40 protein-coding genes (1 of these 40 running past the window's edge) are annotated in these 57671 nt (G+C 46.4%); 25 read left to right on the top strand and 15 right to left on the bottom strand.

Annotation, left to right across the window (positions count from 1 at the left end; all coding sequences use genetic code 11):
• The first annotated feature begins 268 nt into the window (after nt 1–268).
• The gene (gene rfbA, locus DW896_RS02585) at nt 269–1141 is read left to right on the top strand and encodes a glucose-1-phosphate thymidylyltransferase RfbA (protein ID WP_005827046.1); all 873 of its coding nucleotides are present in this window, start codon (nt 269–271) and stop codon (nt 1139–1141) included.
• Nucleotides 1142–1228: 87 nt separating this feature from the next.
• Nucleotides 1229–2371 (top strand): dTDP-glucose 4,6-dehydratase, encoded by a 1143-nt coding sequence (gene rfbB / locus DW896_RS02590; RefSeq protein WP_005827045.1) that lies wholly within the window; start codon nt 1229–1231, stop codon nt 2369–2371.
• Nucleotides 2372–2417: 46 nt separating this feature from the next.
• On the opposite strand, the gene menA is transcribed toward rfbB, so the two are convergent.
• Entirely contained in the window at nt 2418–3329 is a 912-nt protein-coding gene (gene menA, locus DW896_RS02595; protein ID WP_005827044.1) for a 1,4-dihydroxy-2-naphthoate octaprenyltransferase, read from the bottom strand.
• A 70-nt stretch (nt 3330–3399) separates the two neighbouring features.
• Here menA and DW896_RS02600 point away from each other — a divergent pair, with 70 nt between their 5' ends.
• Nucleotides 3400–4467: a metallophosphoesterase gene (locus tag DW896_RS02600; RefSeq protein ID WP_034523237.1), complete on the top strand. Its 1068-nt coding sequence runs from the start codon at nt 3400–3402 to the stop codon at nt 4465–4467.
• 1 nt (nt 4468) lies between these two features.
• Here the strand turns inward: DW896_RS02600 and DW896_RS02605 are convergent, their stop codons facing one another.
• Nucleotides 4469–7438: a PEP/pyruvate-binding domain-containing protein gene (locus DW896_RS02605; protein WP_005833061.1), complete on the bottom strand. Its 2970-nt coding sequence runs from the start codon at nt 7436–7438 to the stop codon at nt 4469–4471.
• Between the two features lie 125 nt (nt 7439–7563).
• Here DW896_RS02605 and DW896_RS02610 point away from each other — a divergent pair, with 125 nt between their 5' ends.
• The 7 genes from DW896_RS02610 to DW896_RS02640 all read left to right on the top strand — a co-directional run bounded on the left by DW896_RS02610 (nt 7564) and on the right by DW896_RS02640 (nt 21329).
• Nucleotides 7564–11496, top strand: a complete 3933-nt coding sequence (locus DW896_RS02610) for a two-component regulator propeller domain-containing protein (protein WP_119992856.1) — start codon at nt 7564–7566, stop codon at nt 11494–11496.
• Nucleotides 11497–11626: 130 nt separating this feature from the next.
• Nucleotides 11627–12568 carry an ROK family protein gene (locus DW896_RS02615; protein WP_057252392.1) on the top strand — a complete coding sequence of 314 codons (942 nt, stop codon included), beginning with the start codon at nt 11627–11629 and terminating at the stop codon, nt 12566–12568.
• A gap of 22 nt (nt 12569–12590) precedes the next feature.
• On the top strand, nt 12591–13322 hold the full coding sequence (locus DW896_RS02620) for a 6-phosphogluconolactonase (RefSeq protein WP_119992858.1): 732 nt from the start codon (nt 12591–12593) through the stop codon (nt 13320–13322).
• A 53-nt stretch (nt 13323–13375) separates the two neighbouring features.
• The gene (locus DW896_RS02625; RefSeq protein ID WP_016272970.1) at nt 13376–14641 is read left to right on the top strand and encodes an MFS transporter; all 1266 of its coding nucleotides are present in this window, start codon (nt 13376–13378) and stop codon (nt 14639–14641) included.
• A 15-nt stretch (nt 14642–14656) separates the two neighbouring features.
• Nucleotides 14657–16381: a glycosyl hydrolase family 18 protein gene (locus DW896_RS02630; protein ID WP_034529528.1), complete on the top strand. Its 1725-nt coding sequence runs from the start codon at nt 14657–14659 to the stop codon at nt 16379–16381.
• 253 nt (nt 16382–16634) lie between these two features.
• A complete protein-coding gene (locus DW896_RS02635; protein ID WP_119992860.1) occupies nt 16635–19745 on the top strand; it encodes a TonB-dependent receptor in 3111 nt (1036 codons plus the stop codon).
• Nucleotides 19746–19766: 21 nt separating this feature from the next.
• Nucleotides 19767–21329, top strand: coding sequence for a RagB/SusD family nutrient uptake outer membrane protein (locus tag DW896_RS02640; RefSeq protein ID WP_022401155.1), 1563 nt, complete (start codon nt 19767–19769; stop codon nt 21327–21329).
• Between the two features lie 601 nt (nt 21330–21930).
• On the opposite strand, the gene DW896_RS02650 is transcribed toward DW896_RS02640, so the two are convergent.
• Both DW896_RS02650 and DW896_RS02655 read right to left on the bottom strand, forming a co-directional pair.
• Nucleotides 21931–22734 (bottom strand): ThuA domain-containing protein, encoded by an 804-nt coding sequence (locus DW896_RS02650; protein WP_022401156.1) that lies wholly within the window; start codon nt 22732–22734, stop codon nt 21931–21933.
• A 42-nt stretch (nt 22735–22776) separates the two neighbouring features.
• Entirely contained in the window at nt 22777–25242 is a 2466-nt protein-coding gene (locus DW896_RS02655) for a glycoside hydrolase family 9 protein (protein WP_035449086.1), read from the bottom strand.
• 231 nt (nt 25243–25473) lie between these two features.
• Between DW896_RS02655 and DW896_RS02660 the strand changes: the two genes are divergently transcribed.
• The 8 genes from DW896_RS02660 (at nt 25474) to DW896_RS02695 (ending at nt 40147) form a co-directional block, all read left to right on the top strand.
• The gene (locus DW896_RS02660; RefSeq protein ID WP_005827019.1) at nt 25474–27138 is read left to right on the top strand and encodes a DUF6377 domain-containing protein; all 1665 of its coding nucleotides are present in this window, start codon (nt 25474–25476) and stop codon (nt 27136–27138) included.
• 206 nt (nt 27139–27344) lie between these two features.
• Nucleotides 27345–30305: a SusC/RagA family TonB-linked outer membrane protein gene (locus DW896_RS02665; protein WP_119992861.1), complete on the top strand. Its 2961-nt coding sequence runs from the start codon at nt 27345–27347 to the stop codon at nt 30303–30305.
• A gap of 32 nt (nt 30306–30337) precedes the next feature.
• Nucleotides 30338–32131, top strand: a complete 1794-nt coding sequence (locus DW896_RS02670) for a RagB/SusD family nutrient uptake outer membrane protein (protein ID WP_119992891.1) — start codon at nt 30338–30340, stop codon at nt 32129–32131.
• Nucleotides 32132–32153: 22 nt separating this feature from the next.
• Nucleotides 32154–33332: a hypothetical protein gene (locus DW896_RS02675; protein ID WP_117703655.1), complete on the top strand. Its 1179-nt coding sequence runs from the start codon at nt 32154–32156 to the stop codon at nt 33330–33332.
• Between the two features lie 310 nt (nt 33333–33642).
• Nucleotides 33643–34980 (top strand): alpha-amylase family glycosyl hydrolase, encoded by a 1338-nt coding sequence (locus tag DW896_RS02680; RefSeq protein WP_008665154.1) that lies wholly within the window; start codon nt 33643–33645, stop codon nt 34978–34980.
• Between the two features lie 3 nt (nt 34981–34983).
• Nucleotides 34984–37131, top strand: coding sequence for a glycoside hydrolase family 97 protein (locus DW896_RS02685; protein ID WP_117703656.1), 2148 nt, complete (start codon nt 34984–34986; stop codon nt 37129–37131).
• Between the two features lie 377 nt (nt 37132–37508).
• Complete coding sequence (gdhA, locus tag DW896_RS02690; RefSeq protein ID WP_117962705.1) at nt 37509–38846, top strand: NADP-specific glutamate dehydrogenase; 1338 nt, start codon at nt 37509–37511, stop codon at nt 38844–38846.
• Nucleotides 38847–38983: 137 nt separating this feature from the next.
• Nucleotides 38984–40147, top strand: a complete 1164-nt coding sequence (locus tag DW896_RS02695; RefSeq protein WP_005827001.1) for a Xaa-Pro peptidase family protein — start codon at nt 38984–38986, stop codon at nt 40145–40147.
• A 202-nt stretch (nt 40148–40349) separates the two neighbouring features.
• Here DW896_RS02695 and DW896_RS02700 read toward each other — a convergent pair whose 3' ends face one another.
• The gene (locus tag DW896_RS02700) at nt 40350–41342 is read right to left on the bottom strand and encodes a DUF3843 family protein (protein ID WP_005826997.1); all 993 of its coding nucleotides are present in this window, start codon (nt 41340–41342) and stop codon (nt 40350–40352) included.
• Nucleotides 41343–41365: 23 nt separating this feature from the next.
• Entirely contained in the window at nt 41366–41968 is a 603-nt protein-coding gene (gene ruvA, locus DW896_RS02705) for a Holliday junction branch migration protein RuvA (protein WP_005833022.1), read from the bottom strand.
• 195 nt (nt 41969–42163) lie between these two features.
• Between ruvA and DW896_RS02715 the strand changes: the two genes are divergently transcribed.
• Entirely contained in the window at nt 42164–43063 is a 900-nt protein-coding gene (locus tag DW896_RS02715; protein WP_044467617.1) for a diaminopimelate dehydrogenase, read from the top strand.
• Nucleotides 43064–43195: 132 nt separating this feature from the next.
• On the opposite strand, the gene rseP is transcribed toward DW896_RS02715, so the two are convergent.
• The 7 genes from rseP to tsaB all read right to left on the bottom strand — a co-directional run bounded on the left by rseP (nt 43196) and on the right by tsaB (nt 50019).
• Nucleotides 43196–44527, bottom strand: a complete 1332-nt coding sequence (gene rseP / locus DW896_RS02720; protein ID WP_055288338.1) for an RIP metalloprotease RseP — start codon at nt 44525–44527, stop codon at nt 43196–43198.
• A gap of 112 nt (nt 44528–44639) precedes the next feature.
• Nucleotides 44640–45785 carry a 1-deoxy-D-xylulose-5-phosphate reductoisomerase gene (locus DW896_RS02725; protein ID WP_119992864.1) on the bottom strand — a complete coding sequence of 382 codons (1146 nt, stop codon included), beginning with the start codon at nt 45783–45785 and terminating at the stop codon, nt 44640–44642.
• 36 nt (nt 45786–45821) lie between these two features.
• A complete protein-coding gene (locus DW896_RS02730) occupies nt 45822–46679 on the bottom strand; it encodes a M23 family metallopeptidase (protein WP_005826982.1) in 858 nt (285 codons plus the stop codon).
• On the bottom strand, nt 46676–47212 hold the full coding sequence (gene rimM / locus DW896_RS02735) for a ribosome maturation factor RimM (RefSeq protein WP_005833021.1): 537 nt from the start codon (nt 47210–47212) through the stop codon (nt 46676–46678). The genes DW896_RS02730 and rimM overlap by 4 nt, the downstream gene beginning before the upstream one ends.
• A gap of 1 nt (nt 47213) precedes the next feature.
• Nucleotides 47214–48521: a UDP-N-acetylglucosamine 1-carboxyvinyltransferase gene (gene murA / locus DW896_RS02740; protein ID WP_005833020.1), complete on the bottom strand. Its 1308-nt coding sequence runs from the start codon at nt 48519–48521 to the stop codon at nt 47214–47216.
• Between the two features lie 84 nt (nt 48522–48605).
• Entirely contained in the window at nt 48606–49226 is a 621-nt protein-coding gene (locus DW896_RS02745) for a DUF4290 domain-containing protein (RefSeq protein WP_005826977.1), read from the bottom strand.
• Nucleotides 49227–49326: 100 nt separating this feature from the next.
• A complete protein-coding gene (gene tsaB / locus DW896_RS02750) occupies nt 49327–50019 on the bottom strand; it encodes a tRNA (adenosine(37)-N6)-threonylcarbamoyltransferase complex dimerization subunit type 1 TsaB (protein ID WP_008665164.1) in 693 nt (230 codons plus the stop codon).
• A gap of 91 nt (nt 50020–50110) precedes the next feature.
• Here tsaB and DW896_RS02755 point away from each other — a divergent pair, with 91 nt between their 5' ends.
• The 5 genes from DW896_RS02755 (at nt 50111) to DW896_RS02775 (ending at nt 54754) form a co-directional block, all read left to right on the top strand.
• Nucleotides 50111–50995: a YicC/YloC family endoribonuclease gene (locus DW896_RS02755; RefSeq protein WP_005826974.1), complete on the top strand. Its 885-nt coding sequence runs from the start codon at nt 50111–50113 to the stop codon at nt 50993–50995.
• A 36-nt stretch (nt 50996–51031) separates the two neighbouring features.
• Nucleotides 51032–51595: a guanylate kinase gene (gene gmk, locus DW896_RS02760; protein WP_119992865.1), complete on the top strand. Its 564-nt coding sequence runs from the start codon at nt 51032–51034 to the stop codon at nt 51593–51595.
• Complete coding sequence (locus tag DW896_RS02765) at nt 51592–51828, top strand: hypothetical protein (protein ID WP_005826972.1); 237 nt, start codon at nt 51592–51594, stop codon at nt 51826–51828. The genes gmk and DW896_RS02765 overlap by 4 nt, the downstream gene beginning before the upstream one ends.
• A gap of 22 nt (nt 51829–51850) precedes the next feature.
• On the top strand, nt 51851–52429 hold the full coding sequence (gene nadD / locus DW896_RS02770) for a nicotinate (nicotinamide) nucleotide adenylyltransferase (protein ID WP_117652714.1): 579 nt from the start codon (nt 51851–51853) through the stop codon (nt 52427–52429).
• Nucleotides 52430–52549: 120 nt separating this feature from the next.
• Nucleotides 52550–54754 (top strand): beta-N-acetylglucosaminidase, encoded by a 2205-nt coding sequence (locus DW896_RS02775; RefSeq protein WP_117652713.1) that lies wholly within the window; start codon nt 52550–52552, stop codon nt 54752–54754.
• A gap of 95 nt (nt 54755–54849) precedes the next feature.
• On the opposite strand, the gene DW896_RS02780 is transcribed toward DW896_RS02775, so the two are convergent.
• Both DW896_RS02780 and DW896_RS02785 read right to left on the bottom strand, forming a co-directional pair.
• Nucleotides 54850–56064 (bottom strand): GTP-binding protein, encoded by a 1215-nt coding sequence (locus DW896_RS02780; RefSeq protein WP_117652723.1) that lies wholly within the window; start codon nt 56062–56064, stop codon nt 54850–54852.
• Nucleotides 56065–56100: 36 nt separating this feature from the next.
• A complete protein-coding gene (locus DW896_RS02785; RefSeq protein WP_009038010.1) occupies nt 56101–56829 on the bottom strand; it encodes a GntR family transcriptional regulator in 729 nt (242 codons plus the stop codon).
• A 158-nt stretch (nt 56830–56987) separates the two neighbouring features.
• On the opposite strand from DW896_RS02785, the gene DW896_RS02790 reads away from it, so the two are divergent.
• Nucleotides 56988–57671, top strand: the start of a protein-coding gene (locus DW896_RS02790) for a class I mannose-6-phosphate isomerase (protein WP_009038011.1). It continues 1044 nt past the right edge of the window; the window shows 684 of its 1728 coding nt (coding positions 1–684); the start codon lies at nt 56988–56990; its stop codon lies off the right edge, out of view.

Below are 57671 nucleotides of genomic sequence, written 5' to 3' on the forward strand. Positions count from 1 at the left end.
CATTTATTAGTTTGTAAATGTGTCTACCTATATCAGGATAAGACAGTGAAGACCGTTTCATCAAGGGGTGACGGCCGTTACGCACTGAAGTAAGCAAAACAATGTACCGGAGTAAGCAAAGCAATGAAGTAAAAAGATGAAACCAAGCCTTCACTTAATCGAATTTTTCCATTATCTTTGTACCCGAATAGCAAGTAGAGCCGTGGGGCATCGTCCTCCTTCTTATTTTATTCTCCATTTTGAAGTATCACCGAAAAAGAACTGAAATATGAAAGGAATTATTCTTGCAGGTGGCAGTGCCACTCGTCTCTATCCGTTGTCCAAGGCTATCTCCAAGCAGATAATGCCCGTCTACGACAAGCCGATGATATACTACCCGCTCTCTACACTGATGTTGGCGGGGATTCGCGAAGTGCTTATTATCTCTACTCCACGTGACTTACCCATGTTCCGCGAGCTGCTGGGAACCGGTGAAGAACTCGGTATGTCCTTTTCCTATAAGATACAAGAGAATCCCAACGGACTGGCACAAGCCTTTGTGCTGGGTGCAGAGTTCTTGGACGGCGGACCGGGCTGCCTTATTCTGGGCGACAACATGTTCTACGGTCAAGGCTTCTCCGCCATGCTGAAGCGTGCCGCTTCCATAGACAAGGGTGCCTGCATCTTTGGTTATTACGTCAAGGACCCCCGTGCCTACGGTGTAGTGGAGTTTGATGCCAACGGCAAAGCCGTCTCGCTGGAAGAAAAGCCTGCCAATCCTAAAAGCAACTATGCCGTCCCCGGACTGTACTTCTACGACTCCACCGTGACAGAGAAAGCCGCCTCCTTGAAGCCCTCTGCTCGCGGCGAATACGAAATTACCGACCTCAACCGTCTCTATCTGGACGAGGGCACGCTGAAAGTGGAGCTCTTCGGCCGTGGCTTTGCCTGGCTCGACACCGGCAATTGCGACAGCCTGCTGGAAGCCAGCAATTTTGTCGCCACCATCCAGAACCGTCAAGGCTTCCGCGTGAGCTGTATCGAAGAGATTGCCTGGCGCAAGGGCTGGATAGATGTAGACCAGCTGTATCGCTTGGGTGAACAGCTTGGCAAGACCGAATATGGCAAATACCTGATGGAACTGGCTGAATCGAAGCGATGAACTCTTTGTTCCCCAAAAAGAGAAGGAGAATAGTTCTCCTATAAAGGCCCGCTGACTTTAATTTTTAATTTATAATTTTTAATTCTCATGAAGACTTATCTCGTAACCGGTGCCGCCGGTTTTATCGGCGCCAACTATATTAAATATATCCTGGCAAAACATAATGATATTAAAGTGGTGATACTGGATGCCTTGACCTACGCAGGCAATCTGGGCACCATTGCCAATGACATTGACGATGAACGTTGCTTTTTTGTAAAAGGTGACATCTGCGACCGCGTGCTTGCCGACGAACTGTTTGCCAAGTATAAGTTCGATTACGTAGTGAATTTTGCTGCCGAGAGCCACGTAGACCGTAGCATAGAGAATCCCCAGCTTTTCCTGATGACCAACATCCTGGGTACACAAAACTTGCTCGATGCCGCCCGCCGTGCCTGGGTCACGGGTAAGGACGAGTCCGGTTATCCCACTTGGCGCAAAGGCGTTCGTTACCATCAAGTGTCTACCGACGAAGTTTACGGCTCACTTGGTGCCGAAGGCTACTTCACAGAGCAAACCCCGCTCTGCCCGCACAGCCCTTACAGCGCCAGCAAGACGAGTGCCGATATGGTAGTGATGGCCTATCACGATACCTATAAGATGCCCGTCACTATCACCCGCTGTTCCAACAACTACGGTCCTTATCACTTCCCCGAAAAGCTGATTCCGCTTATCATCAAGAATATTCTCGAAGGCAAGAACCTCCCCGTCTATGGCGACGGCAGTAACGTGCGTGACTGGCTCTACGTGGAAGACCACTGCAAAGCTATCGACCTGGTTGTCCGCGAGGGTGTGGAAGGCGAAGTCTACAACGTAGGCGGTCACAACGAAAAGACCAATCTTGAAATCGTGAAGCTGACTATTGCCACCGTCCGCCGCTTGATGGAGGAAGAACCCCGTTACCGTGCAGTGCTGAAGAAACAAGTAAAAGCCGCCGACGGCACGATTGACATCAGCTGGATAAACGAAGACCTTATCACCTTCGTCAAAGACCGCCTAGGTCACGACCAGCGTTATGCCATCGACCCCACAAAGATTACCAATGCCCTGGGCTGGTATCCGGAGACGAAGTTCGAGGTCGGCATCGTCAAGACCATTGAATGGTACCTGAACAACCAGCCGTGGGTGGAAGAAGTGACCAGCGGTGATTATCAGAAGTATTACGAACAGATGTATGGAGGTAGAGGTTAAGGTTTAGGGATTAGGGTCTAACCGCTAATCCTTAACCTCTAACCTCTCAATTCAGCGCCACCGCTAACAGTAATCCTAAGAACAGCATATTGCGCGACGTCTCGCCCAGTATGCTGTTCAGCTTTTTACCGCTACCTATCTGTATCATTTTGCGCCACGTCAGTGCGTGCATATAGAGATAGACGCAGGGAGCCCAGATAAATTCCAGCGGAGTCAGCTTGCCCGTGTAGACAAACCAGAAGCAGAGCAGCACGGCGGCGATGCCCAGTGCCAGATACATATTCTCACCGAACTTCTTGCCGTAGCGTACCACCAGCGTACACTTGCCGCTCACGGCATCCTGCTCGCGGTCGCGATAGTTGTTCACCATCAGCAAGGTGTCTATGGCGAGGCCACTGACGAGCGACAGCACCACCACATCCATATTCAGCGTATAGGCCTGCACGTAGTAGGTGCCGCATACGGGCACGAAGCCGAAGAACACCAGCACCAGTACGTCGCCCCAGCCCCGATAGGAGAGCAGCGTGGTATAGAGGAAAGCAAACAGTATGCACACCACGCCCAGCACCACCAGTTCCCAGCCTCCGTGGGGCAGCTGCCCCCAGACGGTGAACAGCACTGCCAGCCCTGCCAGGCACGACAGTGTCAGTGCGATGCCGATGCCGGTTTTCATGGCTGCCGGCGTAATCCAACCTTCGGCGCAGGCGCGCTGTGGCCCCAGCCGGTCTTCCCGACGGTCGGTCCCTTTCTGGAAGTCGAAGAGGTCGTTGATAAAGTTGGCGGCAATCTGCATGCCGCAGGCAAAGAGGGCGCACAGCAGGGCGGGTGCGGTCTTGAACTGTCCGTCGCTGAAGGCAAGGGCACTGCCCAGCAATACCGGGATGATGGCTCCCGTCAACGTCTTGGGGCGGGCGGCGAGAAACCATGCGTAGGGTGAATTCTGTTTAATCTCGTTCATCGTAGTTCCAATTTAGTTCGGCATCTGCCAGCAAAAATACTGAAAATCCCTATATTTGTACCCACTTATGATGAAGAAGTTAGTCTACATATCCATTCTTTCTCTGCTGCTCTTGTCTTCCTGCCGTTCCAAGCGGATGATTACCGTGTCGTTGCCGCAGCCAGTCATGCAGGCAGACAGCACGCAGCTTGGCGATACTATCGGGTTGCCTGCCCGCCTTTCGCCGATGTTCACCTTTGACCAGTCTGATTTGCGTAATGTCCGCCGCCAGCCGGCGAAGGGCGAGGTAAAGAAACAGCAGATAAAGAAAACGGCACCGGTACAAAAGGTAATTGTGCAGCGAGGTACAAGAATCACATCGAAAACCACCCACGTAGGCTCGGCCTATAAGGGCGTCAGCCGCATTAAGACGTACGACTTCACGCATCGCGACGTGCCTGCCGCCTTCGAGGGCTTCCGCATCGCCTTTGTCTCCGACCTGCACTACAAAAGCCTGCTGAAGGAGGAGGGATTGAAGGACCTGGTCCGCCTGCTCATAGACCAGAAGGCCGACGTGCTGCTGATTGGCGGTGACTTTCACGAAGGCTGCCAGTACGTGCCGCCCGTCATGGCTGCCCTGGCGCAAGTGAAGACGCCGTTGGGCACCTATGCCGTGCTTGGCAACAATGACTACGAGGCTTGCTATGACGACATCGTGCGCGAAATGAGGCATTATGGCATGCATCTGCTGGAGCATAAGGTGGACACCCTGCGGCGTGGCGGTGAGCGGATTCTTGTGGCGGGCGTGCGCAATCCTTTCGACTTGGGCAAGAACGGCACATCGCCCACACTCGGCCTTTCGCCCGACGATTTCGTAATCCTGCTGACGCATACGCCAGACTATGCCGAGGACGTCCCGGTGACAAACTCCGATCTCATCCTGGCCGGACACACGCATGGCGGGCAGGTGACGCTGTTCGGGCTTTATGCACCGATAGTCCCCTCGCACTACGGGCAGCGGTTCCTCTCCGGGCTGAAGTACAACTCAAAGAACATCCCGATGATTGTCACCAACGGCATCGGCACTTCGCAGAAAGCCATCCGCATGTTTGCTCCCGCAGAGGTGGTGATGATTGTGCTGCACCGGCTGACGGACTGATTTATTCTTCGGGCATCAGCACCACTCCCAGTTTCTTCTTGCCATCCATCTTTACCACCATCGGCTGGTGGAAATGTACATGCCGCAGGTACTTCGTCTCGTGTACGGCAGGCTGTGCATTCAGGAATTCCTGGTTGTATACGCCGTCATTCATAAAGGCGTTGATGGTAAAGTATCCCACTCCAAAGGAGGTCAGGTTCTGGAAGAAGTGGGTTCCCTGGCTGGGGTCTACCCGGTAGTTGGTCAGTCCGGCTTCCACTATCACGCGGGCAGCGCTGATGTGCGGCCACTTCACGGGGATGCCGAGCCAGGTGTCACTGCTACCCCAGCGTCCGGGACCTACAAGGACATAGTTGCGGCCTTCGTCCAGGAACTGCTGGTTCAGCTTCTCTATCTCCCAGGCAATCTCCTGGTTGTGGGAGGCACTATAGTCGTCTGTCTTCACATAGATAATGTCATGTATCTCGTTCATGATGCCATGTCCCAATGAGTTGTTGGAACGGAGCAGTACCTGGTCGTCCGGAATGGCGGTAAGGTCTTCATCCAGCATCTCCTTGGTGTCGACTATCGGGCGGATTTGCAGCAGGTAGAAGGTGCCGGTTTTGTCCTTCTCGCGGCTCATGGTGGCGGCAAACTCTATCTCTACGGGACGGCGCATCTCCTGCTCTCCGTATTTCAAAGCCAGTTGCAGGATGCGTGGCAGGGGGAATACGTCGTGTTGCAGGATGTTGGCAAAGGTGATGACTTTGCGTCCGCCGGGATAAAGCCCGTCGCGGATAATCTGGTCGTAAGGGTCGTAGGTGGAGGCTATGTAGTTCAGTGCTCCGTCCTTTTCCGCTTCTTTGACGTGCAGTTTCAGCAGGTTGAAGCCGTCGTCGATGGAGAAGTCGTGACCGGCATTGCGCAGGTCGAGGGCATAGAAGCGGGTCTGAGTCTCTTTGAGGGCAATCTCCATTTCGCTGGTTTGCAGCACCTGGTTGGGGTGATAGGGCGAGAAGCGGAGCGTCATGCCACCGTCCACGATGTATTTACCTAAACCGAGCGCCAGATTGACGATACCTTCTTCTGCCTTCTCGTCGCCGATGGGGTAGTAGTTGAGCGAACGTGCCACACCGGACATGCTGGGGTAGTAGCGGTCACCATACTGGTTGCCCACTACCTCTTGCAGGATGACAGCCATCTTTTCCTGGTCGATAACGTTGCTCGTTGCCTGCATGTATGCCTTCGAGTCGCGGAAGTAGACCGAAGCATATACTCCCTTGATGGCATCGCTCAGCATGCGCAGCATCTCGTACTTGTCGTCTAGATAGGGAATCATATAGGTGTTGTAGATACCGGCGAAGGGTTGGTAGTGCGAGTCTTCCAACAACGAGGACGAACGGATGGCAAGGGGCGACTTCACCACGTCGAAGAAGGTGAAGAAGTCCTCCACCAGGCGGTCGGGCAGCTTTGCTTTGAGGAAGTAGCGCAGGATGACGTCATCGTCGGCATCGGACAAGGCTATCTGATACAGATTGTTGGTATCCATAAACTCGTCGAACACATCGGTACAGAGCACGATGGTCTTGGGGATGGCGACACGGGCATTCTCAAACTCTTCGAACTCGGGGTGATGCTTCACCAGGTTGTCGATGAAAGCCAGTCCGCGCCCCTTGCCTCCCAGCGAACCGTCGCCAATACGGGCAAAGTTGGAGTATCGGTCAAAGCGGTCGCGCCTGAAGACTGCCACTACTCCCTGGTTTTTCATCTTGCGGTATTTCACGATAGCCTCGAAGATAATTTTACGGTGGGCATCCACGTCTTGCAAGCTATTCCAGGTGATGGGCCGCAGGAACTCTGCCACGGGAAACATGGCACGTGAGTAGAGCCAGCGGCTGACGTGGTTGCGGCTGATGTGGTAAAGGAATGATTCTGCCGGAACAGCAAAAAGAATGTTCTGCAGCTCTTTGAGATTCTTTACGCGGGCAATCTCTTCCAGCGTGTCCGGGTTGCGGAAGATAAAGTCGCCGAAGCCGAAATTGTCTGATACAATACGGCGCAGGTCCACATCCATCTTTTTGGAATTCTTGTCGATGAAGGCGGCATCGTATTTGGCTGCATACGCTGCGTTGTCCGATTCGCTGGACTGTATGATAAGGGGTACAAACGGGTCTTCCTTGCGGATGGCGGCACAGAGCTTGATACCGGCCAGTCCGTCCTTCTCGCCCCGTTCTACGCGGGGGAAGCGTACGTCGGTGATGACACCTAATATATTATTCTTATATTTTTGGTAGATGCCAAAGGCTTCTTCATAGGTACGTGCCAGTACAATTTTGGGACGTCCCCTCATGCGCAGTGTGCGCTGGTGGGCATTCAGTGCTTCAGTAGAGAATTCCTGGCTCTGCTTCAATACGAATTTATACAGATTGGGCAGGATGGAGGAGTAAAAGCGGATGCCGTCTTCCACCAGCAGGATGAGCTGCACACCCACTTCGTTGACGTCGTGCTCCAGGTTCATCTTGTCCTCTATCAGCTTGATGATGGAAACCAGCAAGTCGGTGTTTCCCAGCCAGCAGAACACATACTCAAAGGGACTGAGGTCTTCATTGGCAATACGCTTGGTGATGCCGTGGCTGAAAGGGGTAAGTATCACCATCGGAATCTGTTCATACAGGTTTTTGATGTATCGTGCCACGTCGAAGCTGTCGTTGTCTCCCGTGCCCGGCATGCAGATGATGAGGTCGAAAGAGATGGAGGACAGCTGTGTCAGCGCCTCCTCGCAAGTGGAAACCTGCGTGAAACGGGGAGGGTAGCGCAAGGAGAGCGAAGTGTATTCATTGAATATCTTTTCGTCGATGCGGCCGTCATCTTCCAGCATGAAAGCATCGTAAGGATTGGCTATCAGAAGGACGTTGAAAATGCGCCGTGTCATGAGGTTGGCAAACTGTGTGTCCTTGAAATAGAGCTGGTTTAATTTGAACTTACTGAGCATGGCTTCTCATGATTTGTTGGTTTCGGAAGGCAAAAGTAATAGAAATCGAACCTATTCGGATAGTTTTTCGACCGTTTTTTTTATATTTATGCGTAATATTGCATCCGAAAAACAATATATGACCTATGTCTGCTCCATATCCGTTTCCATATAAATCCGTTGCATGTACATTTCTGCTGTTATGGGTGTTCGTTTTTTTGTCCGCTGACTTGTTTGCCGGTTCATTCCGCACCTTGGGTATCAAGGAGGGATTGGGCAGTCGGCAAGTATTCCAGATAAACAAGGATTCGGCCGGATTTGTCTGGGTGTATACTCATGTCGGGATAGATCGTTATGACGGGAATGAAATCAAGCATTACAAGTTGGACGGAATGGTTGATTCCAGGGACAATATCCAGTCTTCCACTACCATGATGTGTGATAAGGAGGGTATTGTCTGGGTTGCATTGAAGAATGGAAAAATCTATGCATACAACAAACTGACGGACTCTTTCCAATTGCGTGTGGACTTGGCCGATTACCTGCCTTCTCCGGTATTGTATAATATGCTGTTTGATGACGAAAACCGTTTGTGGTTGTGTATGTCGAAGGGGCTTTATTCTTGGGAAGAAAGTGCAGGACTGTCTTTTGCCGGATTGAAGGGGCAATCTGTCCGTTGCATGGTCCAAATGGAAGATGAAGTGTTTTTTGCAGGCACCGACAAGGGTGTCTTCCGGCTGACGAAGGCAGGAGCGGCAGGTTCTTCGTCTTTTGAGACGAGGCCGGTTGACCTGCATACAGAGATGCATGTGGAATCGCTCTATGTCTTCGGAGCGAAGCTGTTCATCGGTACCTTTTCAAACGGCGTATTTGTGCTTGACGGTCCCGAAGGGCAAATACATTCCTTGAATGACCGGATTCCTCATGTGCCTATCCGTTCGTTTGCAAGGACAAAGGATAATTTGCTGCTGGTGGGAGCCGACGGTGCAGGTGTTTTTTGCATGGATGTCGCTACCGGAGAACTTTTGAACCATTATATGAATAACGGGGATGATGACAAAAGCTTGAGTGGTAATACGGTATCCGATATTTGTGTGGATGAATCCGGAGTTGTATGGATTGGCACTTCTACGAATGGCATCAGCTATCTGGATCCGGAGATGCCGGATGTCTATAGAATCAGGCACGAACGCAATAATGATAATTCCCTGAAGTCGGACCATGTAAATGTGATGTTTCAGGACTCGGAGGGAGATTATTGGTATGGTACAAACAACGGCGTCAGCCTCTATCAACCTCGGTCACGCAAATGGACCCACTATCTGGACGGTACGGAATATAGTGGCAAAGTGGTATTGGCACTTGCCGAAGACTCCGGGGGAAACATCTGGGTAGGTGGCTATGGTATCGGTGTCTATTGTATTCATAAACAGACCGGACGGGTACAGAAGAAAGAGAAAAGAAATGCACATCCGGAGAAGGGAATGGCCACCGACTATGTTTATGCCATTTATGCGGAAGGGGATTATGTCTGGTTCGGTGGTATTGAAGGAGAGTTTACCCGTTACGATATACGGACGGATACTTATACATATTACCCGATTGATTGCATAGGTGACATAAAGCCGGGTAAGGGGGGCTCATTACTGATTGCCGGTTGCAGCGGGTTGGCCGTCTTTGATAAGAAGTCGGGAGACACGCAGTGGCATCAGACGTTTGGAGACATCTCTCTGCATTATCCTGTCCGTTGCCTGATGCAGTCCTCATCCGGTGATATTTGGCTGGCGACAGACGGGGAAGGCCTTATACGTGTTGGTCCGGATGGGAAAGAGGCGCATGCATATACCGTAGATGACAATCTGGTTTCCAATTCCATCAACAGCCTGCTGGAGGATAACGAAGGGCGTATCTGGTTCAGTACGGAGAAGGAATTGTATTGCTTGGACTGCTCCCGGGATATTATCATCAGTGCCAATGATTTTTTGGATGTCAGCTGGGGATATTACAACCCGAATGCTGCCCTTAAGTTGAAGAATGGATGTCTTGCTTTCGGTACTGCAGAAGGGGTTCTTTCCTTTCTCCCGTCTTTGGACTTGGGGACTCATGCACCCGTTGAGCTGATTCTGACAGACTTTAAACTGCTTTATGAATCGGTCAAAGCGGGAATGAAAGGCTCTCTTTTGCAAACGAATATCAATGATACCCGGAAAATAGATTTGAAGTATAATCAAAACTCCTTCTCTATTTCCTTCTCTGCCATCAACTTTGCAGTCCCGCATCGTATCAGGTATGAGTATAGGCTCGAAAATCACAATGAAGAGTGGGAACACTCCAATTCAGTGCGGAACGTGAGCTATATGAATCTCTCGTCCGGTAAGTATGTATTCCGCTTGCGGGCATTTGATAAGTACACCGGGCAGCAGGTGGGAGAAAGAAGTCTGGACATTGTCATTCATAACCCTTACTGGGTTTCGTGGTGGGCGCTGCTCCTCTATTTCATCTTGTTGTCTGTCTTTGTGTACATGTTTGTGCAGTATAGGAGGCATAAGGTGAACGAGGGGCGTATAAGGGACAAGATACGTTCCTTTATCAGTATAGCCCATGATATCCGTACACCGGTTACTTTAATAAAGGCTCCGCTGAGCGAGCTCGAAGCGCAGGAGGGACTTCCGGAGCAGGGTAAGAAAACCGTTGCGGTGGCTATGAAGAATGTGGAAAAACTGATGGGAATGATTACTCAACTGCTTGAGTTGCAGAAAACGGAACTGCATGCCGAGGAGTGTCTGAAGGTTTCTCCATACGACATTAAGGCTTATCTGGAGGAAAAAATGGCGGAGTTTCACTTAGCCGCCATGCAGAAGAGCGTCGGGATAGAGTTGGAGGTGGAGCCGGATATGCCCAAGGTTTGGATTGACCGGGAGAAGATGGATCATATCATAGACAATCTGCTCTCCAATGCCTTGAAGTATACAGAGAAGGGAGTCATTCACATACTGGTGAAGACTGCAAGAAAGAAGTGGACTATTGAAGTGAAGGATACGGGTATCGGCATTCCGAAAGAGGAGCAGGGCAATATTTTTCACGAATATTATAGAGCCCAGAATGCCATGAACTTTGAGGAAACCGGTTCGGGTATCGGTCTGATGATTACGCGCCGCATTGTGAAACAGCATCACGGCACTATCTCTTTCAGTAGCGTGGAAGGGCAGGGAACTACGTTTACGGTAACTTTCCCGCAGAGGATAAAGGCGAGCGTGGCGGTGGAAGCGAAGGCTGACGGCCGGGAAGAAGCTCAGGCCGCTACCGGGGCTGTGCATGAAGAAACGGAACGTGCCGGGAAGAATGTCCTTCTTCTGGCGGAGGACGATGCGGATATGAGGGAGTATCTGGTGGACAGCTTGTCTTCCGAATATAAGGTAGTTGCCGTGCCCGACGGCGGAAAGGCATTGGAGACGGCAAGGGAAATCAATCCTGATATCATTATCTCGGACATTGTGATGCCGGTACTGGAAGGTGATGAATTGTGTCGGATTCTGAAGTCATCGGTAGATACAAGCCATATACCTATTATATTACTGACCGCACTGAGTGAGAGGGAAAATATCATCTTCGGACTGGAGGCCGGTGCCAATGACTACATCATCAAGCCTTTCGACTTGTCTGTGCTGAAAGTGCGTATCAGGAATATTCTTCAGAATAGGCAGCATTTGCGCGAAACCGTGTTGGCGATGGATGCGCAGCCCGAAGAGACAGACTATACCAGCCAGTTGGACAAGGAGTTCCTGGACAAGGTTATGAAAGTGATTGAGGAGGAGTTGTCCGATTCGGAATTCTCCATCAATGACTTCTGCCGGATGCTGGGCATGAGCCGCACTTCTGTCTACAATAAGATAAAGACGCTGACCGGGCAGGGACCGAATGACTTCATCCGCATTGTCCGTTTGAACAAGGCAAAAGAGCTGCTGGTTTCCCGGAAATATTCGATAGGGGAAGTGGCGAATATGGTCGGATTTTCTGACCCGAAATATTTCAGTACATGCTTCAAAAAGCAGTTTGGTACCAGTCCCAGCAAAATTTAGAGCCATGAAGACTGCTTTTGAACCACTGCTGACAAGTATTAAACCTTTTTTGTCAGAGAATAAACCCTTGTCTCCCTGATAGTGCGTAATATTGTGGACAGTAAACAATATTAAAAAACGCATATAAAAAATGGAAACGTATTTAGGTCTTGATTTAGGAGGCACGAAGTTGCTGATTGGCGAAATGGATAGCCGTGGCAACATTTTGAGGTATAAGAAATATGACTCCGGTTACTTTAATCAGCAGGCTGCGCTGGAAATCATCAAGTCGTCGCTCGATGATTATATCCGTACCGTGGGCTGGTATGACCAGAAACCGGTAGCGATGGGTGTTGGCCTGATAGGGCGTGTAGATCCCAACGAAGGTGTCTGGCTGCAGATTGACCCGAGCAGGACACAGCGGATTGAGTTGGCAAAGGAACTGTCGGACATATATGGCATGCCTTGCCATATAGACAATGATGTGAAGAGCGCTACAAGAGCCGAACGCGTCTGGGGATTCGGACAAATTTCCAAAAACTTCATATACGTAAATGTAGGTACAGGCATTGCCGTGGGTACGGTGATAAATGGGAGACAAATCCGTGGCAGCCATTTCAATGCCGGCGAAGTGGGACACGTGCGTGTAGGTGTGAACATAGGCATTAAATGCGGTTGTGGACGGATGGACTGTGTGGAGGCGATTGCTGCCGGCATAGGTTTTGACAATTGTGCCCGTCTGCTCCGCAATCAGTATGAAACCAGCCTGCATATTCCGGCAGAAAAAGGAGAACGGGTGATTGTGAGTGAGGTGTTTGCACTCAGTCAGAAAGGTGACCCTCTTTGTACGGTGCTGGTGGAGAATGCAGCTGAGGCGCTTGCCAATCTTATCATGAATCTGGTACGTGTGATTGACCCGGACACGGTGGTGTTGGGTGGAGGCATTGTGGCCGACGGGTATATGCACGAGAAGATTCTGGAGAAACTTCATCCTACGACCATGCGTTTTGTCAGCAACGGGGTTGTCATTACGAAACTGAATCCCGGATTTATCGGGCTTCTGGGGGCCGGCGCGGTGGCGATGAATATGTGATTAGGAATTAATGATTAAGAATATGAAAATAACAATAACAAAGAATGAAAAGGAGTTTGACTGCACGGCTGCATGGCGCATCATCGGGCAGATGTTGAATGAACCGGAGAGTGTGATAGGACTTTCGACGGGACGTACTACCGGCAATCTTCATCGGTTGGTGGGAGAAATCTATACTAAATATCCGTTTAAGGTGGATACCGTTACTTTCTTCGGATTGGATGAGGTAACGAATGTGCCGCGCGAATATGCCGGAGCATGTTACACGATGCTGAAAACGGAGTTGATGGATACATTGGGCATCAAGAAAGAGAATTTTTTGATGCTGCCTACCATTTCTGGTGATTTTGAACAGTCATGCAGGGATTTCCAGCAGGAAATTGCGAACCGTGGCGGTATTGATTTGCTGATTTTAGGGTTGGGTGAGAACGGACACCTGGGATTCAACCAGCCGGAATCTCCCTTTGGCGGTGAAGCATGGGTGACCCGGATGAATGTGGAACTGGAAGAACGCATCCGTAGAGAAACGGGTACTCCTCCCGATAAAGAGTTGGGAGGGGCTACTTTGGGAATAAAGAACATTATGCAGGCACGCCGGATTGTACTGGTTGCCAAAGGGACTAATAAAGCGGATATTGTCAAGCGGATGCTTGAAGGGCCTGTGACAACAGATGTTCCTGCTTCCATCCTTCAGCTTCATCCCAACTGTGAATTTCTGCTGGATGAGGCGGCGGCAAGCATGCTTAACTGCTAAGTCGCCTTGCAGGCGGCTGATAACTAATTATTTGAATTAATAATCAAAATACTATGACACAACAAGAAAAACAAATAAACTATATGGGGCCATTCATCACGATGGTGTTCTTGTTCTTTATTGTAGGTTTCCTTACGACTGCCAATACTCAGTTTCAGGGTCCTCTGAAAGAAACTTTTCTTTCGGAAGTGGGCGGGTTGAAAAATACTTTTGCTACTTTGATTACTTTCTCCTGGTTCCTTGCTTATCCGGTTTGTGGAGGGGTAGGCTCGTCGTGGATTAGCAAATACGGATATAAAGGAACATTGATGCGTGGATTGCTGGTGATGATTGTGGGACTTGGTTTGTTCTTTGCCTCTTCCTATTTCACAGTACACTTTCCTGAAGCGAATTGGCATGCAGGAAATAATGTTATCCCTGGAGGGTTCTTGATTTTCTTACTGGGTTCTTTCGTGGTAGGGGCTTCGGCCACCATTCTGCAAGTGGTTATAAATCCTTATCTGACGGCTTGCCATGTCAAGGGTACCCAGTCCATTCAGCGTTTGGCTATAGGCGGTTCCGCCAATTCTGTGGGAACTACGCTTGCTCCTTATTTCGTGACCGGTGTCGTGTTCGGCGGTCTGTCTATGGAGGACATTCAGATTGACCAGCTGATGGTTCCGTTCCTGGCATTGATGGCTGTTATTTCTTTGATTGTATTGTTGTTGATGAAATTGTCTTTGCCCGATATCCAAGGAACCAGGGTAGAGAAGGGAGAAAAGCTGGAAAAAAGTGTATGGTCCTTCCGTCATCTGACATTGGGCGTGGTAGCTATCTTCTTTTATGTAGGAGTGGAAGTCTGTATCGGGGCCAATATCAATCTGTACGCCATCGAGATGGATTATGCTTCTCCGGCACTGATGGCTACGCTCTATTGGGGTGGTATGCTTGTGGGCCGCCTGGTGGGGAGCAGCCTGAGCAGAATTTCTCCCCGCGTGCAGTTGACGGTTACTACGGTATCGGCAGGACTACTCGCCCTACTGGCCATTCTTCTGAATAATCCGTGGCTGCTCACGGCAGTAGGTCTGTTCCATTCCATCATGTGGGGAGCTATCTTTACCTTGTCCGTTGCCCATTTGGGAAAATACACTTCGGTGGCTTCCGGTGTGTTCATGATTGGAGTGGTAGGCGGTGCCATATTGCCCTTGTTGCAAGGAGTGCTTGCCGATGTTCTTGGAGGCTGGAGATGGTCATGGTTCATCGTTCTTTTTGGAGAAGCGTTTATGCTGTATTATGCATTGATAGGTTCACGGGTCCGTCAGACCTGCGATAATTTGTAATTAAAGATAGTACTTATGAAAAAAATTAGAATGATGATGGCTGCCGCTTTGGGCGTATTGGTTTCATGCGGTAGCGTTAAGTCGGGAGAAGAGGTCGTTGCGGCTTCTCGCGATTCAAAGGTTGTGGTTGCTTATGTCACTTCGTGGAGTGAGGTGATGCCCGACCCGCAGTACATGACGCATATCAACTATGCGTTCGGTCATGTAAACGAGAGCTTTAACGGTGTCAAGATTGATAATGAGGAACGTTTGAGACAGATTGTTGATTTGAGGAAACAGAAGCCGGAGCTGAAAGTGCTGCTTTCCATCGGCGGCTGGGGAAGCGGACGTTTCAGTGAGATGGCTGCCAATGATGAATATCGCCGTGCTTTTGCCGCGGACTGTGACCGTGTGGTGAAGGAGTTCGCTTTGGATGGCATTGACATCGATTGGGAATATCCCACCAGCTCTATGGCAAATATATCCTCGTCACCGGACGATACGGAGAATTTTACACTTCTGATGCAGGATATCAGAGCTGCCATCGGCAATGAAAAGGAACTGACACTTGCCACCGTAGCTTCTGCCCGTTACATTGACTTCAAGGCTATCTTGCCTTCCGTCGATTTTGTGAATATCATGGCTTATGACATGGCTTCTGCTCCCAAGCACCATTCGGCGCTTTATCCGTCAGGACATAGCGGTGACATTACTTCGGACGGTGCCGTTACTGCACACTTGAAAGCGGGCGTACCGCCTTCCAAGCTGGTGATGGGTATGCCCTTCTATGGTCGTGGAGGTGACGGTTATCCCAGCTTCCAAGACTATAATAAGGTAGGGAATACGGATACCCAATATACTGAAAAGTGGGATGAGGTGGCTCAAGTGCCTTATCTGGCCGATAAGAATGATACGTTGGTATTTGGTTTTGAGAATCCCCGTTCACTTGCCATCAAGTGTCAGTATATTCTGGATAAAGATTTGCTGGGAGGCATGTATTGGGATTATAGCGGAGACAATGAGCAGGGTGATTTGCGCCGTACGGTAGCAGAAAACCTATTGGGCAAGCCGCACAAGGCGAAGGTACTGGTGTTGACGGAACGTGGCGGACAGCACGGAGGATTTACGGATGCCGGTTTGAGGTGGTTGGCGGCCGAAGGTGTAAAGGGGAATTTCAGTATTACCGAGATAAACAATGCCAGGAACATAACGGAGGCTTACTTGTCGCAGTTCAGCCTGGTTATTCAATTGGATTTCCCGCCTTATACTTGGCCGAAGGAAGCGGAAGATGCGTTCGTCAAGTATATAGAAGAAGGCCGTGGCGGCTGGATAGGTTTCCATCATGCTACTTTGCTGGGCGAGTTTGACGGTTATCCCATGTGGCAATGGTTCTCTGATTTCATGGGTGGTGTACGTTTCAAGAACTACATAGCTCCGCTGGCCAACGGTACGCTGATTGTGGAAGATAAACAGCATCCGGTAATGAAAGATGTTCCGGCCTCTTTCGTGGTGCCCGATGACGAGTGGTATACTTATGACAAGAGCCCGCGCCCCAATGTACATGTACTGGCCAATGTAGACGAATCGAGCTACACGCCTGCATCGGACATCAAGATGGGCGATCATCCGGTGGTTTGGGTCAATGAAAGCAAAAAGGCACGCAATGTTTATTTCCAGATAGGGCATAGCAGCAAATTGTACGAAACGGAAGGGTTTACGACCATGTTCAGAAATGCCATTAACTGGACTTTAGAAAGGTAATACTTTTTATAATCAATGGATTTGGAAGAAAACGGGTACGTACAGAAACGTATCCGTTTTTTTATGGGTTTAAACTTTATCACTTTAAGTTTAAAATAAAACGTTTTTTATGGATGTGTTAGTAAATGAACTCCTTATGAGAAATATTCAACTTCCATTTCTTGTTTAGTACGTAATTTCGCTTATCGAAGTATTGGAATTTGTATCAATACAATATGAATAACTTCCTATTTTATAAACTAATACTATTATCATGAAAAGAAAAAGAGTCCTTTTGCTGCTTTGCATTCTCAGTTGCACTTTGCAGCTCTTCGCACAACAAATTAATGTGCAGGGTGTCGTTTATGACCCTTCCGGAGAAACGGTTCCGGGTGCTAATGTCAGTATGAAAAGTAATCCGGCTGTGGGTACTGTGACGGACATTGATGGGAATTTCAGTCTGAAAGCTTCTGTGGGTGATGTGTTGGTCTTCACTTTTATTGGTTATGAGCCTATTGAGTATAAACTGACTGCTGCAGATACAAATCTGAAAGTCCGTTTTACTGATTCTTCTGAGTTGCTGGACGAGGTAGTTGTAGTAGGCTATGGTGTACAAAAGAAGAGTGTACTTTCGTCTGCTGTGAGCCGTGTTACCAGTGAAGAGTTGGATAAAGGTAATCCTACAAATATTCAGAATGCCTTGAAAGGTAAAGTTTCCGGTGTACAGATTATCTCTAATTCAGGTCAGCCCGGTGCGGAATCAAAGATTCGTATTCGGGGTACCGGTACGGTCAACAACTCCGATCCGCTTTATATAGTAGACGGCATGCCGTCTGAAAGTGGTATCAGTCATTTGAATCCTTCTGATATTGAGTCTATTGAAGTGTTGAAAGACGCAGCTTCCGCCGCTATTTACGGAGCCCGTGGTGCTAATGGTGTTGTACTGATTACTACGAAGAAGGGTACTAAAGGAAAGGCTACTTTGAACTATGAATTTACGTATGGTATTCAGAATCCTTCCAAGAAGGTGGATTTGCTGGGTAGTGCGGATTATCAGATGTTGATGAATGAAATGGCTGCCAATGCAGGTAAGGACCCTTATTTCCCGACTGTTTCCAGCGTCAATACCGACTGGCAAAAGGAACTACAGAACAAGAATGCTCCTATTATGAACCACAAGGTTTCGTTGAGTGGAGGTACGGACAACTCTACCTATTATGCTTCTTTCGGTTATGTAAAGCAAGAAGGTATTTATGCTAAAGGACATGCTGATTATGAACGCTACAATGTACGCTTGAATTACAATAATGTATTACTGGACACGAAATCACGAAATTGGTTGAATAAGATTAGTTTTGGTGCAATTGCAAGCTATTCCAAGTCAATCCAGACTGGTAATACTATTGGCAATAGTGAAGCAGCAGGCTTGATTACTTCCATGAATATGTTGCCTCCTACCGAGCCGGTTTATCAGACCGACCCTGCTATACTGGAGCAATATGCCGTAACTTATCCAAATCATGTCATTGCTCCCAACGGCTTGGCATACAATATCATTGAGATGCGTGAAATAAACAATCCCCTGGCTGCCATGCAGGTCAACCACAACCAGAGGACTATGCCGCAGAATTTCGGTGCGAACTTTAACCTTGATGTCGACTTGTTGCCGGGCTTGAAGTTCAAGACTACCTATGGTGCGGAATGGGTATTCAATTCCATCAAGAATGTAACTCCGGTTTACGAGCTGAATGCTACCAGTAAGAATGCTACTTCCAAAGTAGAGGATAAGAAAAGGGAGTCTTCCTACTGGCAGTGGGAAAATGTGCTGTCGTATACGAAGTCTTTCGGCCGTCATAATATAGGTGCACTGTTCGGTACGAGTATGTCTTCCTACCATTACTCCAATTTGGAAGCGGAAGATTATAATCTGCTGGTGGTGGATATAGACAAGGGATATATAGACACGGCCACAGCGCCCGAAGAACAGTCCAAAGTATGGGGTGGGGCGGAAGATCACCGCATTGCATCCGTATTCGGACGTATCAACTATAATTATGATGAAAAGTATTTGTTCGAAGCGGTAGTGAGACGGGACGGTTCGTCAAACTTCAGTCGCGAACACCAGTATGCTACATTCCCTTCGGTTTCTTTGGGTTGGGTGTTGACCCGGGAGAAGTTCATGGAGAACAGACCTTCCTGGTTGGATTTTGCCAAGATACGTCTGAGCTGGGGACAGAACGGTAATGAACGCATCGGCTCCTTTGCCTATACAAGTATGATGAGCCAGGGTAAGAATGCAGTCATAAATGGAAAGGTATATACAGGTATGCTGCCCAGTGGCTATGCCAATGCAGACTTGAAATGGGAGACCTCCGAACAGACCGACTTGGGTATTGACTTGCGTTTCTTCAACAGTGCATTGACATTCTCTGCCGACTATTTCGTGAAGAAGACGAAGGACATGCTGCTTTCCATGCCGATTCCTCTTTATACCAGTTATGGCAGTATGACGGTCAATTCGGGTACAGTGAAGAACGAAGGTATCGAGTTCGAAGCGTCCTATCGCTTTAAGGTGGGTGAAGTGAATCTGGGTATCAATGGAAATGCTTCTTATGTGAAGAATACTGTAACAGACCAAGGTCCCGACCGCGTCGGTCTCAATAATATCGGTGGTGGTATGGGCGGCCAGGTCAGTTGGAGAGAGAACGGGCGTCCGTACGGCTTCTTCTACGGTTACTTGCATGATGGCATTTTTCAGAATCAGCAGGAGATAGACAACTATACCTACGTAGATTCTAACGGAAAGACTCATTTGATACAACCGAATGCCAAGCCCGGAGATATCCGTTTTAAAGATTTGGATGGTAAAAATGGTCTTAATGGCGATGACCGTACTATGATAGGTAAGCCGAATCCCGACTGGACGTATGGATTTACGCTCTCTGCCGATTGGAAGGGGCTGGATTTCAGTGCATTCTTTCAAGGAAGTATCGGAAACGACATTTATAAACTGTACAGACGTTCCAATGTGACTTTTGGTAACTACGACAAATCCTGGTTGAACCGTTGGCACGGTGAAGGAACTTCCAATTGGGTACCACGTGTGATAGATGGTGACAACAATAACTATCAGGTTTCAAACTTTTTTGTGGAAGATGGTTCGTATATGCGTTTGAAAGTGTTGCAGATAGGTTACAGTCTACCCGGTCAGATGTTGCAGCGTGTCGGTATCAAGGGGCTGCGTTTCTTTGTGCAGGGCGAGAATCTGTTTACAATCACCAATTATAGCGGTTATGATCCGGAAGTGGGAACACGTGATGGATTTGACGGGGGAACATATCCGCAAGCACGTACTTATACCATCGGTGCAAACATAACATTTTGATTAATCTAAAAATTAGATACAATGAATAAGATATTAAAAGTATTGGCTTTGGGTGCGATGGCTTTGTCGACCATAGCTTGTTCAGATTTTCTGGAAGTGAATCCGAGAACTCAGGTATCGGAAACCGAATTCTATAAGACGGAAGACGATATGATGAAGGGCTTGTATGCCGTGATAAATGAAATGCAGACCCGCATGCCGGAGGTTTGGTCTTACTCTTCTTTGCTGGGCGATGAGTCTGAAACCGGTGGTGGTATCGGTGAGGGATCTTACAAGACGAAATGGGATACTTTTACCTATGACGCGACTTCTTGTTTCGGTGCATGGGGCTATGGTTCTTGGTGGAATGAGTGGGATTTCGGCTTGTTCAATGGAGTCATTGCTGCCAATCTGTTGATTGACAAATTGGCCGGGTGCAACCTCAATGCAGACTTTGTCAATTCCATTTCTGCCGAAGCGCGCTTTTACCGTGCCATTTTCTATTACCATCTGTTTATGGGGTATGAGCAATTCCCGCTTATCAAACATTATCTGGCAGCCAGTGAAATGTATAGCGTTGCCAAAGGAACCCGTGAAGAAATTTATGAGTTTATGATGGGTGACTTGGATGACGAAGTGACTAAGTATCTGCCCCAGCGCAGTGCTACACAGCAGGGACGCGTTTGCCGGGATGCTGCCAAGCTGCTTCGTGCTAAAATTATTTTGTTCCATCGTGATGAGACTAAATATCAGGTGGCATTGAATGACATGAAAGAAATAATCACCAGTGGAAGATACCAGTTGAACCCTGATTATCAAAGCTTATGGGTGAAAGACGGAGAATGGTGTGCGGAATCTATCTTTGAGGTATGTTATGCCGGCAATAACTCCGGCGAAGGGTTTGGGCTTGCACGTTCTTTGGGTGGTCGTAACATTGTTGACCCGAGAAGTGCCGAGCAGGGCGGATTGGGCGAAGGTTATGGGCAGAATACCATGCCGAGTTCCGTTTACAACATGTTTAAGGAAGGCGATACGCGCCGAGAAGGAACAGTCATTGTCTATGCGGACGAGGCTAAGAAAGTGGCAGAAATGGTGGCCAAAGGTGAACTGCCGGCAGGAAGTGCTTTCCAAGTCAGTGACCAGCAGGAAAATTACGAAGGCCTGGGGCACTATAAGATTCATCCGAGAAAGGAGACGACGTCTACGGTGAACCCTACGGATAACTATTATAACTCTTGGCGTATTTACCGTTATGCCGATGTTTTGCTGCTGGCTGTGGAGCTTGATGTACGCATCAACGGAACTGCCAGTGCCGATGCGCAAGGCTGGTTCGACCAGGTCAGAGACCGCGCTTTCAAAGACAAAGAGCATCGTATCAACTTGGCGGGAAAGAGCAAGCAGGAGTTGTTGGATATTCTTTTTGAAGAGCGTGGGTATGAGTTTATGGATGAAATGCAGCGTTGGTTTGACATTCTGCGTTTCGATAAAGGAACAGAGATTTTAGGTAACAAAGGTTGGACGGAGAAGTTTAGGTACTTCCCGATTGACCAGTCGGAAATGGATAGAGCTAAAGGTGGCTTGACACAGAACCCTGGCTGGTTATAAGTTTAGATTGGTTTTCTTTCTGAAGAGTCCCCGGTATTTCCTTTTGAAATACTGGGGATTTTTATGTGTAGGCAGTGGCGGTATCTCTCACTAAAGTTTATTTCGGCAAAACATCTGTCATGCTGTCACGCGAAGAGATTATTCTTTTGATTATAAGTTAATTAAAGTGTGATGGATACCTGTGATAGATAAAAAACATTACAACCATCCATCACGCTTTCCAATTTTTGTAAAAGATGGTATGCATACTTGTTTCGTGGGTCGTTGAAATAGTTATAATCTTAGTTCTCAGCATGAAACTTTTAGTTTCAAGACTAAATACGAAAAGTTTTGACAAGTAAGACTATTGGTTTCAACAAGAAAAACCAAAAGTTTCTTTCGATAAAACCATTCGTTTCAAAGGTTAAAACTCTTGGTTTCGACTATAGGAAACTATCATTCCAACTTGTCGGGACCAGCAAGGGTATCTATATGAAACAACCGAAACAGATACCTTTTCCTTCGAAAAGTATCTGTTTCGGCATAAAAGTGTTGTATTTTGGAGAAGATTTGAAGAATACTATCCTATTTTATTCTTTTGATTACTGTTATGGGAGTTGTTTCATTTGAGGAACGGGTCACCGTTCTTGTCTTTGCTCACTACCCAGCGGAAAGCATTAACCAATAGCAGGTTCTGTGTACCGTCGATAAACTCTTCGTCACCATGTCCCATATTCAGGTAAATCATTCTGTAATTCTTGTTGGACCATACGATGGGGAAGTCGCCAAAATTCACTACATCCTTGATACCCAGTGGATAGTTCTTGGGAGATAGGGACAAGAGTACCTCTACGTCCTTGTTCTGGCGGGGGCTGGGAGTCCATTGGTACCATTCGCTGGCGGGAGCCACGAATGATGCAGGCAGATTCTTGGTAACGGGATGTTCTTCGTTGTCGACTTCGACCAATACCGGCTGGGGAGGCCAGTTGTTGCAATAGAACACCCCACCACCAAGAAACTTAACGAACCAGGGCCAATGCGTGTTTTTGTCGTTGTAGGCAGCTGCGTGGAAACCTACCCAACCGCCTCCGTTTTCCATGTATTGCTCAAAAGCATCGCGTTCGGCCTTGGTGTTGGGGGATGTGTTAAGCATGATAATGACATTGTATTCTTTCAGTTTCTCGTATGGGTATTTTGAAAAATCGGTAGTAATATCCAGAACAAAGCCGTCACCGTAATTGAGCTTCTTGAAGAAAGTGGTTGCTTGTTCTGCAAATTGTACGTGTGCTTCTTCCGCATGTTGCGTGTAATAAATCAAGGCCTTGAAGCGAGGAGCTTTGGCATAGTTTGCCGGATAACCTTCGGGGACTTGTGCGTACGTCAGCAGGGTGCAAGCCGTAAACAATAAAATAAACAGATGTTTCATAATTTGTAATTTATAATTTATAAGTTATTAATTCTCCATTATCTAATATTCCGCAATCAGAGACAGCCATTTGCCTGCCGAGGTAATCCATACCTCTTTATAACAGGCATTGTTGGTTTGCGGCCAATAGGGGACATCGTCGTTACCCAGGGTACGGATACCAACGGGCATCTCTCCTGTCATTTCTCCCGAAGAGAAGGTATTCAGTTGCGGATAGTTGTGTCCTTCTCCATAAATCAAGGATTGTCCGAAAGGATTCTTGCCTACGGTCCAGTACAACTGTTCCAGACCGATGTTGAGCAGTTCCTTGTCCTTCAGGAAGTTTCCGCAGATGGCGGCGGACTTTCCGTTGGAAAGATGGATGGCGGTATTGCCGTTGAAAATGTTGAACCACACGGGGAAACGTTTCATGTAGTGCTCTTTGTCCAGTTGTACTCCTCGTTTAATCTGTTCCGTGTACAGTTCCTTGGCATTGGCAGGGGGAAACAGATGGAGGGCGTAGAAGTTGGTGGTATCCTTATATTCCTCTGCATGGTAAACACCGCTTGGAATCATACCGTAGGGATGGGTATACTTCATCATTCCTTTCAGATACTCTCCATATAGTTGTATGGAATTCACCCATTTAGGATAATCGGGGTGCTCCTTCTGGGTTTCGCAAAGCATCACCATGGCCTGCATATAGACCTGCTCGCGCGACTGGTGTATGTAATGTACGATGGATTTGCGGGATTTGTCCCGGTAGAAGAATCCGCGTGTCCCGTCTTTGTCTTTCAGCGGTTCCGTGCGCTGGCAGTCGAGGGTGTAGCGGATGTATTCGGCGGCGATGTCCGCATAAGAAGGTTTTCCGGTCAGCTTGTATAATTGGCTTGCCGACCAGGAGATGGTAGCCATATACTGACTTTTCGAAGTGTTGTAACTGTGTTCGTAAGGCTGGACGAACTGGTCGAAGCCATCTTTTTTGAACTTCTCCATAGCAAAAGCGAAATCTTCTTCGGCCACGCGCAATAGGTATTCCTGCAGCATCGGGTCGTTGTCCAGCGTCATGGAGGCGTAAGCTTCGTATCCGGCATAGAGAAAGTTGTCAAATGCCATGTTCTGTACACGTACGGAAGATATGTCGTCCAATGTATTGAACACACCGTCTTGCCAGATAAGCAATCCCATGCTGCTGGCGCGGTAACCATCGCCGTAGCGGTTCTTTAGGATGAACTCTACTCCCCATTCCGCCTCTTCACGCAGGCGGGCGGCGAGGGCTGGGTTGATATTTCTTTGTTTATTATAGGCTTCGAGCAGAGCAAAGGTCACGTCTCCCGTCTGCAAGGTTTGCTGGGACAAGTCTCCTGCATCGTGCCATCCGCCGGAGTAGGAGATGCTGCGTCCGTCATGTCGGGACATGAGGTCTACGTGGCAGGTGGAATGCTTGCCGGGAACCGGATGTCCACAGCGCTGGCAGAAGATGAAGTTCAGCACTTTCCATTGTGAATCTTCCCAAAGTCTTTCTCTAATCCGGAAGGTGGGAGTTAGCGATGTTCCGACCTTCAGCTGATACTCTCCGGGATTATTGAAGGAGGTGAAATCAATAAGGCCAAATTCTCCGAGAGTGGTTTTCTCTTTTCGGATGTCTCCTTCGTAAGCTATTTCTCCGGTTGGGGTAAGCAGTTGGAAGCGCTTTCCGGCGTCTATGGTGAGGTTTGTGTTGATGAGGGCGGTTTTGGGGTGGTTGACGGCATAGCCGGTTGTCGAGTAGGAGATTTTTCCATCGGCAGGTATCCATCCGCTGACTTTCTCAGGGGCTTTCACCGTTTGCAGTTGTAGATTGTCCAGGTAGTAGATAGCTGAATCTCCTGTAGTCCGGTCTTTGCCTTTGAGGGCTGTGCTGAAGGTGATGGATATCACCTTGTCGCGCTGATACTCGTCTATTTCGAGGAAGCATTGGTTCCACTCCTTATTAATAAGGTTAATGAGGTGTGAACCCGAAGGCTGATTATATCCTTTCTTGGCAGGAGTATCTGCATTGCGAAACGTGAGGTTCATGTTGACGATGCGCGCGCCGTCGCAATCGGGATAGATGGAGAATACGATGCGGTTGTACTTCTCCAGATTGGCGCCGTCTAGATGATAGGTAACACTGCTGTTTCCGTAGGTGGCATAGTCTGGGTCGGAAGGAGAGCCGGTCGCCCTTTTCCCGGTGAATGTGGGGAATTGCAGTTTGATGCTGCCTTTGCCGGAAACGGTCTTTTCCGTACTGAAGGACATGCTTCCTGCGCCGGAATGACTCCATCCCTCTGTACCTGCCGAGCGGGTGAGAGGAGCGCTTTGCAAGACCTCCTTTTTCCATCCGTTGGTTTCGAAAGAGTTTTCAATATCCAGGGGGAGGGGTTGATGTATCAGTCCGCTTTCGTGGAGTTGTCGTTCCAGTTTGGGGTCTTGGGTCAGACGTGTCTGACCGTATGCGGCAATACTGCCGAGAGATAAAAGGTATAAAAATAATAATGTCTTTCTCATGTTGATGTCAACCTTTGGTTTCGGTTGCAATGTTAGCCATTATTAGGCAGAAGGAGGTTTGAAAACTGCCATAAAAGCTTTAAAAGCTATCCGAAGTAGAGGAAATATGAATTTCGGTAGATGTATAATCCCTATGATGTACGACTTATAATGCCAAAGAAAATACTAAAATCGTATTTTCATAACAGAAGAAAATTGTAACTTTGCGAAGTTATGTCACAATGTTAACCTATGATGCGTATCTTGATTTTAATAATAATGCTGTTGCCATGTTCGCTTGGTATGTATGCATCTGCAATAGATAGCCTTTTGTCTGTTCTGGATAAGACTATCGTAATGCGTAGACAATACGAGGAAGAAAAAGAACGGTATATTTCTTTGATAAAGGATGAGTTGAAGCAAGGGAGGCTTACTGACATGGAGCGTTATCTGATACAAAATCGTCTTTTTGCCGAATATAATTCTTATATTAGTGATTCTGCATTACATTATATAAATGAAAATATTCTTATTGCCACACGGCTAAATAATAGGCAATGGATAAATAGTTCTATATTAAATAAAGTACATATTCTAAATACTTCGGGCCTTTTTGTTGAAGCAATGGAATTGCTGAAATCGCTTCCTCGTAACACGTTGGAGGGTGAAAATATAGTGGACTATTATGTATGTTTTGAAAACCTATATCTCTATCAGGCAGAGTACGCCACTGATCGGAACTACGTGAACAATTATCTTCGGATAGCAAATTTGTATAGGGATTCTATAATCAGCCTAGTACCGGAAGATACTTATAGATATGTAGTCGTGCATGCACCTCAGCTCATTGACCAGGGAAAAAGTCAGGAGGCTATATGTTTATTGAAGAATTTTTTACCTCGGTTGAAATCCAATACGCGTGAGTATGCAGTAGCTACTTCAATTCTGGCTTTTGCTTATCATGTCGTGGGGAACAAGCAAAAAGAAATGGAAGCACGTATTAGCAGTGCCATTGCTGACATTAGGGCAGTGGTGAAAGAAAATTATTCTTTGTGCGCATTAGCGGAATTACTTTATGGAATGGGCGATTTGGAACGTGCTAATCACTATATCAAGATTAGTATGGAAGATGCTAATTATTATACTACTCGGTTGCGTAGTTCGCAGAATTCCAAGATGCTTCCGCTCATAGATCGTGCTTATCAGCAAGAAAAGGAAATACAGCAACAGCGGCAGAGAATGTTTATTACAGGCATATGTATCCTTTCTGTTTTCCTTCTATTGACAGTACTGTGTGTGCTATGGCAAATGAAAAAATTGTCTTATGCCCGTAAAAAAGTTGTTGCTGCCAATTCCCAATTGAGTATATTGAATAGTGAATTGAAGAAGCTGAACAAGTCTCAACATGAGGCTAATGAACGATTATTGCATACTAATCAGACTCTTACGGAAGCCAATCATATTAAGGAAGAGTATTTGGGACGTTTCCTCAGTTTAAGTTCCTCTTATATAAGTAAGATGGAAGAATATCGCCGCATATTGAACAAGCAGGCTGCTGCCGGTAAACTTGAGGAGTTATATCGTACATTGAAGTCCGACCGTTTCATAAATCAAGAGTTGAAAGAGTTCTATCACAATTTCGATGTATCTTTTCTTAAGATATTCCCTAACTTTGTAGAAGAATTTAATCGTTTGTTGCCAGTTGAAGAACAATTGCATCCTAAAAATGAAGAATTGCTTGTTACCGAACTGCGCATATTTGCACTGATTCGTTTAGGTATTACAGACAGTGCGCGTATTGCAGAATTTTTGCGTTATTCCATAACTACCATCTATACTTATCGTTCCAAGCTAAAAAACAAGTCTCTTTGTAAAGAGGACTTTGAAGAACGAGTGATGAAAATAACTTCTTTTTGATTTTATCCTCCTTTTGAGGCTTTCTTCTGCCTTAAAAAGTCTAGAAATGATTTAGAAATTAGTAGCAATAGCATTTTCGTAATGCGTTGTATTATAGTTGATTGCCTGTTGTAGGACTTTAGATTTTTATCTCAGCCCAAATCGTGCGTTTGTTTTGATAATACATTTGCATCAATCTATTTATTGTTTAACTAATTTCTAATAAGATGAAAAAGAAAAGTCTAAAGAGATGCCTTAAAAAGCGCATGATCCTTTTACTGGGTTTTCTTATGATGACTGGTGTTGCTGTTGCGCAACAACTTCAGGTACAAGGAAAGGTGACCGATGCAACGGGTGAAGGTCTTATCGGTGCAAGTGTATTGGTAAAGGGTACAACTTCGGGGGTGATAACTGACATTGACGGTAACTATGTGTTATTGAATGTCAATCCTGATGCAATACTTATTTTTTCTTATGTAGGTTACCAAACGCAGGAACTGAACGTATCCGGTAGAAACAAGATTGATGTTGTCTTGCATGATGACCAGCAGGTGTTGGAAGAAGTTGTAGTAGTGGGTTACGGTTCATTGAGTAAAAAAGAAGTTTCCAGTTCCATTGTACAAGTGGATAAGAAAAATTTTAATTTGGGGGCTATGAATAACCCGATGGAAATGGTATCGGGAAAAGTCGCGGGCTTGAATGTCAATACGCAGGCAGCTGCCAATCCTAACTCCAGTTCTTCATTACAAGTACGTGGTGCAACATCTGTTTCTGCAAGTAATAGTCCTTTGATTGTCATAGATGGTGTGGCAGGTGGCGATATCCGTAACATCGCTGCACAGGATATTGAATCTATTACGGTATTGAAAGATGCGGGTTCAGCTGCTATTTACGGAACGCGAGGTGCTAATGGTGTGATTTTAGTTACAACGAAACGTGGCTCGGGTGAAGCTGGAAAAACGGTAGTCACATATGACAGTTACATCGCTTTTAATGTAGCCAAGCCCTCTCCGGATATTCTGTCGGCTGATGAATTCCGTCGTTCGAGACGAGGTACAGACTATGGAGCCGACACTGACTGGTATGGACTGATTACTCGTGATGTAGCATACGACACAAACCAATATATATCTATTGATGGTAGCACAAAGAATGGTTTCTATGGTGCTTCCTTCAATTACAAAAGTGCCAATGGACTTGACATCGTGAGTGGTCGTGAAGAATTTGGAGGTCGTTTTTCTATGGAACAGCGTGTACTGGAGAATCGCTTACAATTCAACGGTTCGTTGAGTGCACGTCGTGTAAATGAAACCTGGGGAAATGATGGTTTCTTCGATAGGGCACTCACAATGAATCCTACAATGCCGGTATATAATGCAGACGGTTCGTATTATCAGCCTACTTCTCCTACGGGTGCAACCAATCCGGTTGCGGAGCTTGCTTTGAGAGATAACAACGGCCAGCGTATGTATTTGTTGGGTACGGCTGAGGCTAAACTGAATATTTTGCAGACAGAAAAGCATTTGTTGAATACAACATTAAGTTACTCATTGCATTACAATGACATGAAGCAACAATATTATGCTTCGTCTGCCGGTTCGGAGTCCTATTGGAATGGTTATAAAGGACGTGCGGAAATGAAGTATCAGAAATGGTACACCAATCGATTGGAGTGGTTGGGAAATTATGCACTGAACTTGGGCGACCACAATATTAAGGCTGTAGTGGGCTATACTTATGAGAAGTCTATCTGGGAACAGATTGGTGGTAGTAACAACGACTTCTCTTTTGATAATACGAAATATTGGGATTTGGGCAGTGGCTCTTATCTGAAGGATGGTTTGGCAAGTTTATATAGCGGTCGCTCTGAATCGACACTTATTGGCTTCTTTGGTCGGTTGAATTATAATTGGAAGGATATGCTTTTTGCATCGGCTTCGTTGCGCTATGAAGGCTCTTCCAAATTTGGTGCTAACCAAAAGTGGGGGTACTTCCCAGCAGCTTCTTTGGCTTGGGAAATGATGGAGATGGGCTTTATGAAGAATACCCGGAAAGTGTTGACCAGTTTGAAACCGCGTGTTTCTTTCGGAATTACCGGTCGTTCGGATTTTGATGCTTATAAATCACTTTCTACTTACAATACCAATGGTAGTTATCTCTTTGACGGGCGTTGGGTAACGGGCTATGCTCCCTCTAGTAATGCTAATCCGGATTTGGCTTGGGAAAAGAGCGTTGCGATTAATCTGGGTGTTGATTTTGTTCTATGGAATCGTTTACGTGGTTCAGTGGAGTATTTTGACCGTAGTTCTAAAGACTTGCTTTATACGTACACGGCACCTCAACCGCCTTTTGTCTATTCCACTATTTTGGTTAACGTTGGAACAACGAAAAATACCGGTATAGAAGTATCTTTGGATGGTGATATCCTTACTAAAACAGCAGTGAAGTGGACGAGCGGAATCAATTATTCTTATGGAAAGACTCAGTTGACCAAACTTTCTAACGATATTTACAAGGCATCTTATCTCGACCTTTACTTAAAACCGGGAACTGGTTCCAGCGAATATTTCTTCCGTGTGCAGGAAGGGGGAGAGATAGGGCAGTTCTACGGTTATGAATATGCAGGTGTTGACGAAAATGGCAATATGCTTATTTTGAATGATAAAGATGAGCAAATACCTATTTCTCAGGCTGATGCCAAGTATAAACGTTATATTGGCAATGGTGCTCCCAAGCACTTCTTGTCTTGGAGTAACAACCTGACTTGGAAAAACTTTGATTTGAGTGTATTCTTCCGCGGTACATTCGGTTTTGATGTATTCAACATGCGTAAATATGGTATGGGGCTTCAGGGATGTGGTACAGATAATGTTCTTCGCTCTGCGTATCTGGAAGATAAGAATATCCGTACCGGTGGTGGAGTAATATCTTCCTATTTCCTGGAGGATGGTAGCTTCATAAAACTGGAAAATGTAACCTTGGGATATAATTTTACTCCTAAGAACCGTAAGTTACTGGATAATATGCGCATATATCTGTCTGCCAAGAATCTGTTTACCTTGACCGGATACTCAGGTAATGACCCTTCAATTATAGACGTGAATGGTATCCAGCCGGGAGTAGATAGTAATAGTGCTTATCCTACAGCAACTCAATTGAGTTTAGGTGTGACTCTTCGCTTTAAATAAATGAGAAACAAATTATTAAAAATATGAAAGATATGAAATATATAAAATGTCGTTGGTTATTGGCGATGATTATGTCATGTTCACTTTTCTCTTGTACTAATTTGGACGAGGAAGTGTTCGATCGTGTGGATGCCGGAATTTATTATCAAGATGAGACGAGTGTTCAGGGGGCAGTGGCAGCCATCTATTCAAAAGCTGCATATAGTTATTTGGAATACTTCTGGTATTTGCAGGAGTTTTCTGCCGACCAGGTGGCATGGCGCAGTTGGAACGGTGGACTTTGGGGATGGGATGAGGCATTGAAGTTTGCTTTGTCTTCACATACCTGGACGTCAGAATCAACCATTATTCGCCAAACTTGGGAGAATGCGTGGACTACTATTGGGCTTTGCAATACGCTTATTACAGATTTGCAGGCAATCAGCCCCGCATCTATACGCATGACTGAGGATGCTTTGAATAGTTATATTGCCGAAGTACGTACCCTGCGTGCTTGGGCATACTACAATATCTTTGAGATTTGGGGTGGAGCACTTCCCTTGAACATTTCTTCGGGTGCGGAAATCCCTGGTTCTGCAGATACTGATTTTGATAAGGGGTGCAAGATTATCTACGATTTTATCAGTCAGGAATTGGATGAGTCAGTTACAGATCTTATGAAAGAAGATGGTTCTGGAAAGACTCGTAACCGCATGAACCAAGCTGCCAATCGTATGATTAAGATGCGCTTGTTGCTGAATTCTGAGGTGTTTATCAAACAAAACAGTTATAATGAGTGTGCCACTCTTTGCCAAAATATTCTGAATGGCGATTATGGTACTTACAGTATTACCGATGACTATCGTGATATTTATTCGATAAACAATGTAGAATGTCCGGAAGTTGTAATGGCATTGGCGATGGAAGTCGGTCAGGTCAATACCGGTTGGATGCGTAACATGCCTTTCATGCCTTACAATTGTTGGGATTACTTTGGAGGTACATACAGCCAGAGCGGATGGAATTGTGTATGTTTGGCACCTTCATGGGATAATTCTGGAAATGTACAGCCGTATGGTGGTACTGACAATCCTAAGAGCTTTCTTACCGACTACGGTGATAAGTTAGGTGCAGTTTATGAACGTTTCCACGATAAAGATATCCGTAAGCAGAACTATGTGTATAATGAAACAACAGGAAACTATCAAGGCATTTTTTTGAAAGGGGCTATTAAAGCCAACTATGGTAAGGGTGCGGCTTTGAAAGCAGATGCCGACCGTGACGGTCAGGATTTGGTTTATGTGGATCAGGTGGGTACATTCCTTAATTTAGGACGTAATCTGGAGACTGTCATGTCACCTCGCTGGGGTGAAACGAATTCAGGTGTCCGTTTGGTAAGATATCCGGTTTATCCGGAGAGTGCAGGCATTGATTTCCAAAACATCGATGAGGTGGAATTCCGTTTGAGTGAAGTGGTCTATACTCTTGCTGAATGTAAAATGCGTGCAGGTGATACGGAAGGTGCTAAAGAACTGGTATATAGAGTTAAAACACGCTATTTTACAGATAAATCGGCTCTCGAGCAGCCCGGTCCTGGTTTTACATCCTTTGATATGGATTGGATGTTGAGTGAATGGGGACTTGAATTCTTGGGAGAGGGGCGTCGTCGTCGTACAGACTTGCGTCGTTTCGATAAGTTTACGCAAGGGCAATGGTGGTTCTTTGGCCGTGCCACGGACGACGGTTTAAGCTATCCGGCTAAACGTGACCGCAAATACGAGTGGTATCCCTTGCCCCAGTCTGCCCTTATGGTAAATCCGGGACTGGTACAGAATCCTAATTATTAATCATCCTATAATAATAGTAACAATGAAAAAATATATATGTAATCCGCTATGGCTTTTGTTGCTTTTTGTAGCTTTCATCAGTAGTTGTGACAAGGAGGAAATTGTGTTTGACCATGAGTTGCCGCAATTTGAACTTCGTAGCGATGCTATCTTGCTGGAGGTGATTATGCCCCAAGGAACTGGTGCCGATGAAATAATTTATATTGCAGGCGATTTCAATGGAGGTCAGGATGCTGCTTCCGGAGACCTTAAGTGGCAGATGGAGAAAGCTGCAAACAATGATGTTAAATGGGGCATATACCTCTATCCGGAAGATTTTGTTAATGGAAAGACACTTGCCGATGGCTTTTATTTCGTTTCTAAGACACAAGGTATAGAGCGTACTTTGCAGAATGGGGATGCTTTACATCAAATTTCGGCTAAGGTAGGTACTCGCACTGATATAACGGTAACCCGCTGGAATGCTTATTTTGAGGAGCCGGAAGACCCAAGTGAAGTGATTCATGACGGTTATGCTGTGTTCGTGATGGACAATACAGGTTGGGATGCACTGACACTTTATGCGTGGGGAAATGATTTGCCGGAACTTTTTGGAGGTTGGCCCGGTATTTCACCTACTGGTAGCGTTGAGATAAAAGGAATTACCTATAAATACTTCGATACAGGTGAAGCAAATAAGGGATTGGTTTACAATTTGATATTTAACGATAATGGAGTAGGTTCACAATTTGATGGACCACAGAACTTTACTCTTGACCGTGACATATATTTGGAAATCACAGAAAGCGGTTGGACGGAAATAGATCCGGATGCAGTGGTTATCCATGATGGTTATGCCATATTTATTGAAGACCAGTCCGGATGGGCAGAAACAACCATATATGCGTGGGGAAATGATATACCGGAACTCTTTGGCAGTTGGCCAGGAATATTACCAACCGGTAGTGTTGAGATAAAAGGTGTCACGTATAATTATTACGATACAGGTGAAGCAAATAAGGGATTGACTTACAATCTGATAATGAATAATAACAATGGAGGCTCACAATTTGACCTCGCAGCAGTGACGCTTGATCGAGATTATTATTTCCGTATTACGGACATAGCTGGTGAGGAGATTGACCCTAACAATCCGGACGGAGACTCTGAACCGGAATCTGAAGCGGCTTTTGTTTCTAATCAGAATAATTTCTTGAAATGAGTTTTGTATAGTAATGAAGATGTTAAATGACCTATTGGTGGAATGAGATTGGGGATAGGATATCTCTTTTCAATCTTGCGGATATATGTCCCAAGGCTTGGTTTTTCTATCCCAAGTCTTGGGATAGAAAAACCAAGCCTTGGGAAGAAGTTATCTCTTAGCTCTTTTGTTTTTTAGTATTGGCTTCCGGGATTTTTAGTATTAAGTCTTAGTATCTTTTCTGCCAATGCCCATCACTGGAGAGTTTGGATGCTCCTTTTGCAGATATCAGTTCCGCCAATGAGTATAAGTATAGATAAAAAGTAGAAATATGAAAAAAGTAATAATTGCGACACTGCTCTTTACGATGCTACATTCTTGTATGGGGTGTAGTGATAGTCAGAGTGACATGGAACCGATTCCCGTCCCACAGGAAGAATACATGGCTTCGGATATGGTGATTTATGAGGCAAATCCCCGCATTTTTGCCGAAGAAAATGCGTTCTCTGCCATCAAAGCAGAGCTTGACCGTATTCAAAGCCTGGGGACTACCGTGCTTTGGCTGATGCCTGTAAATGAGCCGGGAGTACTGAAAAGTGTGAATTCACCTTATTGTATAAAGGATTATAAAAAGCTGAATACACGTTACGGAACAAAAAAAGACTTGAAAGAACTGGTAGATGCTGCCCATGCCAAAGGAATGAAAGTGATTCTTGACTGGGTTGCCAACCATACTTCGTGGGACAATGCTTGGGTGACTGAGCATCCGGATTGGTATACACAGGATGCAAATGGCAATGTGGTACAACCTCAAGAACAGCCTTGGGCGGATGTTGCTGACTTGAATTTTGACAACGAAACCATGCAGCAAGCCATGATTGATGCCATGAAGTATTGGGTAACAGAAATTGGTATTGATGGATACCGTTGTGATTATGCCGAGGGGGTACCAGATGCTTTCTGGAAGAAAGCAATCGCCGAGCTCCGTACACTTGACAATAATTTGCTGATGCTTGCCGAAGGCGGAAAAACGTCTTTAATGAACAATGGTTTCAATCTGCTCTACGGCTGGAACTTCCATAGTAAACTGAAAGACTATTATGCCGGTAAATGCTCACTTACTGACCTTTATGCTATGAATACTTCCGAATTGGAGGGAATGCCGAAGGGTACGTTACGGTTACGCTATTCTACTAATCATGACCAGGCAAGTGAGGCATCACCGATAGAATGTTATGGCGGTGAGCGTGGTGCCATGTCTGCTTTTGTATTAACGACTATGCTCGAGGGGATACCTCTTATTTATAGTTCGCAGGAAGTAGCCTATCCGCGGTCACTTAACTTTTTCAATTACGGAGTTATAGACTTGAAGTCCAATGAAGTCTTTGCGCAAGAGATGGCAGAAATCATCAGAGCCTATAAAGCTACGAGCAGTGTACGTGGTGGTGAACTGGAAGTTTATACTACCGGAGATGTCGCTTCATTTTATCGGGCAGCAGGCAGTCATGGCATGTTGGTCATGGTGAATACTGCCAATGAGTCTGTACAAGTGAAAGTACCTATGGAGCATGCTGGCAAGACCATGACCGATGTGATTGCCGGTGTGGATGTGGAGTTGCCTACAGTAATGACGATGGAACCTTATCAATATTTTATATATCAACAATAACGGATGTATATGAAACATGTATTATTAACAGTTGTATTTCTGGGAATTGCTTGTGTGGCGATGGCACACGAATTGTCATCTCCCAATGGGAATCTGAAACTCAATGTTGTGCTTGATTCCGAGGGGGGGCCGGTCTATAGCTTATATTACAAAGGAGAGCCGGTTGTAGAACCTTCTGCCTTGGGAATACTTATGGAAGAAGCGGATTTGTCAAATGGCTTCCGGATTCTTGATGCAACAAATTCTACTTTTGATGAAACTTGGATGCCTGTATGGGGAGAGTATGAAAAAGTCCGTAACCATTACAATGAACTTACTGTCACTCTCTCACAACCGGCAAAGCACGACCGTATGATGATTGTACGTTTTCGATTGTTTGACGATGGACTCGGATTCCGTTATGAGTTGCCGGAGCAGAAAACCATGAATTATCTGACGGTAAAAGACGAACTGACGGAATTCAATCTGACCGGTAATCATACACTCTATTGCATTCCCGGTGATTATGATACGAATGAGTTTGCCTATACTACTGCGGCCATTTCCGAAGTGCGCGAAGCTATGGAACGTAATCTACGTAAAAAAGGATATGAAGCTAAAGCGACTTCATTCACAGTACAAACACCCCTTATGATAAAGACTACCGAAGGACTTTATATCAATATTCATGAAGCTGCCTTGGTAGATTATTCTGCCATGTTGCTGAATGTGGATGATAAAGAGTTTAACTTTTCTGCTCATCTTACTCCCGATAAATTAGGAAAGAAAGGATATCTGCAATTACCGTTGCATACCCCGTGGCGTACAATTATGGTTAGTGACGATGCACGTAGCATCCTTGCTTCTCAGTTGATTCTTAATCTGAATGAACCTTGTAAGCTGGAAGATACTTCTTGGATTAAGCCACAGAAATTTATCGGTGTCTGGTGGGAGATGTTTACTGGTGGAGGAGGTACATGGGCATATAGCGACTATTATAAGGCTAAACCCGGCATAACCGACTATTCAAAGTTAACTCCTAATGGACATCATCCGGCCAATACTGAACATGTGAAAGAGTACATAGACTTTGCGGCGGAGAATGGTATTGATGCGGTATTGGTTGAGGGCTGGAATGAAGGTTGGGAAGATTGGGCATCCTATCGTAAGGATCGTCAGTTCCTTTTTGACAAACCTTATCCGGACTTTGATGTTGCGGTACTACATGCCTATGCCAAATCAAAGGGAGTAAAGATTATCATGCATCATGAGACGGCTGCTAATGCTGCCGATTATGAGCGGCAGCTGGATGTAGCCTTTCAATTTATGGTAGATAATGGCTATAATTCTGTAAAGACCGGATATGTGGGTTCAATCATTCCCCGTAGTGAATATCATTCCTCACAATGGATGAACAATCATTATATACATGTGGTGAAGCGTGCTGCTGATTATAAGATTATGGTAGATAGTCACGAGGCTGTTCGTCCCACCGGCTTGTGTCGGACCTGGCCCAACTGGGTAGCGCAAGAATCTGCCCGTGGTGGTGAGTTTGAATCTATGGGGGGCAATGATCCGGATCATACTTGTATCTTGCCGTTTACTCGGTTGAAGGGTGGTCCGATGGATTACACTCCTGGTATTTTCCAGACAAAACTTTCGTATTATAATAGTTCGAAACCTAAAGGTCAGGCGGGTACTACATTGGTAAAACAATTGGCTCTATATGTAACGATGCCCTCTCCGTTACAGATGGCAGCAGACCTGCCGGATAATTATCGCCGTTTTCCCGATGCGTTTCAATTTATTAAGGATGTAGCGGTGGATTGGAGCAATTCTTGGTATCTGGAAGCCGAACCGGGTGATTATATCACAGTGGCTCGTCAAGCCAAAGGAAAACAAGAGTGGTATGTAGGTGCTATTACCGACGAACATCCTCGTACGGCAACTATTCCTTTCTCTTTCTTACCCGAAGGAAGGAAATATATTGTTACCGTTTATGCAGATGGTCGGGATGCAGACTGGAAAGATAATCCGCAGAGCTATGACATCCGTCGTGGCATAGTAACGTCAAAGAGTGTGCTGCGTCAACCTCTGGCAAGTAGTGGAGGGGTGGCTATCAGTGTTCGAGAAGCAACAAAAGAAGAGGTAAAAGGATTGAAGAAATTATGAAGCTTGTCCGTACATAGTAATTATTATGTTGCGGATTTAATACAAGCATTTAAGAATTAAAGTTAGCAATTGGAAAGGCATAGTCCGTGAGGATTGTGTCTTTTTTCGTAAATTATTCGTCATTTCTTATTTGCTTTATTATAATTTTTCTATATTTATGCCGTTATGGCGAATTGTTGACAGAATAGGAAAAGAATAGACCATTTAGGTATGAATAGAGAATGCTGGGGATTTGACATTTTATCATTCTTTAATCAAAATATAACCGTAAAATTTAGCTGTTTTGAAAAGTTTTCTTATATTTGCGGTGTTATTCATTGACATTTTGTTTGAATAGCGTAAAGTCAACAAGGTAATAACCTTTAAAACGTAATATTATGAATATCGAACGTATCATGACCTCTTTAGAGGCAAAGCACCCCGGCGAGTCTGAGTATCTTCAAGCCGTAAAGGAAGTTCTTCTTTCCATCGAAGATATCTATAACCAACATCCCGAGTTCGAGAAAGCGAAAATTATAGAACGTCTGGTTGAACCTGACCGTATCTTTACTTTCCGCGTAACGTGGGTGGATGATAAAGGTGAAGTTCAGACGAACCTCGGTTATCGTGTGCAGTTCAACAATGCCATTGGCCCGTACAAAGGCGGTATTCGTTTCCATGCTTCCGTAAATCTTTCTATCCTCAAATTCCTGGGATTTGAGCAGACTTTCAAGAATGCCTTGACTACATTGCCTATGGGTGGCGGTAAGGGTGGTTCCGACTTCTCTCCGCGCGGAAAGAGCGATGCTGAAATCATGCGTTTCTGTCAGGCCTTCATGCTGGAGTTGTGGCGTCACCTCGGTCCGGATATGGATGTTCCTGCCGGTGATATCGGTGTAGGCGGTCGCGAAGTGGGCTATATGTTCGGTATGTATAAGAAGTTGACTCGCGAATTTACGGGCACATTTACCGGTAAAGGCTTGGAATTTGGCGGTTCGCTGATTCGTCCTGAAGCAACAGGATTCGGCGGCTTGTACTTCGTGAACCAGATGTTAGAAACTAAAGGTATTGATATCAAGGGCAAGACCGTTGCCATCTCCGGTTTCGGAAATGTGGCTTGGGGTGCTGCTACCAAGGCTACCGAATTGGGTGCCAAGGTTGTTACCATCTCCGGTCCAGACGGTTACATCTACGATCCGAATGGTATCAGTGGCGAAAAGATAGATTATATGCTGGAACTCCGGTCATCGGGCAACGATATCGTAGCACCGTATGCCGACGAATTCCCCGGCTCTACTTTCGTAGCAGGCAAACGCCCGTGGGAAGTGAAAGCGGACATCGCTCTGCCTTGCGCTACCCAGAACGAGCTGAACGGCGAAGATGCACAACACCTCATTGACAACAAGGTGACATGTGTAGGCGAAATCTCCAATATGGGATGTACGCCCGAAGCTATCGACCTTTTTATTGAAAATAAGATTATGTATGCACCGGGTAAGGCTGTCAATGCAGGTGGTGTGGCTACCAGCGGACTGGAAATGTCGCAGAACGCCATGCACCTCAGCTGGAGTGCAGCCGAAGTGGATGAAAAACTCCACGCCATCATGCACGGAATTCATGCTCAATGCGTAAAATATGGGACAGAACCTGATGGCTACATCAACTACGTGAAGGGAGCGAATATCGCCGGTTTCATGAAGGTGGCTCATGCCATGATGGGTCAGGGAATTATCTAAGAGAGAAACTTTGTTTAGTTGTATTTGTATTTGTGGTTTGTGCTGCCCTACGCCTGTGAAGGTATGGGGCAGTACTTTTTTATTCTCAATTAAAAAAGTTGTATCTTTGTATCCGAGAAACCATAAATGACAAAGAGATGTTACTACCTGAATTGAAACTGAGACGTGATAAAATACGCTCTCTCATGGCTCAACAAGAGATTGATGCCGCTCTTATCGCTTGTAATGTAAACTTAATCTATACGTACGGACGTGTCGTCAGCGGTTACTTGTATCTGCCGTTGAATGCTCCCGCTCGTTTATTCATCAAACGTCCCAACAATATTGAAGGGGAACATATTCATCCTATCCGTAAACCGGAACAACTGCCTGACTTACTAAAGGAATGTGGTTTGCCCATACCTGCGAGGTTGATGCTGGAGGGGGATGAGTTGTCTTTTACGGAATATAACCGTTTGGCTGCGTGTTTCCCTGAAACGGAGGTGCTTCCTTGTGGTACGGCACTTATCCGGAAGGCCCGAAGTGTCAAGACTGAAATAGAGATTGAGATGTTCCGCCGTTCCGGCATTGCACATGCTAAAGCTTACGAACAAATACCCTCGGTTTATAGACCAGGAATGACAGACCGCCAGTTATCCATCGAAATAGAGCGCCTGATGCGTTTGGAAGGTTGTCTGGGTATTTTCCGTACCTTCGGACAAAGTATGGAGATTTTTATGGGAAGTCTGCTGGCAGGAGATAATGCTACTGCGCCTGCCCCCTATGATTTTGCTCTGGGAGGCGAGGGACTTGACCCGTCACTGCCTATCAGTGTGAACGGTGCACTGTTGCAGCCCGGTCAGAGCTTTATGGTTGATATGGGGGGTAACTTCTATGGCTATATGGGAGACATGAGCCGTGTATTCTCTATCGGAAAGCTGCCGGAAAAGGCATATGTTGCCCATCAAGTTTGCCTGGACATACAAGAGGCTGTTGTAGAAAAAGCGAAACCGGGTGCTGTTTGTGAGGACCTTTACAATCTCGCTATCGATATTGTCACCAAAGCAGGCTTTGCCGACAACTTTATGGGAGCCACTCAAAAGGCCAAGTTTATCGGTCATGGCATCGGTTTGGAAATCAATGAAATGCCGGTATTGGCTCCGCGTATGAAGCAGGAGTTGGAGCCGGGTATGGTCTTTGCATTGGAGCCGAAAATTGTTTTGCCGGGCATTGGTCCCGTTGGTATCGAAAACTCTTGGGTTGTAACAGCGGAAGGAGTGGAGAAACTGACGTTGTGTAAGGAAGAGATTGTGGAACTTTGAAAATTGATAATGGATAATGGATAATGGAAAATTGCCATGCGGTTTCAATAAATACGCTGCACTGTTTGTTTTTCCATTATCCATTTTCCATTATTTCACCCTTCTGTTAAGCTGATTATTCGCTTTCGAAGGTTTGGATTTACCAATCCGTTTTCCGGTTGGCTTGGCCTTGTTGCTTCGTTTGGGCTTTATGCCGGAATGGTTACTCGCCTTCATAATATTCACATAAGTAGTAGCGGGCTATAAAGTCCCAATATTGATGCAGTGTTTCTTTTCCTTTCAGGAAGGGAAGTTCCACATCGGGTAGAATTCCTTTGGTCATTCCGTATTTCAGCAGGTCGAACGGACACTCTCCGGGTTGGCAGAACATCTTGTAACCCTCTGCAGCAGCGCGTTTGGCATCGTACATCGGGTTATGTTCTTCACAGAAATAGGCGGCCACGTTGTGGGCTACGAGCATACCTTTGGCGTTGGCATAAATCACGAACTCTTTTTGGTATTCCAGGTCGGGCAATAGTGCGGACCGTTTGTTTTCCCATCCCAAGACATCGACAAAGAAAGTGCAAAGCTCCTTGTAATCGGTGAAGTATAGCAGCGGTTTCCCCTGGCTGTATTCCAGACAGCGGGCGGCATCTTTACTCAGTTTGGTTTCCGGAGTGACTTCCGGCAGCGGAGTAATGGGCATATCCAGTAAATCAAGTCCCATTACCCAAAGGAAGGAAGATTCTCCCTCGCTGATGGGAGCTTCTTCGAAACGTGCATCCATCAGTTCATAGGCGCTTTGGCTTAATGCAAGCAGGTCTTTGTCATAAGGACTGAACAAGGTGTATTCCTTGTCAAAAATACTGAATTGTGATTTCAATGTCCACAGTACGAATGCAATGTCTTCCTGATTTATTTCATCGGGCGTATAATCGTCACCCAGTGGATAGAACGGCAGGTAAGTTCCGTATACTCCTTGAAAGGCTTCGGAGAAAAGTTTCCAGCCTCCGCTTTGGGCAATGGCATCTTGAAAGTACATGCCGAGGGAGATGGCTGCGTCAATTTGGGTACGCAGGTCTTCCTTGTTGAACAAGGGAGAGGTCTTGACGAGGGGCAGGATGCTTGTGGCAAAGTCGAGGTACCATTTGTCCGTTGGCAGTACGTGGGTGCGTTCATTGGCCCCCAACCAATATTGCATGTTGATTGTTGTCATGATTTGTTTGTTTTAGATAAATATTATAGTCTTTTTAATGCCAATTTGATGACTTGTTCCACCGGTGCGCTTGGTTCTTCCTTCAAAATGGCAAGCACTACTTTTTGTGAGGGGGCTTGTGCAAAGCCCAGCATGGTAAGGGCGGCTACGGCTTCTTCTTGTACTTGTGCGTTGGCTGCCGATACCAGTGTACCTATGGTCCCTGCGTTGCCGGCTACAACGCTGCCGGTCTTGATTTTGTCTTTTAAATCCACAATTATCCGTTGGGCTGTTTTCAGCCCGATACCCTTGACTGTTTTCAGTAGAGTGGCGTTTTCCGTGCTGATGACATTTATCAGTTCGGATGGCGAGAGTGCCGAGAGAATCATGCGAGCTGTATTTCCGCCGATGCCTGAAACGGAGATGAGCAACAGGAATAGTTCGCGTTCCTGCTTGTCAGCGAACCCGTAGAGGACATAGGCGTCTTCACGGATAGCTTCATATATATATAGTTTGCATTCTTTCTTGCCCTGGATGGCGGCATACGTATTCAATGAAATATTGACGCCGTATCCCAGTCCGTTGCAGTCTATTATTGCGGTTGCCGGACTTAGTTCGGCAATTCCGCCTCTGATGTATTCTATCATAATTCTTTTGCTTGTTGGCCCCAAATGTGCCTTGCGTACATATCATCTGCGAATGTATGAATTATTATTGGACTTTCACTCACTAAAAAAAGAAAAACTGTGTGAAACAGCAGGGAGTTCTGCCGATATAATAAATTAAAATGCTTACTTTTGCGCCGATAAAGTAGAAAACTGATAAATAAATTCATAAAAAGAATGAAAAAAGTAAGAGCGGCCATCGTTGGCTATGGTAATATCGGGCATTATGTGCTCGAAGCCCTGCAAGCAGCTCCCGATTTCGAAATTGCCGGTGTAGTACGCCGTGCCGGAGCTGAAAACTGTCCTGCGGAACTGAGTGCATATCCCGTTGTGAAGAATATCAAGGAACTGAAAGACGTGGATGTTGCTATCCTTTGTACGCCTACCCGCAAGGTGGAAGAGTATGCAAAGGAGATCCTTGCTTTAGGCATTCATACTGTGGACAGTTTCGATATCCATACGGGTATCACTGCCTTGCGCCGCACACTGGATGCAGAGGCTAAAAAGCATAATACGGTATCCATCATTTCTGCCGGCTGGGATCCGGGTAGTGACTCCATTGTCCGCACTATGCTGGAAGCCATTGCTCCGAAAGGCATTACCTATACTAATTTTGGTCCGGGTATGAGCATGGGACACACCGTGGCTGTAAAGGCCATCGAAGGTGTGAAAGCCGCTCTTTCCATGACTATTCCTACAGGAACCGGCATTCACCGTCGTATGGTGTACATTGAGTTGAAGGATGGTTACGAATTTGATAAGGTGGCTGCAGCCATCAAAGCCGACCCGTACTTCGTGAATGACGAAACACATGTAAAATTGGTTCCGAGTGTGGATGCACTGCTCGATATGGGGCATGGGGTAAACTTGACCCGTAAGGGTGTGTCCGGCAAGACGCAGAACCAGCTATTTGAGTTCAACATGCGTATTAACAATCCTGCCCTCACGGCACAAGTGCTGGTATGTGTGGCGCGTGCCGCTATGCGTCAGCAGCCGGGTTGCTATACAATGGTTGAAGTTCCGGTAATAGACCTGCTTCCGGGCGATAGAGAAGAGTGGATCGGCCATTTGGTATAAGACACAGAAAAAACAGATGATGTGTTTGGCTCAAACGCATCGTCTGCTTGCCCCGAACACATCATCTGTTTGATGTAAATGCATCATCCGTTCTACTGCGAATGGATGATGCGTTTTTTTATGTCTTGTTCTTTAAAAGAAATACCTCAGTATATCGTTGAAGTTTGCCCAAATCAGCAAACCGAACAAGAGGAACATGCCCACCATCTGTGCACGTTCCATAAACTTGTCGCTGGGCTTGCGGCGTGCAATGATTTCGTAAATGAGGAATAACACGTGTCCGCCGTCCAGTGCGGGGATGGGCAGAATATTCATAAAGGCAAGGATGATGGAGAGGAATGCCGTCATGTACCAGAACTGGTGCCAGTCCCACGTGGCGGGGAAAATACTGCCGATGGTTCCGAAACCTCCGAGTTGCTTGGCTCCTTCCTTGGAGAAGAGATATTTCATCTGGCCTACGTAGCCTTTCAGAGTCTTTACCCCCAAAGATACGCCGGCAGGGAAAGAGGAAAGGAAACTGTATTCCTTACGGACAACGGGCAGCAGCTTGTCGGTTGCCGTACGTGCTGCTACGCCTATTTCATAGTCGGCATTGGTCATCATGCTCAAGGTGTCTGTCACACCGTTACGGACGTATGTCAAGGTTACCTCATGGGATGCATTGGCTTTCTTGCGCTTCAGCATCTCTTCTTTGAAGTCGTAGTAGGCTATTGACTTTCCATCCAAGTGGGTGATGCTGTCACCTACTTGCAGACCGGCGGAAGCGGCAGGGTATCCTACAATCAGGCTGTCGACTACATAAGGGAAACGGAAACTGGCGAAACGCACGCTGTCTGCCAGCAAGCGGTTCATCATGTCTTCGGGGATGTAGACTGAAGCAGCTTCCCCATCACGCAATACGCTTACCTGGCGAGCATCGACAATACTGGTCAGCAGGTCGCCATCATAGCGTTCGAACGGTACCCCGTCGGCAGATATTAGGATATCGCCGTCGCGGAAGCCTATGGCTTTGGCTGTTTCGTTAAAATCCATACCCAATGGGGCTTTTTGTACTGGTATATATTCGTCGCCCCAAGTAAAAAGTATCATGGAATAGATGAACAATGCGAGCAGGAAGTTGAACAATACACCGCCTACCATAATCAGCAGGCGTTGCCATGCCGGTTTGGCACGGAACTCCCATGGCTGCATGGGTTGCTTCATCTGTTCGGTATCCATAGATTCGTCTATCATACCTGCTATTTTTACATAGCCGCCTAAGGGTAGCCATCCGATACCGTATTCCGTGTCACTGTGTTTGGGCTTGAACTTGAATAATGTGAACCAAGGGTCAAAGAATAAGCAGAACTTTTCTACCCGCGTCTTGAACAAACGCGCAAAAATGAAGTGCCCCCCCTCATGAACAATAACGAGCAACGAGAGGCTCATAATGAGTTGCAGGGCACGAATCAAGAATGTTTCCATCTAATTATTTGCTGTTTTACGATTTTTATAATTTTCGCAAAGGTACGTTTTCTTATTTAACGTATCAAATGAGTAGATGTTTTTTATAATTCTTTTCATTCCGGTGTATCTATCAAATCAGCTCTTCTGCTATCCGTCGGGCTTCGGCATCCGTAGCCACATAGTCTTCATAGGTGGGCTTCTGTAAGTAGGATACACGCGACATGGTCTTTTCTATTACTTCACTCATGCCAAGGAACGAAATTTTGTCCTGCAGGAAGGCGGCTACCACCACTTCATTGGCGGCATTGACAATGCAAGGCATATTGCCTGCATGATGCAGCGCTTCGTAGGCCAGGGCGAGGTTACGGAAACGGGTGGTGTCCGGTTGCTCGAACGTCAGTTCCGTACACAGCTTGAAGTCCAGGCGCGGGAAAGAGGCTTTCAACCGGTCGGGATAGGAGAAGGCATATTGGATGGGCAGGCGCATGTCCGGCATTCCCAGTTGTGCTTTCACGGCACCGTCCTCAAACTGTACCATGGAGTGGATGACGGATTGCGGGTGTACCACGACTTCTATCTGGTCGGGACGTACACCGAACAGCCATTTGGCTTCGATTACCTCGAACCCTTTGTTCATCATGGAAGCAGAGTCTATCGTGATTTTGGCGCCCATGTCCCAGTTGGGGTGTTTCAGTGCTTGCGCTTTGGTGACGGTTGTTAGTTGCTCCATAGTGCAGGTGCGGAACGGACCTCCGGAGGCAGTCAGTATCACTTTTTCTATTTGGTTGCCTATCTCACCGACCAGGCACTGGAAAACGGCGGAGTGCTCGGAGTCGACGGGTAGGATGGGGACACCGCTGAAGCGTGCCAGGTCATTGATGAGCTCTCCCGCCACCACCAGCGTCTCTTTGTTGGCAAGGGCTATCGGCTTACGGGCTCGGATGGCATTCATGGTGGGCTTCAGCCCTGCATATCCCACCATGGCGGTCAATACCATATCAATGGGATTTTCGGTCACAATCTGGCAGAGGGCATCTGCGCCGGCATATACCTTGATAGGTAGGTCGGCAAGCGCTTCTTTCAGTTGCGTGTATTTCGATTCGTTGGCTATTACCACTGCCTCAGGCTTGAATCTGCGTGCCTGGGCTATGAGTTCCTCTACGCGGTTATTGGCGGTCAATACGTATGCTTCGTACTGGTCGGGATGTTCTTCGATGACCTGCAACGCTTGTGTACCGATGGAACCGGTAGAACCGAGTATGGCAATCTGTTTCATTTACTATTATGCTATTTACAATTTACTATTTGGAGACTAAAATACGATGTAAAGCTCGGGATTTACGGCCCTGCCCTTATGCCACAGCTCGAAGTGAAGGTGGGGACCGGTGGACAGCTCGCCGGTGTTTCCTACCAGTGCGATGGCTTCACCCCCTTTCACCGCATCGCCTTCCCGTTTCAGCAGAGAGCCGCAATGCTTGTAGACTGACACGAAGTCCTGGTTGTGCTGTATTTCTATCAGATAACCCGTCTCGGCAGTGTAGGTACTCAGTATGACGGTACCGTCTAAGGTGGCCAATACGCTTTCGCCCGGATTGGCGGCAATGTCCGTGCCGAAGTGTTTTGTTTCGGCATTGAAGGGAGATGAAATCATGCCGCGTGTGGGGCGGTAGAAAATCAGTCCGTCTATTTCGGGGCGAGCGGTGATGCTCGTCAGGTTGTACTTTTCTGTCTCCTCGTACTGTTTGCGGAATTCGGCTTCCCGTTGTGTACGTTCCATGAGCGAATCTTCGCGCAGGTGGGTCAACGAGTCGATGGAATGTATGGTATCTGCCTTTATCTTGCCCTGGAAGATGTCCTGGATATTCATGATATAGAGGTTCTGTCTGTTCACCAGTTGCTGGAGGGAATCTACGCGCAAGGCATTCTCCACTACCTGGGCACGGATTTCACTGTTCATATATCCCGGCAGGTAGTTGCGCAGCGGGGTGAAGGCTACGATCAGGGAGGCGATGAGAAACAATACGAACAGCACGGAGAGCAATACGGACAGTCCGTTCAGCTTGGATACGCGCAACGTGATGATATCCTCAAGGGTATTCTCGTTCGTAATCGTCAGTCTGTACTTGAACTTGATGTTACTCCAAAATGCTTTTCTTCGTTTCTTTTTCATACCTCTTCTGTTTTGTCCAAAGCTATCAAACCTTCCGGCAGGTCTACGGTGATGACCTTGTGCTTCTGGTCAATGTCTATGATAAACTCTTCTTGTGCCGGCACCAGCAGTTCTTCTCCCTGATAATCTACCACAAACAGTGTGTTGATGGTCGATGTGTCCACGTCCGTCACTTCTCCCAGCGTGCCGTGATGTACTTCCTCCATACGAAAACCGACGAAGAAGTCCCAACTCAGTTCACCTGGTCCTGCCTCTTCTGCATGCTTTACGGGGAAGTAGACCTCAATATTAGTGAACATGCGGGCGCGTTCTGCCGTGTCCACGCCTTCTAGTTTGACAAGGGCGGTGGTGTCGGAGCGGAAACGGTATTCTTCCAAGAAGAAAGGCACCAGTATACCATCCAGCAGGCAGATTAGGTATTCGGCTTCCACCCGGTCGAAGATGTCATCCGTAAAAGTGAACGATAGTTCTCCGTGAATGCCGTGGGGCTTGTTGAATATACCTATCTTATATACTTCTTCTCTCTTTATCATCTTATTCTATTCTTGTTATTCTTGCTCCGAGCGCATTCAGTCGCCCTTCGATGTTCTGATACCCACGGTCTATCTGCTCTATGTTGTGGATGCGGCTGATGCCGTCCGCACTCATGGCAGCTATCAGCAGGGCGATGCCCGCACGGATATCGGGCGAGGTCATGTTGCCGCCACGTAGTTTAAAGCCGTGGTCGTGACCGATGACAACGGCGCGGTGCGGGTCGCAGAGGATAATTTGCGCTCCCATATCTATCAGCTTGTCCACAAAGAACAAACGGCTTTCGAACATTTTCTGATGAATGAGTACACTACCTTTTGCCTGGGTGGCAACCACCAGCAGCACACTGAGCAAGTCTGGTGTCAGTCCGGGCCAGGGTGCGTCGGCAATGGTCATGATGGAGCCGTCGATAAAGGACTCTATCTGGTACGTCTCTTGTGCGGGCACGTAAATGTCGTCTTCCCACTGCTCCATCTTGATGCCGAGTCGACGGAAACTGTCGGGGATAATTCCCAAGTTCTCGTAGGAGACATTCTTGATGGTCAGTTCGCTACGGGTCATGGCTGCCATGCCAATGAAACTGCCCACTTCAATCATGTCGGGGAGGATGGTATGCTCGGTTCCGTGCAGCTCGTCTACTCCTTCGATAGTCAGGAGGTTGGAGGCGATGCCTTCTATCTTAGCTCCCATCCGGTTCAGCATTCTGCAAAGTTGCTGCACGTAGGGTTCGCAGGCGGCGTTGTAGATGGTGGTCTTGCCTTTGGCAAGGACGGCTGCCATTACGATATTGGCAGTTCCCGTAACAGATGCCTCGTCGAGTAGCATATAACTGCCATGCAGTTGTTTGGCTGAGATTTCGTAGATGCCACGCTCCTCATTATAGACAAAGTCGGCTCCTAAATTCTGGATACCGATAAAGTGTGTATCCAGACGGCGGCGTCCTATCTTGTCTCCGCCCGGCTTGGAAATCATGGCCTTGCCGAAACGTGCCACCATCGGCCCCACCAGCATGACGGAACCGCGCAGGCTGGAACATTTTTTCAGGAACGCGTCACTTTCCAGATAGGCGAAATCAATGTTGGCAGCTTGAAAGCTGTAAGTGTCAATGCCTTTTTTAGATACGCTGACTCCCATATCCCGCATCAATTGGATAAGGTTGTTGACGTCCAGTATGTCCGGGATATTGTGCACAGTCACCTCTTCGGCAGTGAGCAATGTGGCGCAGATAATTTGCAACACCTCGTTTTTTGCTCCTTGGGGGTAAATGTCACCGGAAAGTCTGTGTCCTCCTTCGATTACAAATGATGCCATGAAATTAGTGATTAGGGGTTGGTGATTAGTGGTCTGCATGGTGATGCCGCATGGCATTAATCACTAACCACTAATCATTCAATTTTAGTATTTCCGTTTATTGTTCCGGTTGTTGTTCCGGTTATTCTGGTTGTTCACTTTCGGACGGTAGTTCTGGTCAATACGTTCGGCCATGAGACGGACGATACTGTCTGTCATTTGCAGTTTTCCGTCAGAGAGTTCGGTGAGGTCATCTGAAATCTTACGGTCATCGACGGTATCTTTGTTCCATGCCATGTAGTCTTTCTTCATGTGGTTACAAATGAGCGCTATCAAGTTCTGCTTCTCTTCTCCTTCCGGAAATTCGATGGCTTTCTTTATCAGTACTTCCAGTGTACGGCCATAGTGGCGGTAGCGGATTTTGGTACTGGGGTAGGGGATGCTCTCCGGCTTGGTATTCAGATTGTCCTTGCGGATAATTTCGTACGGATAATCTATATCCAATTGGAAGTTGGCCATGATGGCAAGGTGGTCCCATAGCTTATGTTTGAAGTCGGGCACATCGCGCAGATGGGGAAACATGTTTCCCATGATGTTGATGATTGTGTTTGCGCAACGCTGGCGTTCTGCACGGTCTTCGATTGTCAGCGCGTGGTCTACCATATTCTGGATGCTGCGACCATATTCGGGTAGGGGCATCCGTTTTTGTTGAGTGTTATATTGCATCTTTAATTAGTGATTAATGTTCAACGATTAGTGGTTAGTGATTAGTGATTAATGGGCTACGTAGTGATACCGCATGGTATTCATCCCTAATCGCTAAACCCTAAATAAGTTTCTTTGGCGTGCCGGCTACGAATTCCTTCAAATAGAAGGGTTCGAAATAGGCCACATCCTTGAAATCTTGTTCGGCTATTGCCTTTTCTGCCAACGGGAACATCATGCCGGCAAGCGGGCGGATGCCGTCGATGAAGTGTGCATTGGGATGCGTGATTTTCTCTTTGCATTTGGCTGCACCGTCACCGAAGAAATAGACGGGATGTTGCTCTAAAAATTCTAGGTAGGAGTTTTCGTCCACAATATCGGCTGCAATGTCGCGCACCGATTTCAAGGCACGGTCGTAGATGGCAGCATAGACTTCCATGCGGCGGGCGTCAATCATCGGGCAGAGTAATGCGTCGTCGGGCAACTCATCGTGGTAGAGCAATACCGGTACACACTGAACTTTCAGGGTTTCCAGCCCGATAAGTGGCAGGTTACGTCCATAGCAGACACCTTTTGCCATCGACACGCCGATACGCAACCCGGTATACGAACCAGGGCCGCAGCTCACGGCGACTGCATCCAACGGCATGGCATGGCTATCGGCAAAGGATAGCGCCTCGTCCACAAAGACTCCCAATGAAACGGCGTGTGAAGGGCCATTCAGGTCCTCTTTCTTGAAAACGTTCTGTCCGTCCTCGCTCACGGCTACGGAGCAGGCAGAAGTGGACGTTTCAATATGCAAGATACATGACATAACTTTTATTCTTGATTTTATTGTGGCAAATTTACGTGATTATTTTCACTAATTAAAATAATCGTGTAATTTTGCGCAAAACTATAACATTATGATACAATCCATGACAGGCTACGGCAAAGCAACCGTCGAACTGCCTGATAAGAAAATCAACGTTGAAATAAAGTCGCTCAATAGTAAGGCAATGGACCTATCTGCCCGCATTGCTCCGCTTTATCGTGAGAAGGAGATGGAAATCCGTAATGAAATATCACGGAAACTGGAGCGCGGAAAGGTGGATTTCAGCCTTTGGATAGAAAAGAAAGAGAGTGCGGAAAGCGCCACTCCCATCAACCAGACATTGGTTGAGGGATATTACAAGCAGATTTGTGCTATATCAGAAAATCTAGGAATACCTGTGCCGGATGCGACGGACTGGTTTGCCACGTTACTCCGTATGCCGGATGTGATGACGAAGAATGATACGCAGGAACTGAGTGAGGAGGAATGGGCTGTGGTCTATTCGGCTGTGGAAAAGGCTGTCGGTGCGCTGGTGGACTTCCGTAAGCAGGAAGGAGCTGCCCTTGAAAAGAAGTTCCGTGAGAAGATCGCCAATATCTCCCATTTGTTGGAGACTATCGCTCCCTACGAGAAAGAGCGTGTGGCCAAAGTGAAGGAGCGTATTACCGATGCACTGGAAAAGACCTTGAGCGTGGATTATGACAAGAACCGTCTGGAGCAGGAACTCATCTACTACATCGAAAAACTGGATGTGAACGAAGAGAAACAGCGTCTTGGCAATCATCTGAAATATTTTATCAATACGCTGGAAACCGGAACCGGACAAGGCAAGAAGTTAGGGTTCATCGCCCAGGAGATGGGACGCGAAATCAATACCTTGGGCAGTAAGTCCAATCATGCGGAGATGCAGAAGATTGTCGTTCAGATGAAAGATGAATTGGAGCAAATCAAGGAACAAGTATTGAACGTCATGTAGTATCAAATAGTAAATCGTCAAATCGTAAATAATTCGATGGCAAAACTTATCATATTTTCAGCCCCTTCGGGCTCCGGCAAGTCAACGATTATCAACTATCTGCTGACTCAAAATCTGAACTTGGCATTTTCCATCTCAGCGACCAGCCGTCCGCCCCGCGGAACGGAGAAAGATGGAGTGGAGTACTTCTTTCTGACTCCTGACGAGTTCCGTCGTCGCATAGCCAATGATGAATTCCTGGAGTATGAAGAGGTATATCAGGACCGTTTTTACGGAACACTGAAGGAGCAGGTGGAAAAGCAATTGGCTGCCGGACAGAATGTAGTGTTCGATGTGGATGTAGTGGGTGGTTGCAATATCAAGAAATTCTATGGTGAGCGTGCTTTGTCTGTTTTCATTCAGCCACCTTCAGTGGAGGAATTGCGCAAACGCTTGGTGGGGCGCGGAACAGATGCTCCCGAAGTGATAGAGAGCCGCGTGGCGAAAGCCGAATACGAACTGGGCTTTGCACCGAAGTTCGATACCGTGATTGTGAACGATGACCTGGAGACAGCCAAAGCGGAAGTATTGAAAGTAATCTCTCAATTCTTGAACGAATGAAACAACGTGGAGGAGTGTACAACCAGTTGGCACCGAGGAGGAAGAATAGCCCGAAGCTGAACAAGGCATTGCTAATTATTAATAGCGTTCTGTTCGTCTGCTCCCTTGTTGTGGGTGTATTGTATATACATCATGGCGAGCCTCGTTCCAGTATTTCAATGTTTCTTATCTCTGTAGTGACGATTTTCAATGCTTGGGCTGCCTGGCGTGCGTTGCAAAGACGTCCTTTGTAAGGTTGTATATGAATAAGAATAAATGAATATAGGAATCTTCAGCGGCTCGTTCAACCCGATACACATCGGACATTTGGCCCTCGCCAACTATCTTTGCGAATACGGGGACCTGGACGAAGTGTGGTTTATGGTCACCCCCCACAATCCGCTGAAGGAAGAAAACGAACTGATGGATGACAAGTTACGTTTGAAGCTGGTGCAGCTAGCCACTGAGGGTTATCCCAAGTTTCGCACTTCCGATTTTGAATTCCATCTGCCTCGGCCTTCTTATACTGTTCATACGTTGGACGCACTGAAACGGACTTATCCCCAACACACTTTCCATCTTGTCATTGGTTCGGACAACTGGAGGCTGTTCCACCGTTGGTACGAGTCGGAACGCATTATTGCCGAAAATCATCTTCTGGTTTATCCCCGTCCCGGCTATCCGGTAGAGGCCACCTTTTTACCGCAGAATGTGCGGACAGTTTCTTCTCCGGTATTCGAAATCAGCTCCACTTTTATCCGTCGGGCCATAGAGGAGGGAAAAGACGTACGCTACTTCCTGCATCCGGCTGTGTGCGATGAACTCAAACGGATGCAGAATGAATCTTTAAACTGAAATAAATGTCTGTATTTGTACGTGTTTTCATATTTATTTCTTATTTTTGAACGTATCAACCTTGAATGCATGGAAGAGTTTTCTTAATACATAGATATTCCTTAATTTAATAATCCGCTTATGAGAAAAGAACTACTGTTACTGGGAGCATTCGGTATGCTGACGACAGCGACGCTTTGTGCGCAAGAGTTTCATTTGCAACCTACTCCCCAAGAATATATTACGCAAAAAGATTCTGTTGATATTCCCCGACAATACCAGATCCTTTCCGGCAATTCCGTGCAGGACGGACCTGCGTTGCCTTTACTCCGTTCATTGATGCCGGAAGAGGTGCTTGGCGCTTCTTTCCGTGTATATATAGGAGTGAAAGGAGATAAGATTATTAAGAAATACCAACATCGGATTCCACGCAAATCCGAAGGTTATTTCCTGAAAATAGAAAAAGACTGCATCGTCATAGCCGGTGCTGACGAACGGGGAGCGTACTATGGTGTACAGACTCTTGCGCAGTTGCTTGCTTTAGACAAGCTGCCTTTGGTTGAAGTGACGGACTATCCTGATGTTCCCTATCGGGGTGTGGTAGAAGGTTTTTACGGTGCTCCCTGGAGTCAGGAGGCGCGTATACGCCAGCTTGATTTTTATGGTCGGAACAAAATGAATGTCTATATCTATGGACCAAAAGACGATCCTTATCACCGGACTCCCAACTGGCGCAAGCCTTATCCTGCTCGAGAAGGAGAAGAGTTGAAAGTATTGGTGAATAGGGCGAAGGAGAACAATGTTATTTTCTATTGGGCCATTCATCCGGGTCAGGATATTCGCTGGAATGAAGAAGACCGCTCGTTATTGTTGCAGAAGTTCGAAAGCATGTACCAGTTGGGTGTGCGTGGTTTTGCCGTTTTCTTTGATGATATTTCGGGTGAAGGGACAAAGGCGGACAAGCAGGCTGAACTGTTGAACTATATTGATGACCATTTTGTAAAAGTCAAGCGGGATGTTGCGCCGTTAATACTGTGTCCCACGGAGTATAACAAGTCATGGACTGATGTGGAGGGGGGCTATCTCACTACGCTTGGTGATAAGTTGAACGAGGGTATCAAGGTGATGTGGACCGGTGATATGGTAGTTGCTACTATAGATAAGTCTACGCTGGACTTCGTCAATCCGCTGCTGAAACGTAAGGCGTACATTTGGTGGAATTTCCCCGTTTCGGATTATGTACAAGACCATTTGCTGCTAGGGCCGGTTTATGGAAACGGGCTTGATATAAAAGATGATATGTCTGCTTTTGTTTCCAATCCGATGGAACATGCCGAGGCTTCCAAAATCTCTCTGTACAGTGTAGCTGATTATACTTGGAATATGGAGAATTATGATAGTGAAACTTCTTGGAAACATGCAGTCAGAGACCTTATGCCACTTCATGCCGAATATTTGGAAATCTTCGCTGCTCATAATTCCGACCCGGGACAGAATGGACATCGCTTCCGTCGTGAAGAGTCCGTTGCCATTCAGCCTGCTCTCTCTGCCTTGTTGAAAGCCTATCAAGAGAAAAACGAGATAGATGAAGATGCCTATCGGCAGGTAGCTGAGGAATGCCGGAAGATAATCGTTGCCGCTGATGGATTGCTTGCGTCGGGAAATGAGAATCGTCCATTGATAACTGAAATAAGGCCTTGGCTCATTCAGTTCAAACAAGTGGGAGAGTATGGTGCGGAGGTGCTGAACATGATACGCCTGCGCCAGCAGAAGGATGCATTTATAGGTAGCTACGAACACGCCCGCGCCCTGCTGGTGCTGATGGGTGAGACGGATGCCCAATATAAAGCGGGCATAAAGAGCGGCAGCCTGCATCTGATGCCTACTTTCAATGCTTTGTTCGAAGCGGCGACAACGGGCTATAATGCAGCGTTCCATGCCGGGCTTGATACAAAGGCTGTTTATTCTCCCTACACGTTGAAGAGCGACGTGAATCAGTTGGCTTCGCTTCCTATTCAGCAGAAGGGAAAGGTGAATACAATTATTCCGTCCAATGAAGTCATCAACTGGCAGGCAGGCGGTGTGCTGACCATTTCGATGGATTATGCCCGCCAGTTGAGTTCGGTGCTTATCGATTTGGGAGATGCGGAGGTTGCTGATTCGAAGTTTAAACTGGAAGTAACTTCGGATGGCACAAACTGGCAGGCGGTGGATTTGAAGCCGGGATACAGAACGCAGGTGAAGGCATCTCTCAAAGATTTGAGCGTTGCGAAGATGAGGCTGGTGAATGTATCCGACACAGAGCAGAAGGTGTATTTCAAAATGTTCCGTTTTACGGAGAATTGATATGGTTCTTGATTCTTAAAATAGAGTTACGCGTCTGGGACGATGCTCCCCGTTGTTCTTAAGATCGGAATGACGGGGAGCACTTTTTTAGGAAGTTATTCAAGGCATTTGTCCAAGTCGCGGATGATTTGCTCTTTATCCATATTTTGTCCGATGAATACTATCTTCAGCATGCGGTCGCCGTATTGTTCGTCCCAGTCTCTTAGCAATCCCGGTTCTTGGCGCATCAGTTCTATCATGTCTTCTTCGGGAGCGGTGGCATACCATTGTCCGGCTTCAGTTATTTTCTTCTGTATACCTGCTTGTTCAAAGAGGAAGGACATGTCGCGGTTGTGGCTGAAGTAGCAGACACCCTTGGCGCGGATAACGCTGCGGGGCCATTTGGTAGCGACATAGTGGTCGAACTTATGAATGTCGAATGCAGGACGGCGGTAGTAGACAAATGTGCCAATACCGTATTCTTCTACTTCACCTCCTTCGTGATGGTGGTGATGACATTTCTCGTGATGATGTTCGCTTTCATGATGATGTTCATCTTCGTGATGGTAATGCGCCCCTTTTTCCTCCTCTTCGCTTACTTGTTGCTCTATGCCACGAATCCATCCGGCGGAAGTTGCGGCACGTTCAAAGTTAAAGAGGTGGGTATGGATAATCTTATCCAGGTCTACATCTGCATAGTTGCACTCTATAATTTGGGCACCGGGTTGCAAGGTGTGGATAATCTGCCTGATACGTTTTAATTCCTCGGGCTGTACTTCTGCTGCTTTGTTCAGCAGGATAATATTGCAGAACTCAATCTGCTGAATGATGAGGTTTTCTATATCTTCCTCATCAATGCCTTTGCGTGTCAAATCATCTCCGCAAGAAAATTCACTTTGCAGACGTAAGGCGTCCACCACGGTGGTAATGCAGTCTAAGCGGCAAATACCGTATTTAGTATACGCTCCTCCCATATGAGGAATGGAGCAGAGTGTTTGGGCAATAGGCTCCGGTTCACAGATGCCACTCGCTTCAATCACGATGTAGTCGAAGCGTTGCATCTTCATGATTTCGAACATCTGCTCTATCAAGTCTGTCTTCAGCGTACAGCAGATACAGCCATTCTGCAGAGCTACCAGGCTGTCGTCTTTCTTTCCCACCACGCCACCTTTCTGTATAAGGTCTGCATCAATGTTCACTTCGCCTATGTCATTGACGATAACGGCAAACTTAATGCCACGTTTATTAGAAAGGATGTGATTTACCAACGTCGTTTTGCCACTACCCAGATAACCGGTCAACAGCAGTACGGGGATTTCTGTTGTATTCATAGTCATTTCTGTTATAGATTAAACTTTCTTGTATATTTATCTTTCTGCCTCTATGGTGTAGGTAAAGCTGTCTGCACGATAGTATCCTATATTGTATTCAATGGGAGTTCCATTGATATCATAAACAAATCTTTTCCTTATTAATATAGGGTCGCTGGATTTGATATCCAGTTTTTCTGCGATATATTCTCCGGCCAACCGTGCGGATACTTCCTCTTTACTGGTTTTTACGATGATGTCATATTTATTTTCAAGTATTCCATAAAGAGGTTGGGTGAAGTCCTCATCACCGGTCAGTGGTATACTCGGATTGAAATAAGAGATGAAGGAGACAAAAGGATATTCTTTATTACCGCGTACTCTTTCCAATACCATACATTTTGTTCCCTTTTCAGGGTCTATATTGAAAAAGGTACATATTTCTTCGGATGCTTTCTTAAAACTGACATGCAATTCGAAGTTTTTAATTTCGATACCTAGCATTTTCATTTCTTGTGAGAAGCTCAACCAGTTCTTTACTCCTCCTATAATACCTTTTTTTACAACCTTTGTACCATGCCCTTTTTTTCTGACCAATAATCCCTCGAATACCAGTTTGTTGATTGCTTGGCGAAGTGTATTTCTCGATATGTTTAATTGTTCAGACAATAAAACTTCATTGGGAAGAAGTTTCCCATTTTTGTATTCCTCTGATTCTATAAGTTTTCTCAGCACTTCTTCTGCTTGAATGTGAAGAGGTTTTTCTGAGTTTGGGTCTAATTTCATGGTTATACTTTTTCTGTTATTTTTTTTAATATTGCAAAGATAATTCTTTTTTTATCAAAAAAATATGAGAAGATTCTTTTATTTTATTTTTAAAGAGTATATATTTGCACAAAATACTAATATGTTCATACATATAATAAAATCAAGTATATATAATTATGAGAAAAGTAAATTACGACAAGTTCCCTTCTACAAAGATTTCGGGAACGATTCTTCGGGGATGGAATGATATTCATACCTTACTGATGGAGTGTTTTAAGAGTAGAAAGGTACTAGCTGTTGAACTCTATGCAGGAGTGCGTGAAGATGAAGTTATAAATGAATTGAAATCGCTGTCACCTACCTTACTTATTAATACACGTGACTTGATGAAGCCGGAGAATGAGATTAAGGAAATGACAGAGCGTTTTATGACAAAGGATGTTCTTTTTGGTTATGTGACGAACCTATCTCTGAAAGACTACTTTGATGCAGGTAAGCTGGAGGTAGCCCGGAAGCAGGTAGCGGCAAATGATAGAGTGATTGTGGTCGGTTCGGGTGCTGCTATGATAGCTCAGGCAGAAGCAACGCTGGTGTATGTTGATATGGCCCGTTGGGAGATACAACAGCGTTTTCGTGCTCACGAAGTAAAGGCTTTGGGAGTGGATAATCGTGAAGATGCTGTGTCTTTACAATATAAGAGAGGGTATTTTAATGATTGGAGAGTTCTTGATAAGTATAAGGAAGGCTTGTTTGATAAAGCCGATTTCTGGTTGGATACGCACATTGCAAACGATCCGAGAATGATTGATAGGGAGACTTTCTTTAAAGGAATAGAAGAAACAATTAAGACTCCTTTTCGC

This window comes from Bacteroides sp. AM41-16, from assembly GCF_003603495.1.
Classification (GTDB): Bacteria; Bacteroidota; Bacteroidia; order Bacteroidales; family Bacteroidaceae; genus Bacteroides; species Bacteroides uniformis.

Excerpts from the sequence above, each read along its gene's own strand:
- rseP (WP_055288338.1), bottom strand. The coding sequence starts at position 44,527 with ATGGAAACATTCTTGATTCGTGCCCTGCAACTCATTATGAGCCTCTCG.
- DW896_RS02620 (WP_119992858.1), top strand. The coding sequence starts at position 12,591 with ATGAAAATAACAATAACAAAGAATGAAAAGGAGTTTGACTGCACGGCT.
- DW896_RS02695 (WP_005827001.1), top strand. The coding sequence starts at position 38,984 with ATGTTACTACCTGAATTGAAACTGAGACGTGATAAAATACGCTCTCTC.
- DW896_RS02630 (WP_034529528.1), top strand. The coding sequence starts at position 14,657 with ATGAAAAAAATTAGAATGATGATGGCTGCCGCTTTGGGCGTATTGGTT.
- tsaB (WP_008665164.1), bottom strand. The coding sequence starts at position 50,019 with ATGTCATGTATCTTGCATATTGAAACGTCCACTTCTGCCTGCTCCGTA.
- DW896_RS02780 (WP_117652723.1), bottom strand. The coding sequence starts at position 56,064 with ATGAATACAACAGAAATCCCCGTACTGCTGTTGACCGGTTATCTGGGT.
- DW896_RS02670 (WP_119992891.1), top strand. The coding sequence starts at position 30,338 with ATGAAATATATAAAATGTCGTTGGTTATTGGCGATGATTATGTCATGT.
- rimM (WP_005833021.1), bottom strand. The coding sequence starts at position 47,212 with ATGATAAAGAGAGAAGAAGTATATAAGATAGGTATATTCAACAAGCCC.
- DW896_RS02685 (WP_117703656.1), top strand. The coding sequence starts at position 34,984 with ATGTATATGAAACATGTATTATTAACAGTTGTATTTCTGGGAATTGCT.
- DW896_RS02775 (WP_117652713.1), top strand. The coding sequence starts at position 52,550 with ATGAGAAAAGAACTACTGTTACTGGGAGCATTCGGTATGCTGACGACA.
- DW896_RS02675 (WP_117703655.1), top strand. The coding sequence starts at position 32,154 with ATGAAAAAATATATATGTAATCCGCTATGGCTTTTGTTGCTTTTTGTA.
- DW896_RS02665 (WP_119992861.1), top strand. The coding sequence starts at position 27,345 with ATGAAAAAGAAAAGTCTAAAGAGATGCCTTAAAAAGCGCATGATCCTT.
- menA (WP_005827044.1), bottom strand. The coding sequence starts at position 3,329 with ATGAACGAGATTAAACAGAATTCACCCTACGCATGGTTTCTCGCCGCC.
- DW896_RS02745 (WP_005826977.1), bottom strand. The coding sequence starts at position 49,226 with ATGCAATATAACACTCAACAAAAACGGATGCCCCTACCCGAATATGGT.
- gdhA (WP_117962705.1), top strand. The coding sequence starts at position 37,509 with ATGAATATCGAACGTATCATGACCTCTTTAGAGGCAAAGCACCCCGGC.
- DW896_RS02785 (WP_009038010.1), bottom strand. The coding sequence starts at position 56,829 with ATGAAATTAGACCCAAACTCAGAAAAACCTCTTCACATTCAAGCAGAA.
- DW896_RS02650 (WP_022401156.1), bottom strand. The coding sequence starts at position 22,734 with ATGAAACATCTGTTTATTTTATTGTTTACGGCTTGCACCCTGCTGACG.
- DW896_RS02655 (WP_035449086.1), bottom strand. The coding sequence starts at position 25,242 with ATGAGAAAGACATTATTATTTTTATACCTTTTATCTCTCGGCAGTATT.
- DW896_RS02765 (WP_005826972.1), top strand. The coding sequence starts at position 51,592 with ATGAAACAACGTGGAGGAGTGTACAACCAGTTGGCACCGAGGAGGAAG.
- DW896_RS02725 (WP_119992864.1), bottom strand. The coding sequence starts at position 45,785 with ATGAAACAGATTGCCATACTCGGTTCTACCGGTTCCATCGGTACACAA.
- DW896_RS02755 (WP_005826974.1), top strand. The coding sequence starts at position 50,111 with ATGATACAATCCATGACAGGCTACGGCAAAGCAACCGTCGAACTGCCT.
- DW896_RS02680 (WP_008665154.1), top strand. The coding sequence starts at position 33,643 with ATGAAAAAAGTAATAATTGCGACACTGCTCTTTACGATGCTACATTCT.
- murA (WP_005833020.1), bottom strand. The coding sequence starts at position 48,521 with ATGGCATCATTTGTAATCGAAGGAGGACACAGACTTTCCGGTGACATT.
- rfbB (WP_005827045.1), top strand. The coding sequence starts at position 1,229 with ATGAAGACTTATCTCGTAACCGGTGCCGCCGGTTTTATCGGCGCCAAC.
- ruvA (WP_005833022.1), bottom strand. The coding sequence starts at position 41,968 with ATGATAGAATACATCAGAGGCGGAATTGCCGAACTAAGTCCGGCAACC.
- DW896_RS02715 (WP_044467617.1), top strand. The coding sequence starts at position 42,164 with ATGAAAAAAGTAAGAGCGGCCATCGTTGGCTATGGTAATATCGGGCAT.
- nadD (WP_117652714.1), top strand. The coding sequence starts at position 51,851 with ATGAATATAGGAATCTTCAGCGGCTCGTTCAACCCGATACACATCGGA.
- rfbA (WP_005827046.1), top strand. The coding sequence starts at position 269 with ATGAAAGGAATTATTCTTGCAGGTGGCAGTGCCACTCGTCTCTATCCG.
- DW896_RS02635 (WP_119992860.1), top strand. The coding sequence starts at position 16,635 with ATGAAAAGAAAAAGAGTCCTTTTGCTGCTTTGCATTCTCAGTTGCACT.
- DW896_RS02625 (WP_016272970.1), top strand. The coding sequence starts at position 13,376 with ATGACACAACAAGAAAAACAAATAAACTATATGGGGCCATTCATCACG.
- DW896_RS02640 (WP_022401155.1), top strand. The coding sequence starts at position 19,767 with ATGAATAAGATATTAAAAGTATTGGCTTTGGGTGCGATGGCTTTGTCG.
- DW896_RS02615 (WP_057252392.1), top strand. The coding sequence starts at position 11,627 with ATGGAAACGTATTTAGGTCTTGATTTAGGAGGCACGAAGTTGCTGATT.
- DW896_RS02605 (WP_005833061.1), bottom strand. The coding sequence starts at position 7,438 with ATGCTCAGTAAGTTCAAATTAAACCAGCTCTATTTCAAGGACACACAG.
- DW896_RS02610 (WP_119992856.1), top strand. The coding sequence starts at position 7,564 with ATGTCTGCTCCATATCCGTTTCCATATAAATCCGTTGCATGTACATTT.
- gmk (WP_119992865.1), top strand. The coding sequence starts at position 51,032 with ATGGCAAAACTTATCATATTTTCAGCCCCTTCGGGCTCCGGCAAGTCA.
- DW896_RS02660 (WP_005827019.1), top strand. The coding sequence starts at position 25,474 with ATGATGCGTATCTTGATTTTAATAATAATGCTGTTGCCATGTTCGCTT.
- DW896_RS02600 (WP_034523237.1), top strand. The coding sequence starts at position 3,400 with ATGAAGAAGTTAGTCTACATATCCATTCTTTCTCTGCTGCTCTTGTCT.
- DW896_RS02700 (WP_005826997.1), bottom strand. The coding sequence starts at position 41,342 with ATGACAACAATCAACATGCAATATTGGTTGGGGGCCAATGAACGCACC.
- DW896_RS02730 (WP_005826982.1), bottom strand. The coding sequence starts at position 46,679 with ATGAAAAAGAAACGAAGAAAAGCATTTTGGAGTAACATCAAGTTCAAG.